Annotated in this window: 45 protein-coding genes (1 of these 45 running past the window's edge); 32 read left to right on the forward strand and 13 right to left on the reverse strand. The window is 73.3% G+C overall.

What is annotated here, in order from left to right:
* From glpD to TBIS_RS03145, 5 genes are all read left to right on the forward strand, one after another.
* Window positions 1-235 carry the end of a glycerol-3-phosphate dehydrogenase gene (glpD, locus tag TBIS_RS03125; protein WP_013130885.1) on the forward strand. Its footprint begins 1,469 nt before the window's first position, so the window shows 235 of its 1,704 coding nt (coding positions 1,470-1,704); its start codon lies off the left edge, out of view; its stop codon occupies window positions 233-235.
* Between the two features lie 195 nt (window positions 236-430).
* A complete protein-coding gene (locus tag TBIS_RS03130; protein ID WP_013130886.1) occupies window positions 431-1,987 on the forward strand; it encodes a succinic semialdehyde dehydrogenase in 1,557 nt (518 codons plus the stop codon).
* 44 nt (window positions 1,988-2,031) lie between these two features.
* Window positions 2,032-3,702, forward strand: a complete 1,671-nt coding sequence (locus tag TBIS_RS03135) for a GMC family oxidoreductase (RefSeq protein ID WP_013130887.1) — start codon at window positions 2,032-2,034, stop codon at window positions 3,700-3,702.
* 345 nt (window positions 3,703-4,047) lie between these two features.
* Window positions 4,048-5,601, forward strand: a complete 1,554-nt coding sequence (gene guaA, locus TBIS_RS03140; RefSeq protein ID WP_013130888.1) for a glutamine-hydrolyzing GMP synthase — start codon at window positions 4,048-4,050, stop codon at window positions 5,599-5,601.
* 63 nt (window positions 5,602-5,664) lie between these two features.
* A complete protein-coding gene (locus TBIS_RS03145; protein ID WP_241019853.1) occupies window positions 5,665-6,867 on the forward strand; it encodes an acyltransferase family protein in 1,203 nt (400 codons plus the stop codon).
* A 316-nt stretch (window positions 6,868-7,183) separates the two neighbouring features.
* Here the strand turns inward: TBIS_RS03145 and TBIS_RS03150 are convergent, their stop codons facing one another.
* Entirely contained in the window at window positions 7,184-7,660 is a 477-nt protein-coding gene (locus TBIS_RS03150; protein ID WP_013130890.1) for a MerR family transcriptional regulator, read from the reverse strand.
* Window positions 7,661-7,706: 46 nt separating this feature from the next.
* Here TBIS_RS03150 and TBIS_RS03155 point away from each other — a divergent pair, with 46 nt between their 5' ends.
* Window positions 7,707-8,321 (forward strand): class I SAM-dependent methyltransferase, encoded by a 615-nt coding sequence (locus tag TBIS_RS03155; RefSeq protein WP_013130891.1) that lies wholly within the window; start codon window positions 7,707-7,709, stop codon window positions 8,319-8,321.
* A 101-nt stretch (window positions 8,322-8,422) separates the two neighbouring features.
* On the opposite strand, the gene TBIS_RS03160 is transcribed toward TBIS_RS03155, so the two are convergent.
* Window positions 8,423-9,166, reverse strand: a complete 744-nt coding sequence (locus tag TBIS_RS03160) for a polysaccharide deacetylase family protein (RefSeq protein ID WP_013130892.1) — start codon at window positions 9,164-9,166, stop codon at window positions 8,423-8,425.
* A 182-nt stretch (window positions 9,167-9,348) separates the two neighbouring features.
* On the opposite strand from TBIS_RS03160, the gene TBIS_RS03165 reads away from it, so the two are divergent.
* The 4 genes from TBIS_RS03165 (at window position 9,349) to TBIS_RS18025 (ending at window position 17,851) form a co-directional block, all read left to right on the forward strand.
* On the forward strand, window positions 9,349-10,890 hold the full coding sequence (locus tag TBIS_RS03165) for a glycosyltransferase family protein (protein WP_013130893.1): 1,542 nt from the start codon (window positions 9,349-9,351) through the stop codon (window positions 10,888-10,890).
* Window positions 10,891-10,895: 5 nt separating this feature from the next.
* A complete protein-coding gene (locus tag TBIS_RS18960) occupies window positions 10,896-12,437 on the forward strand; it encodes a glycosyltransferase family 2 protein (protein WP_013130894.1) in 1,542 nt (513 codons plus the stop codon).
* A 64-nt stretch (window positions 12,438-12,501) separates the two neighbouring features.
* On the forward strand, window positions 12,502-14,832 hold the full coding sequence (locus TBIS_RS03175; protein ID WP_158306172.1) for a glycosyltransferase family 2 protein: 2,331 nt from the start codon (window positions 12,502-12,504) through the stop codon (window positions 14,830-14,832).
* Window positions 14,833-14,953: 121 nt separating this feature from the next.
* Entirely contained in the window at window positions 14,954-17,851 is a 2,898-nt protein-coding gene (locus TBIS_RS18025; protein ID WP_013130896.1) for a bifunctional glycosyltransferase/CDP-glycerol:glycerophosphate glycerophosphotransferase, read from the forward strand.
* A gap of 1,522 nt (window positions 17,852-19,373) precedes the next feature.
* Here the strand turns inward: TBIS_RS18025 and TBIS_RS03195 are convergent.
* On the reverse strand, window positions 19,374-20,933 hold the full coding sequence (locus tag TBIS_RS03195; protein ID WP_013130898.1) for a stealth family protein: 1,560 nt from the start codon (window positions 20,931-20,933) through the stop codon (window positions 19,374-19,376).
* Window positions 20,934-21,087: 154 nt separating this feature from the next.
* Between TBIS_RS03195 and TBIS_RS03200 the strand changes: the two genes are divergently transcribed.
* Window positions 21,088-21,957, forward strand: coding sequence for a CDP-alcohol phosphatidyltransferase family protein (locus TBIS_RS03200; protein WP_013130899.1), 870 nt, complete (start codon window positions 21,088-21,090; stop codon window positions 21,955-21,957).
* A gap of 55 nt (window positions 21,958-22,012) precedes the next feature.
* Window positions 22,013-23,053 carry a sulfotransferase family protein gene (locus TBIS_RS03205; protein ID WP_013130900.1) on the forward strand — a complete coding sequence of 347 codons (1,041 nt, stop codon included), beginning with the start codon at window positions 22,013-22,015 and terminating at the stop codon, window positions 23,051-23,053.
* 87 nt (window positions 23,054-23,140) lie between these two features.
* On the opposite strand, the gene TBIS_RS03210 is transcribed toward TBIS_RS03205, so the two are convergent.
* From TBIS_RS03210 to TBIS_RS03225, 4 genes are read right to left on the reverse strand one after another with little or no spacing between them, the layout of a single operon-like run.
* Window positions 23,141-23,896 (reverse strand): SRPBCC family protein, encoded by a 756-nt coding sequence (locus TBIS_RS03210; protein ID WP_013130901.1) that lies wholly within the window; start codon window positions 23,894-23,896, stop codon window positions 23,141-23,143.
* Window positions 23,897-23,929: 33 nt separating this feature from the next.
* Window positions 23,930-24,793 (reverse strand): FAD binding domain-containing protein, encoded by an 864-nt coding sequence (locus TBIS_RS03215; RefSeq protein ID WP_013130902.1) that lies wholly within the window; start codon window positions 24,791-24,793, stop codon window positions 23,930-23,932.
* Window positions 24,790-27,162 (reverse strand): xanthine dehydrogenase family protein molybdopterin-binding subunit, encoded by a 2,373-nt coding sequence (locus TBIS_RS03220; RefSeq protein WP_013130903.1) that lies wholly within the window; start codon window positions 27,160-27,162, stop codon window positions 24,790-24,792. The genes TBIS_RS03215 and TBIS_RS03220 overlap by 4 nt, the downstream gene beginning before the upstream one ends.
* Complete coding sequence (locus TBIS_RS03225) at window positions 27,159-27,635, reverse strand: (2Fe-2S)-binding protein (RefSeq protein ID WP_013130904.1); 477 nt, start codon at window positions 27,633-27,635, stop codon at window positions 27,159-27,161. The genes TBIS_RS03220 and TBIS_RS03225 overlap by 4 nt, the downstream gene beginning before the upstream one ends.
* Before the next feature lie 324 nt (window positions 27,636-27,959).
* Between TBIS_RS03225 and TBIS_RS03230 the strand changes: the two genes are divergently transcribed.
* A complete protein-coding gene (locus tag TBIS_RS03230; RefSeq protein ID WP_013130905.1) occupies window positions 27,960-29,600 on the forward strand; it encodes a GMC family oxidoreductase in 1,641 nt (546 codons plus the stop codon).
* Window positions 29,601-29,891: 291 nt separating this feature from the next.
* Here TBIS_RS03230 and TBIS_RS03235 read toward each other — a convergent pair whose 3' ends face one another.
* A complete protein-coding gene (locus TBIS_RS03235) occupies window positions 29,892-30,365 on the reverse strand; it encodes a hypothetical protein (protein ID WP_041431145.1) in 474 nt (157 codons plus the stop codon).
* A 146-nt stretch (window positions 30,366-30,511) separates the two neighbouring features.
* The gene (locus TBIS_RS03240; protein WP_158306173.1) at window positions 30,512-31,189 is read right to left on the reverse strand and encodes a PspC domain-containing protein; all 678 of its coding nucleotides are present in this window, start codon (window positions 31,187-31,189) and stop codon (window positions 30,512-30,514) included.
* A 289-nt stretch (window positions 31,190-31,478) separates the two neighbouring features.
* Here TBIS_RS03240 and TBIS_RS03245 point away from each other — a divergent pair, with 289 nt between their 5' ends.
* The 3 genes from TBIS_RS03245 (at window position 31,479) to TBIS_RS03255 (ending at window position 34,162) form a co-directional block, all read left to right on the forward strand.
* Window positions 31,479-32,666: an ATP-binding protein gene (locus tag TBIS_RS03245; protein WP_148231440.1), complete on the forward strand. Its 1,188-nt coding sequence runs from the start codon at window positions 31,479-31,481 to the stop codon at window positions 32,664-32,666.
* A 29-nt stretch (window positions 32,667-32,695) separates the two neighbouring features.
* Window positions 32,696-33,334, forward strand: a complete 639-nt coding sequence (locus TBIS_RS03250; RefSeq protein ID WP_013130907.1) for a response regulator — start codon at window positions 32,696-32,698, stop codon at window positions 33,332-33,334.
* Between the two features lie 87 nt (window positions 33,335-33,421).
* On the forward strand, window positions 33,422-34,162 hold the full coding sequence (locus TBIS_RS03255) for a CPBP family glutamic-type intramembrane protease (RefSeq protein WP_013130908.1): 741 nt from the start codon (window positions 33,422-33,424) through the stop codon (window positions 34,160-34,162).
* A gap of 348 nt (window positions 34,163-34,510) precedes the next feature.
* Here the strand turns inward: TBIS_RS03255 and TBIS_RS03260 are convergent, their stop codons facing one another.
* Window positions 34,511-35,230 carry a PIG-L deacetylase family protein gene (locus TBIS_RS03260; protein WP_013130909.1) on the reverse strand — a complete coding sequence of 240 codons (720 nt, stop codon included), beginning with the start codon at window positions 35,228-35,230 and terminating at the stop codon, window positions 34,511-34,513.
* A 6-nt stretch (window positions 35,231-35,236) separates the two neighbouring features.
* Between TBIS_RS03260 and pcrA the strand changes: the two genes are divergently transcribed.
* The 6 genes from pcrA to TBIS_RS03290 all read left to right on the forward strand — a co-directional run bounded on the left by pcrA (window position 35,237) and on the right by TBIS_RS03290 (window position 43,891).
* Window positions 35,237-37,597 (forward strand): DNA helicase PcrA, encoded by a 2,361-nt coding sequence (pcrA, locus tag TBIS_RS03265; protein ID WP_013130910.1) that lies wholly within the window; start codon window positions 35,237-35,239, stop codon window positions 37,595-37,597.
* Window positions 37,598-37,787: 190 nt separating this feature from the next.
* A complete protein-coding gene (locus TBIS_RS03270) occupies window positions 37,788-38,483 on the forward strand; it encodes a hypothetical protein (RefSeq protein WP_041431147.1) in 696 nt (231 codons plus the stop codon).
* A 538-nt stretch (window positions 38,484-39,021) separates the two neighbouring features.
* Window positions 39,022-40,203: an ADP-forming succinate--CoA ligase subunit beta gene (sucC, locus tag TBIS_RS03275; RefSeq protein WP_013130912.1), complete on the forward strand. Its 1,182-nt coding sequence runs from the start codon at window positions 39,022-39,024 to the stop codon at window positions 40,201-40,203.
* A complete protein-coding gene (sucD, locus tag TBIS_RS03280) occupies window positions 40,203-41,078 on the forward strand; it encodes a succinate--CoA ligase subunit alpha (protein ID WP_013130913.1) in 876 nt (291 codons plus the stop codon). Before sucC ends, sucD begins: the two co-directional genes overlap by 1 nt.
* Window positions 41,079-41,298: 220 nt before the next feature.
* Window positions 41,299-42,882, forward strand: coding sequence for a cell division protein PerM (locus TBIS_RS19270; protein ID WP_013130914.1), 1,584 nt, complete (start codon window positions 41,299-41,301; stop codon window positions 42,880-42,882).
* Between the two features lie 697 nt (window positions 42,883-43,579).
* A complete protein-coding gene (locus TBIS_RS03290) occupies window positions 43,580-43,891 on the forward strand; it encodes a hypothetical protein (protein ID WP_013130915.1) in 312 nt (103 codons plus the stop codon).
* A gap of 353 nt (window positions 43,892-44,244) precedes the next feature.
* On the opposite strand, the gene TBIS_RS03295 is transcribed toward TBIS_RS03290, so the two are convergent.
* Complete coding sequence (locus tag TBIS_RS03295; protein ID WP_013130916.1) at window positions 44,245-44,646, reverse strand: hypothetical protein; 402 nt, start codon at window positions 44,644-44,646, stop codon at window positions 44,245-44,247.
* Between the two features lie 162 nt (window positions 44,647-44,808).
* Here TBIS_RS03295 and purN point away from each other — a divergent pair, with 162 nt between their 5' ends.
* The 3 genes from purN to TBIS_RS03310 all read left to right on the forward strand — a co-directional run bounded on the left by purN (window position 44,809) and on the right by TBIS_RS03310 (window position 47,937).
* Window positions 44,809-45,468 carry a phosphoribosylglycinamide formyltransferase gene (gene purN / locus TBIS_RS03300; RefSeq protein ID WP_013130917.1) on the forward strand — a complete coding sequence of 220 codons (660 nt, stop codon included), beginning with the start codon at window positions 44,809-44,811 and terminating at the stop codon, window positions 45,466-45,468.
* A complete protein-coding gene (gene purH / locus TBIS_RS03305) occupies window positions 45,465-47,006 on the forward strand; it encodes a bifunctional phosphoribosylaminoimidazolecarboxamide formyltransferase/IMP cyclohydrolase (protein ID WP_013130918.1) in 1,542 nt (513 codons plus the stop codon). Before purN ends, purH begins: the two co-directional genes overlap by 4 nt.
* Before the next feature lie 76 nt (window positions 47,007-47,082).
* Window positions 47,083-47,937, forward strand: a complete 855-nt coding sequence (locus TBIS_RS03310; RefSeq protein ID WP_013130919.1) for a bifunctional methylenetetrahydrofolate dehydrogenase/methenyltetrahydrofolate cyclohydrolase — start codon at window positions 47,083-47,085, stop codon at window positions 47,935-47,937.
* Window positions 47,938-48,162: 225 nt separating this feature from the next.
* On the opposite strand, the gene TBIS_RS03315 is transcribed toward TBIS_RS03310, so the two are convergent.
* Window positions 48,163-48,831 (reverse strand): FHA domain-containing protein, encoded by a 669-nt coding sequence (locus TBIS_RS03315; protein ID WP_013130920.1) that lies wholly within the window; start codon window positions 48,829-48,831, stop codon window positions 48,163-48,165.
* Between the two features lie 182 nt (window positions 48,832-49,013).
* On the opposite strand from TBIS_RS03315, the gene TBIS_RS03320 reads away from it, so the two are divergent.
* From TBIS_RS03320 to TBIS_RS03340, 5 genes are all read left to right on the forward strand, one after another.
* The gene (locus TBIS_RS03320) at window positions 49,014-50,135 is read left to right on the forward strand and encodes a citrate/2-methylcitrate synthase (RefSeq protein ID WP_013130921.1); all 1,122 of its coding nucleotides are present in this window, start codon (window positions 49,014-49,016) and stop codon (window positions 50,133-50,135) included.
* A 1-nt stretch (window position 50,136) separates the two neighbouring features.
* Window positions 50,137-50,430 (forward strand): DUF3017 domain-containing protein, encoded by a 294-nt coding sequence (locus tag TBIS_RS18030; RefSeq protein WP_013130922.1) that lies wholly within the window; start codon window positions 50,137-50,139, stop codon window positions 50,428-50,430.
* Window positions 50,431-50,523: 93 nt separating this feature from the next.
* Window positions 50,524-51,741 carry an NADP-dependent isocitrate dehydrogenase gene (locus TBIS_RS03330; RefSeq protein ID WP_013130923.1) on the forward strand — a complete coding sequence of 406 codons (1,218 nt, stop codon included), beginning with the start codon at window positions 50,524-50,526 and terminating at the stop codon, window positions 51,739-51,741.
* A 257-nt stretch (window positions 51,742-51,998) separates the two neighbouring features.
* On the forward strand, window positions 51,999-52,877 hold the full coding sequence (locus TBIS_RS03335) for a serine/threonine-protein kinase (RefSeq protein WP_013130924.1): 879 nt from the start codon (window positions 51,999-52,001) through the stop codon (window positions 52,875-52,877).
* Between the two features lie 327 nt (window positions 52,878-53,204).
* A complete protein-coding gene (locus TBIS_RS03340; RefSeq protein WP_013130925.1) occupies window positions 53,205-54,059 on the forward strand; it encodes a DUF11 domain-containing protein in 855 nt (284 codons plus the stop codon).
* Between the two features lie 7 nt (window positions 54,060-54,066).
* Here TBIS_RS03340 and galE read toward each other — a convergent pair whose 3' ends face one another.
* Window positions 54,067-55,026, reverse strand: coding sequence for a UDP-glucose 4-epimerase GalE (gene galE, locus TBIS_RS03345; protein WP_013130926.1), 960 nt, complete (start codon window positions 55,024-55,026; stop codon window positions 54,067-54,069).
* A gap of 127 nt (window positions 55,027-55,153) precedes the next feature.
* Here galE and TBIS_RS03350 point away from each other — a divergent pair, with 127 nt between their 5' ends.
* Window positions 55,154-56,473 carry a hemolysin family protein gene (locus TBIS_RS03350; RefSeq protein WP_013130927.1) on the forward strand — a complete coding sequence of 440 codons (1,320 nt, stop codon included), beginning with the start codon at window positions 55,154-55,156 and terminating at the stop codon, window positions 56,471-56,473.
* A gap of 42 nt (window positions 56,474-56,515) precedes the next feature.
* Window positions 56,516-57,529, forward strand: coding sequence for a tryptophan--tRNA ligase (gene trpS, locus TBIS_RS03355; RefSeq protein WP_013130928.1), 1,014 nt, complete (start codon window positions 56,516-56,518; stop codon window positions 57,527-57,529).
* The last annotated feature ends 142 nt before the right edge of the window (window positions 57,530-57,671 follow it).

A 57,671-nucleotide genomic window follows, 5' to 3' on the forward strand; every position in this document is an offset into this window, starting at 1 on the left:
GCGGCACCTGGGGGACGTGCTCAGCCGCCGGACCCGGATCTCGATCGAGACCTTCCACCGGGGCACGGCCGTCGCGCAGGAGGCCGCGGAGCTCATGGCCGGGCCGCTCGGCTGGAGCGGCGATCAGATCAAGCGCGAGGTGCAGGACTACCTGAAGCGGGTCGAGGCGGAGCGCGCCTCCCAGGAGCAGGACACCGATCAGGAGGCGGCCGCGGTCCGGCCGGCCGTGTCGTAGCCCTGCCCGCCCTACCGGCGGGCACCGGCCGCCCGGACGCTCGGTCGTGGGCGGACCTGGGAAGATCTCGGGGCCGTCGCCGTACCGCGCGCGCCGGCGGCCGGAGCGGAGCGCGGTGACGCCGCCGTTGATGGGCCGTGAACAATTCCTTACTCATCAGTAGCCACGGTCATATTTCCGAAATATTCTTCTGGCATGTCTGCCACGACCCGGACGCTCGACGCGGTGACGGTCAATCGGATCATCGGCCACGTCACCTCCGAGGGCAAGACACAGGAGATCATCGCGCCGTTCACCGGCCGTCCCCTGGCGGAGATCCCGATCTCGACCGCCGCCGACGTCCGTGCCGCGTACGCCACGGCGCGGGAGGCGCAGCGGGCCTGGGCCGCGCTGCCGGTGGAGGAGCGGGTCCGGCCGTTCCTCCGGCTGCACGACGCGATCCTCGACCGGCGCGAGGAGCTGCTCGACATCGTCCAGTGGGAGACCGGCAAGGCGAGGCGGCACGCATACGAGGAAGTGCTCGACGTGGTGGGCTGCACCCTCTACTACGCCCGCCGCGCCCCCAGGCTCCTCGCCCCCCGGCGCCGGCAGGGCATCTTCCCCCTCGCCACCCGGACCACCGAGCTGCGCCACCCCAAGGGCACCGTCGCGGTGATCACCCCGTGGAACTACCCGCTCTCGCTCGGCGTGACCGACGTGGTGCCCGCGCTGCTCGCCGGGAACACCGTGGTGCACAAGCCCGACACGCAGACCCCGCTGTCGGTGCTGTGGACCATCGACCTCCTCGTCGAGCTCGGCATGCCCCGCGACATCTGGCAGGTGGTGCTCGGCGACCCGGCCGAGATCGGCGGCCCGCTGCTCGACGGCGCCGACTACGTGGCGTTCACCGGCTCCACCCGCACCGGCCGCAAGATCGCCGAAGAGGCGGCGAAGCGGTTCATCGGCTGCTCGCTCGAGCTCGGCGGGAAGAACCCGATGATCGTCCTCGACGACGCCGACCTCGACCTCGCCGCGCACGGCGCGATCCGGGCGTGCTTCACCAACGCCGGCCAGCTCTGCATCTCCATGGAGCGGCTCTACGTCCACGAGTCGATCGCCGACCGCTTCCTCGACAAGCTGGTGCGCGCGGTGCGGAACATGCGGATCGGCCCGGGCTTCGACTGGGAGACCCAGATGGGCTCGCTCACCCACCGGCGGCAGCTCGAGGTGGTCTCCGCGCACGTGGCCGACGCGGTGAGCAAGGGAGCCAAGGTGCTCACCGGGGGCAAGGCCCGGCCCGACCTCGGCCCGCTCTTCTACGAGCCGACGATCCTCGACGGCGTCACCGAGGAGATGACGGTCTGCCGCGAGGAGACGTTCGGCCCGGTCGTCTCCGTCTACCGCTTCGCCACCGAGGACGAGGTCGTGGCCAAGGCCAACGACACGCCGTACGGCCTCAACGCCTCGATCTGGACGCGCGACCTGGCGCGGGCCCGCCGCCTCGCCGCCCGGATCAAGGCCGGCACCGTCAACATCAACGAGGGGTACGCCTCGGCCTTCGCGTCGTACGACGCGCCCATGGGCGGCATGAAGGCCTCCGGCATCGGCCGTCGGCACGGGGCCGAGGGCCTGCTCAAGTACACCGAGGTCCAGACCGTCGCCAGCCAGGCCACCTGGCTCGGCTTCGAGCCGATGCTCGGCATGGCCTACGACAAGTACGCCGGCCTGCTCGCCGGCGCGCTCAAGACCATGAAGCGGCTGCACATCAGGTGACCCCGGCGGTCCGTTCGAACGCTCACCAGGGAGAGCGCGTGCACATGGATTACGACGTCGTGGTCGTCGGCTCGGGGTTCGGGGGCAGCGTGGCGGCGCTCCGGCTGACGGAGAAGGGGTACTCGGTCGGCGTGCTGGAGGCGGGGCGCAGGTTCGACGAGAAGACCCTGCCCAAGACCTCCTGGCGCCTGCGGGACTTCCTGTGGGCCCCCGCCCTGGGGCTGAAGGGGATCCAGCGCATCCACCTGCTGCGCGGCGAGAGCGGGGTGCTGGTGCTCGCCGGGGCCGGGGTCGGCGGGGGCTCCCTGGTCTACGCGAACACGCTCTACGAGCCCCTCGACCCGTTCTTCACCGACCCGCAGTGGGCGCACATCACCGACTGGAAGGACGAGCTCGCCCCCTACTACGACCAGGCCAAGCGGATGCTCGGCGCGGTGGTCAACCCGTCCATGACCCCGGCGGACGAGGTCATGCGGAAGGTCGCCGAGCGGATGGGCGTGGGCGGCACCTTCCACCTCGCCCCGGTCGGGGTGTTCTTCGGCGAGCCCGGGGTCGAGGTCGACGACCCGTACTTCGGCGGGGTCGGCCCGCGCCGCCGCGGGTGCACCGAGTGCGGGGAGTGCATGACCGGCTGCCGCCACGGCGCCAAGAACATGCTCACCAAGAACTACCTCTACCTGGCGGAGAAGGCGGGGGCGAAGATCCACCCGGAGACCACCGTGGTCTCGGTCCGGCCGATCACCGGCGGGTACGAGCTCACCGTGCGCCGCACCGGCGTGTTCGGCCGCACCCGCACGATCACCGCCGGCCAGGTGGTCTTCGCCGCGGGCACGTACGGCACCCAGAAGCTGCTCCACCGGCTGAAGCGGACGACCCTGCCGAACCTCTCGCCCCGGCTCGGCGAGCTGACCCGGACCAACTCCGAGGCGCTGCTCGGCTTCGAGCGCCCGACCACGAGGGGGCCGAAGCTCAACCGCGGCGTGGCGATCACCTCGTCGTTCCACCCGGACGCGGAGACGCACATCGAGCCGGTCCGGTACGGCGACGGCTCCAACATGATGGCGCTGCTGCGCACGCTCCTGGTGGACGGGGGCGGGCGGACGCCCCGCTGGGCGCGGTTCCTCGGCGAGGTGGCCCGGCGGCCGCACCTGATCCCCTGGCTCTTCCGCATCCGCCACTGGTCGGAGCGGACCGTGATCGCCCTGGTCATGCAGGCGAAGAACAACTCGATCACGGTGCGGCTCCGCGGGGGCCGGCTCCGGGCCGAGCGGGGCCACGGCGAGCCGAACCCCACCTGGATCCCGGCCGGGCACCGGGCGGTGCGGATCGCCGCCGAGGAGGTCGGCGGCCTGCCCGGCGGCACCTGGCTCGACCTGTTCAACATCCCGGCGACCGCGCACTTCATCGGCGGCTGCGTGATCGGCGACTCCCCGGAGACCGGGGTGATCGACCCCTACCACCGGGTGTACGGGTACGAGGGCCTGCACATCGTGGACGGCTCGGCGATCTCGGCGAACCTGGGGGTGAACCCCTCGCTCACCATCACCGCCCAGGCCGAGCGGGCCATGGCGTTCTGGCCGAACAAGGGCGAGCCCGACCCCCGGCCGCCGCTCGGCTCGCCGTACGTGCGGATCAAGCCGGTGCCCCCGGCCAAGCCGGTCGTGCCGCCCTCGGCGCCCGGCGCGCTGCGCCTGCCCATCGTCGACGTCACCTGAGGGGCGGGCTCCGGCCCGAGGGACTCCCCGGCCTCGTGGCGGGACGGCCGGAGGGGCCGCCGCGCTCGCGCCCTGGGCGCGGACCCGGCCCGCGGCGCGGCGGCCACCGGGGACAACGCGCACGAGGCGGGCTCCCCGGCCCGCGGCGAGGGACCGCGGCACCGGCGGTCATGGCCCGGGCCCGAGAGACCGGGCCACGGTGCCCGGCCCGTGGTGCAAGGGACCCTGGTGCGGTGCGGGGATCCGGCCTGCGGGGTGAGAGGCCCTGGCCTGCGGCGCGGCAGGGCGGGTTCACCGCGCCGATAGACTGGCCGTACCGCTCGCTGGTTTTGGGGGTCCTTTCCGGTGTCCGAATTCGACACGGTCCTCGTCGTGGACTTCGGCGCGCAGTACGCGCAGCTCATCGCCCGCCGGGTGCGTGAGTGCCACGTCTACTCGGAGATCGTTCCCTCGACCATGCCGGTCTCCGAGATGCTGGCCAAGAAGCCCAAGGCGATCATCCTGTCCGGCGGGCCGGCGTCGGTGTACGCGGAAGGGGCCCCGTCGGTCCCCGAGGGCCTGTTCGAGACCGGGGTGCCGACGCTCGGCATCTGCTACGGGTTCCAGGCCATGGCCCAGGCCCTGGGCGGCCGGGTGGCCCGGACCGGGGTCGCCGAGTACGGCGGCACCGAGCTGAAGGTGCTGCACGAGGGCGTGCTGTTCGCCGGGCTGCCCGCGGTGCAGTCGGTGTGGATGTCCCACGGCGACTCGGTCGTGGAGCCCCCGCCCGGGTTCACGATCAGCGCGGCGACCGAGGCCACTCCGGTGGCCGCGATGGAGGACCCGCGGCGCGGGCTGTACGGCGTGCAGTTCCACCCGGAGGTGATCCACTCCGAGCACGGCAAGGCGGTCCTCAAGCACTTCCTCGACGCGGCCGGCTGCCGGCCCACCTGGACCATGCTCAACATCGTGGAGGACGCGGTCGAGGCCGTGCGCGAGCAGATCGGCGACGGCCGCGCGATCTGCGGGCTGTCCGGCGGGGTGGACTCGGCGGTGGCGGCCGCGATCGTCCACCGGGCGATCGGCGACCGGCTGACCTGCGTGTTCGTCGACCACGGGCTGCTGCGCAAGGGCGAGGCCGAGCAGGTGGAGCGCGACTTCGTCGCCGCCACCGGGGTGAAGCTGCGGGTGGTGGACGCCTCCGACCGGTTCCTCAAGGCCCTCGCCGGCGTGCGGGACCCGGAGGAGAAGCGCAAGATCATCGGCCGGGAGTTCATCCGGGTCTTCGAGGACGAGGCGCGCGCGATCCGCGCCACCGCCGGCGGTCCGGTGGACTTCCTCGTCCAGGGCACGCTCTATCCCGACGTGGTGGAGTCCGGGCACGGCACGGGCACCGCGAACATCAAGTCCCACCACAACGTGGGCGGGCTCCCCGAGGATCTGAAGTTCACCCTGGTGGAGCCGCTGCGCACGCTCTTCAAGGACGAGGTACGGCGGGCCGGGGAGGAGCTCGGCCTCCCGCCGGCGATCGTCTGGCGGCAGCCGTTCCCCGGGCCGGGGCTCGCCATCCGGATCGTGGGCGAGGTCACCCGGGAGCGGCTCGACCTGCTGCGCGAGGCCGACGCCATCGCCCGGGAGGAGCTGTCGCGGGCCGGCCTCGACCGGGACATCTGGCAGTGCCCGGTGGTGCTCCTCGCCGACGTGCGGTCGGTCGGGGTGCAGGGCGACGGGCGCACCTACGGCCACCCGGTGGTCCTCCGCCCGGTCACCTCGGAGGACGCGATGACCGCCGACTGGGCCCGCGTGCCGTACGACGTGCTCTCCAGGATCTCGACCCGGATCACCAACGAGCTGCCGGAGATCAACCGGGTGGTCCTCGACGTCACCAGCAAGCCGCCCGGCACGATCGAGTGGGAGTGACCGGGCCAGGACAACACTCCTGGCTAATGGAGCGTTTATCCCGAACCCGATAAGTTGGCGCGGGTGATCTCGTCCCCATCCATGATCAGCGGGTCCGACGCGACCGCCCAGCGCCTCGCCTGGCTGGACGCGCTGCGCGGGATCGGGGCCATGGCGGTGGTCGCCGAGCACATGCTCCCCTGGCTCATGCCGGCGCTCCGGCCGTACTGGTTCAACCTCGGCATGTACGGGGTGCTGGTGTTCTTCCTGGTGAGCGGGTACATCATCCCCGCCTCACTGGAGCGCAAGGGCGACGTCTCGACCTTCTGGATCAGCCGGATATTCCGGCTGTATCCGCTCTACCTGCTCGTCATCGGCCTGGTGCTGGTGATGGGGATCTGGGTGCCGGTCCGGCCGCACGTGCCGCGCGACGTCACCGCGGTCGCCGCGCACCTGACCATGCTCTCCGACGTCCACCACATGGCGGCCGTCGCCGACCCGATGTGGACCCTCTCCTACGAGATGGTCTTCTACCTGCTGGTGACCGCGCTCTTCCTCCGCGGGGCGCACCGGGCCAGCGGGTCCATCTCCATCGCCTTCGGGATCGCCGCGGTCGTCCTCGGCGTGGTGCTCACCGGGCCGCTGCTGCCGGACCGCTGGCCCGCGCTCGTCACCTGCGCGATCTTCGTGGCCGGGATCGCCTGCCTGATCACCGGCCGGTTCCGGACGGTCGCCGGGTACACGCTGGGGCTGATGGCCCTGGTGCTCCTCGTCTTCGGCAGCTACGTGCCCTGGTTCGCGGCGGCGATCCTCTCGGTGATGTTCGCCGGGACCGCCATCTACCGGTGGGAGCAGGGGACCGGCTCCCTCGTCCCGGTCGCCGTCTCGCTCGGGCTGGTGGCCCTGGCCCCGGTCCAGGCCGTACAGGCCGGCTGGTGGTGGGTGCAGCCCCGCGTCTGGACCACCACGATCGCCCTCGCGGCCGGGACGTTCGCGCTCGCCATGGCGCTGCGCGGACGCCGGCTGCCCCGCGTGCTCCCCTGGCTCGGATTGATCAGCTACTCGGTCTACCTCATCCACCAGCCCATGCTGCGGTGGCTCCAGGCCGCCCTGGGGGACCTGCGCCTGCTGCCCACCGAGCAGCGGGCCGCGCTCATGGCCGGCTACCTCGCCCTGCTGCTCAGCGTGAGCTGGCTGACCTACCGGTACCTGGAGGCCCCGGCGCAGCGGTTCGGCCGGCGGCTCGCCCGGCGGAGGCGGGTCGCCGCGGAGCCCGCGGCGGCATGAGCCGCGCGTCCGCACCCCTGAGCCGCCGGGAGGCAGGCACCCCTGAGCCGCCGTGAGGCGCGCCCGGACCGGCGCGCGCCGGGACGCGCGGCCGCCGCCCGCCGGCTCCCGGCTTCCGGGCGTCACGGGGCCGTGCAGGACAAGGTACGGAGGCCGTCCAGGGCGAGGAGCGCCCGGGGCGTACCGCGGCCGCCGTCGGCCGATGGGCCGGTGATCGACGTCCCGCCGGTGGGCGGTACAGGGGCGTGTCGCGGCCGGGGCCGATCGCTCCGCATGGCGTGACCGGCCGCCATCGCACCCGGCCGGCGAGGGAGGCTCAGGCATGGGGGTCAGGGCGCGGCGCGCCGTGGCCGGCCGCCGCCGGCCCGGCCGGCGCGTCGTGCTCGGCCACGAGCCGGTCGATCGACGCCCCGCCGACCAGGCGGTCCAGGGCAGCGGTCATCGTGGGGCAGTCGCGCACCGGATGCTCGGCCGGGCAGTCCAGCGCGTGGGCCAGGAACCGCTGCGCGCCCCGGGCCCGGGCGATCACCTCGTCCAGGTGGGCGATCTGCCGCGCCACGGCCTCGCGCCACTCCGGATCCGGCGCGTCCAGGATCGCCGCGGCGGTGTCCAGCCCGATGCCGAGCTGCTGAAAGATCTTGATGAACGCCAGGCGGCGCAGCTCTTCGGGGGAGTACATGCGCCTGCCGCCGTGGCGCCGGGGCCGGACCAGGCCGCGCTCGTCGTAGTAGCGGAGCGCCGACGGCGCCAACCCCAGCCGGGCCGCCGCCTCACCGATCGGGATGAGGTCCATCCCGTCATTTGACTTCAAGCCGACTTGAACCGGCAAGGTCGGAGACATGAGCGCTGCGGACGTGCTACCGGTCAACCACCACGCCGACCACCCGGGCTTCTCCGGGGTGATCGGCACGGTGATCGGATTGATCTTCTTGCTGGCGGGGCGGCCCACCGCCCGTCTCGCCGCCGACCTGGCGGCGGTCGGGCCCGGCGACCGGGTCGCCGACATCGGCTGCGGCCCCGGCACCGCGGTGCGGGAGGCCGCCCGCCGGGGCGCGCAGGCCACGGGCGTGGATCCCGCCCCGGTGATGCTGCGGTGGGCCCGGATGGCCGGCCGCGGCGAGGCGATGGAGTGGCGCGAGGGCACCGCGGAGCGCGTGCCGCTGCCGGACGGCTGGGCGACGGTCTGGTGGTCGCTGGCCACCGTCCACCACTGGAAGGACGTCGAGGCCGGGCTCCGGGAGGCGTACCGGGTGCTGGCCCCGGGCGGGCGGCTGCTCGCGATGGAGCGGCAGATCGCGCCGGGGGCGACCGGCCAGGCCTCGCACGGCTGGACCCGCCGGCAGGCCGACGCCTTCGCCGATCACTGCCGGGCGGCCGGGTTCACCGACGTCACCGTCACGGCGCACCGCGCCGGGCGCCGGGATGTCTGGGTGGTGACCGCCACCCGGCCCTGACCGCCCGCACGCCGCGCCGGCCGGGCACCGGCGCCCGGCGCGCCCTGCGCCGCCGGCGTACGCGAAAGCCACCCGTCCGGCGGGCGGGCCCATCCGGCGGCTCAGCCGACGACCTGGGGCCGCGGCGGGTACACCTGGCCGGGGGTGACCTCCTCACCCTCCATCAGGGTGGAGACGGTCACGAAGCGGTAGCCCTGCTTGGAGAGCCGCTCGAGCACCGCCGGGAGGGACTGGACCGTCTCCTTCACGGTCTCGTGCATGAGGACGATCTCACCCGGCCCGGCGACCTCCAGGGCGCGCCGGGTGAGCAGGCCGACCTTGCGGTAGTCCTTGACGTAGTCCTTGGTCGCGACGGTCCCGGGGACCTGCACCATCCCGAACTTGCCCACCACGTCCAGCACGCCCGCGTTGTAGAGGCCGCCCGGCGCCCGGAAGACCACGGGCCGCTTGCCGGTCGCCTTCCTGATGATCTGCTGGGCCTTCTGGACCTGGGTGTAGATCTCCCGGTACTCGAGCTCGGTCAGGTACTTGTGGTCGTAGGTGTGGTTGCCGATCTCGTGCCCCGCCTTGGCGACCTGAGCGGCGAGCTTCGGGTGCTTGCGCACCCGGTTGCCGATCATGAAGAAGGTCGCCTTGGCGTTGTACTTCTTCAAGACCTTGAGCAGGGTGCCGGTGTACTCGGCCGGGCCGTCGTCGAAGGTGAGCGCGATGCACTTGTGCCGCGCGCAGAACGGCTCCGTGGCCGTGCTCCCGGCCGCGGTCTCCGGCCCGGCGTGAGCGGGCGCCGCCGGGATCGCCGCCAGGGCGAGCGCGACGGCGAGGGGGATCAGACGCCGCGACTTCATGGTGCTGCTCCTCGAGGGGGATGATTCACCGGCGCATGGTAACGCGATCACCTGAATGGCCCGGGCCCGGATTCCAAGAGCGGTAAACAATGCGGCAAGAACTCCGGGGAACGGACCACGGCCCCGGCGAAGTCGGCGATGCTGGCCCGGTCGATCGGTGAACCGGACAGCGAGGAGGGCGGGTGATCCGAGCCGCCGCCCGAACGCCGCGGACGTGGGGGGCATCCGTCGGCTTCGAAATCTGCCCTGAGCTGCTCGACCGGCTCGTGGACGGCTTCGCCGGCCCGTGGCTCCCGCTGGCGGAGAGCCCGCGGCCGGACGACGCCGCCGAGCCGTACGACTGTGTGATCATCGCCGCCCGGACGCCCGCGGACGTGCGCCGGGCCGTACCGCTGGCCGGCCTGCTGCCGCGGGCGCGGCGCGTCCGGCTCGTGATAGCCGAGGTCCCGCCGTGGGCCGCGCAGCCCGTCCCGGTGCCCGGTCACGAGGCCGGCTGGTGCCACCTGAGCGAGCTGCGGATCGGCCGCACCGGCACCGGCTGGTGGTGCGACGCCCGCTTCGCCGAGCCCGTGGCCGGGGGAGAGGTGCTCGTCCGCCCGTCACTGCCCTGCGCCGCGCTCACCGAGTCCGCCGCCGGGTACGCGATCGCCTGCGGTGCGGAGACGCTCGTCCGGATCCCGCCGAGCGGCGAGCTCACCGACGCGGACGTGGCGCGGCTCCGGGACGCCCGCGGCGTGACCGTGCCCGCGCTGCCCGGGCGGCCGGTGGCCGCCGCCCGGATCGTCGCCGCGCTCTGCGCCGCCGGGGTGCCGGTGCTCGCCGCGGCCGATCCCGCGCGGGACGCGCTGCTCGGGGCCGAGCTCGCCGCCCTGCTCGAGCAGGCCGACCCCGACCGGCTCGCCTCCGACCTGTGCCGGGAGGTGCTCAGCATCCGGCTCCGCCGGTGCGCGCTGCGCCGCCACGGGGCCGTGGCCCGCTGGCGGACCATCGTGTCCGCCACCGGGCTCGCCCCGCCGCTGGAGCCGACGGTCTCGATCCTGCTCTGCACCCGGCGGCCGGAGATGATCCCGTTCGCCATCCGGCAGATGGAGGCGCAGCGCGGGGTGCGGGCGGAGCTCATCCTCGGGCTGCACGGGGTGCCCGCGCGGCAAGTCGCGGCCGGCAGCGTGCTCCTCCCGATCACGGTGGTCGAGGCCCCGGCCGAGATGCCCTTCGGACAGGTGCTCAACCGGATGGCGGCGGCCGCCTCGGGCGCCTTCCTGGCGAAGGTGGACGACGATGACTGGTACGGCCCCGACCACCTCGCCGACCTCGTGCTCGCCCAGCTCTACTCAGGGGCCGACCTGGTCGGCTCGGCGGCCGAGTTCGTCTATCTCGAGCCGATCGACGTGACGATCCGGCGCGCCATCGCCACCGAGCGGTACGCCCCGCTCGTCGCCGGGGGCACGATCCTCATCACCCGGGCCATGTTCGACGCGGTCGGCGGCTTCCGGCCGCTCGCCCGCACGGTCGACGGGCAGCTCCTCCAGGCGGTGCGGGCGGCCGGCGGGCGGATCTACCGGACCCACGGGTTCAACTACGTCCTCCGCCGCAGGTACGCCCGGGGCCACACCTGGCAGCAGCCCCTCCCGGCCTTCCTCACCTCCTACGAGGAGCAGTGGCGCGGGCTGGTCTTCACCGAGCTGATGGAGAGGCAGACGGTGCTCACCGGTGGGCAGAGGTGACTCGGATGCAGGGGAAGCCGCGGATCCCGCTCAACGACTACGGCGTCCTCGGCCCGCCACCGCGCCTGGGGGAGTGGCGGCCCACCCTGGCGGTGAGCGTGGTCATCCCCGCCTACCGGGCCGAGGCGACGCTGCCGCTCACCCTGGCCAGCCTCGCCCACCAGAGCTACCCGGCCCACCTGCTCGAGGTGATCGTGGTCGACGACGGAGACGAGCCGCTGGGACCGCTCCCCGGGCCCGTGCCCGAGCGGCTCCGGGTGATCCGCCGGCCGCCCGGCACCTGGGGCAAGGCGAACGCCTGCGCCATCGGCGCCGAGGCGGCCGACGGGGACGTCGTCCACTTCCTCGACGCCGACCTCGTGCTCTTCCCCGAGCACATCGAGGCGCACATGCGCTGGCACCACCTCGCCGACTACCTCGTCGTGCTCGGCCGCGTCCGGTTCACCCCCGGCCTGGACGAGACACCGGCCGGCGAGGTGCTCGCCGCGATCGAGGCGGGGGCGCTCGCCAAGCTCTACGCCGAGGAGGACACCGTCCCGCAGTGGACCGAGCGGCACTGGGACGAGAGCGCCGACCTGCGGACCGCCGGGCTGCGCGCGTTCCACGTCACCGTGGGCGCGACCACCTCGCTCCCGGCCGAGCTGCTCCGCACGGCCGGCGGGGTGGACCGGGCCCTGGTCCTCGGCGAGGACACCGAGCTGGGGTACCGCCTCGCCCAGCAGGGCGCGGTGTTCGTCGCCGAGCGCGCGGCGCGCTGCTGGCACCTGGGCCCCTCCACGGTGATGCGCCGGGAGCGGGAGGTGAAGCGGCACAACTGGCCCTACCTGGCCGAGCGCGTGCCCACGTTCCGCTGGCTCCGCCGGCACCCCGCGCGCAGCCACCTCGTCCCGTACGTCGAGGTCGTGGTGCCGGTGGGGAACGCCTCCTTCGAGGCCGTGCGGGCCACGGTCGACGGGGTGCTCGCCGCGCGGCCGGCCGACCTGACCGTCACGATCGCCGGGCCGTGGGGGCGGCTCCGCGACGGCCGGCGGGACCCGCTCGCCGACCCCGACCTCGACCTCCGGCTGATCCGGGCCTGCTACGCGGGCGAGGCCCGGGTGGCGTTCCAGGAGTCCGTCCCCGGCAGCGCGTTCCCCGCCCCGTTCCGCCTCCACTGCCCGCCGGGCTGGGTCCCGGCGCGCCACACCGTGGCATCCCTCATCAAGCACGCCGACCGGCACGGGCTCGGGCTCATCTGCGTCGCCCTGGAGGAGCGCGGCGCGCGCATCGTGCACGCCCGGCTGGAGCGGACCGCGGCGGTGAACCGGGCCCGCCGGTGCGCCGGGCCCCACGACCGGATCGACGACCTGGTCCACGAGATGTTCGGGTCGGTGTGGACCGCCGGGGAGACCTGGGGCTTCACCAGGGCGGGCGCGGCCGTGCCCCCGCCGCGGGCGCGCCGGCCGCGGCGCGGGCGGCGCGACGCGCCCACGGGCGGCGCGCTGCGCCGTACCACCACCCGGCTCCGGCGCCGGCTGCGCGCGCTCGTGCGCCCCGCCGCACGGTGACGCCCGGGCCGCCGATCGACGACGAGTGCAGCCGCCCATGGACGACGAGTGCAAAGGATCCGCCGTGCCACGAGTCAGCGTGATCATCCCGAGCTACGACGTGGAGCCGTACCTGGAGGCCTGCCTGGCGTCGGTCGCGGCCCAGACCTGGCGGGACCTCGAGGTCATCATGGTCGACGACGGGTCGCCCGACCGGGGCGCGCACATCGCGGCCGACTTCGCCGAGCGGGACCCGCGGTTCCGGCTGATCCGCCAGGCGAACGCGGGGCTCGGCGCCGCCCGCAACACCGGGGTACGGCACGCCACCGGCGAGTTCCTCGCCTTCGTCGACGGGGACGACCTGCTCCCGCCCCACGCCATCGAGTACCTGCTCGCCGCGCTGCGGCGGAGCGGCTCGGCGTTCGCCACCGGGAACGTGCTCCGGTACGACGGCGCGAAGACCCGGCCGTCGGCCCTGCACCGCCCGGTCTTCGCCCGCCCCGGCCTCGCCGCGCACGTCACCCGGGACACCGCGCTGCTGCGGGACCGGCTCGTCACCAACAAGCTGTGGCGCCGCTCGTTCTGGGAGGAGCACGGCCTCGCCTTCCCCGAGGGCGTGCTGTACGAGGACATCCCGGTGTCGCTGCGCGCCCACGTCCTCGCCCCCGCGGTCGACGTGCTCCCCGCCCCGGTCTACGTCTGGCGGGAGCGGTCCCGGTCGATCACCCAGGGCAAGGCGAGCGTCCGGCACCTGGCGGACCGGTTCGCCGCGGTGCGCTCGGTGCGGGAGTTCCTCGCCGGCCGGCACCGGGGTGCGTACGTGCCCGCGTGGGACCGGGTGGTCCTCGAGACCGACCTGTCCAACTTCCTCGACGTGCTCGACCAGGGCCCGGAGGAGTTCCGCACCCGGTTCCTCGAGCTCGCCGGGGAGTACCTCGACGACGTGGCCCGGCCGGTGCTCGACGGGCTGCCGGCGCTGCGGCGGGTGCAGTGGCACCTGGTCCGGCAGGGCGACCTCGCCGGCCTGGTCGAGGTCGCCGCCTGGCACCGGGCGGTGCGGCCGGAGGAGCGTGTCCGGCGCCGCGTCCTGCGCTACCACCTCGACGTGCCGCCCGCCGCCCGCCTGCCCGCCGCGGTCACCCGGGCCGACGCCGAGCTCGACCCGCGTCACCGGATCGACGCGGTCCGGTGGGAGGACGGCCGGCTGGTGATCGAGGGCCGCGCGGCCCCCGAGTGCCTGCGCCCCACCCGCCGGTTCCACCAGTGGATCTCGGCCGCGCTCGTCCACGAGCGCACCGGGCGGCGGATCCGGATCCCGGCCACGGTCCGCCCGGCCGCGGTGGCGAAGACGTCGGACCGGCCGCGGATCGACTGGGGCGGGTTCCGCCTGGTGGTCGACCCCGGGCGGCTCGCCGCCCCGGGCCGCCTCGGGCTCTGGCACGTGGAGCTGCGGGTCCGCCACCGGGGCGGCGTCCGGCGCGGGCGGCTCTTCGACCCCCGGGCCACCTGGGCCGACCGGGCGGGCCGGTGGAGGGTGGGCGAGGACCGCTACGTCACCCCGGTCCTCGCCGAGCCGGGACACCTCGCGATCTACGCCGGGCGGGAGGCCGCCCGGGTGGTCACCCAGACCGTGCGGGACGGGCGGCTGCGCCTCGTCGGCCACGCGCTCGGCGAGCTCGGCCCGGAGCTCACCGTCACCCGGCGCCCCGGCGGGGTGCCGGTGCGCCGCCCGCTCACCGTGGACGGGCGCACCTTCCACGCCGAGGTCGATCTGCGCGCGCTCGGGCCCGTGGGCCCGCCGGACCACCCCGAGGCCGCGGCGCTGGCGGGCTGGGCCGAGTGGCGGTTCGAGGTCCGCACCGCCGGGGGAGGGACCGTCCCGGTCACCGCCGCCGAGGACCTCACCCCCGCCCGGTACGCCATAGGGGACCGGGAGCTCGTGGCCGCCGCGGCCCCCTCGGGGCTGCTGACCCTGCGGGAGCAGCCGGTCACCGCCTTCGTGGACCTCGCCGAATGGCTGCCCGGGGGCGAGCTGCTCCTCGAAGGCGGGTTCGCCGCGCCGTACCGGGCGATGGCGCTCGTGGTGCGCTCGCTCGGCGGCCCGGACGTCCACCTCGCCGCGATCGAGGGGGCGGGCACCCGGTTCCGGGCCCGGCTCACCCCCGGGCAGATGGGCGCGGGCAGCGGGCCCCTGCCGGGCGGCCGGTACGGCCTGGCCGTGCGGGTGCACGGCGGAGGGGACCTGCCGATCGAGCTGAACGCCCGGGCTCCGCTGGCGCACCGGACGGCCGGCCGGGCGTTCAAGCTCCTCGCCGACCGGTCCGGCCACGCGGTGCTCGCCGTACGGGAGCGCCGCCGCCCGCGCGTCGAGGAGCCGGGCCGGCACGGGCGGGTGATCGGCGCGGTCGGCGGGTGACCGCCGGGCGCGTCCGAGCCGCCGGATCGAGCGGAGCGCCCCGGTCAAGGAACGGTCAAGCGCAGGTAAGGCCCTCGGGAAGGCGCGGAGCCGAGCCCGGCCGGATCGGCATGTTTACCGCGTGACGGTCGAGCGGTTATCCCCCACGCTCTCGGTCATCGTGCACGTGCGCGGTGGAGAGCGGCGCCTCGCAGAGTGCCTGGCGTCGCTCGGCGCGCAGACCCTCCCCGCCATCGAGGTGATCCTCACCGGGCGGCCGCCGGCCGTACCCCTGCCGGACGAGCGGTTCACCGTGGTGGCCGCCGACGCCGGCGACGCCGGCGCGGCGCGGAACCTCGGGGTCGCCCGGGCGCGCGGCCGCTACCTCGCCTTCGCCGACGGGGACGCGGCGGTCCCGCCCGATGCCTTCGAGCGGCTGGTGCGGACCCTGGAGGCGACGGGTTCCGACCTCGCCTGCGGGCAGACCGCCGGGGTGGACACCGCCCCCGGGGACCGGCTCGGCACCCACGTCACCCGGGAGCCCGCGCTGCTCCGGGACGGCACGGCCACGGGCAAGGTGTTCCGCCGCGCCTTCTGGGACGAGCACCGCCTCGCCTTCCCCGAGGGCCTGGGCGAGGACTTCCCGGTCACGGTCCGCGCGCTGGTCCTCGCCCGGTCGATCGACGTGCTCGGGGACGTGGCCCTCCCGGCCGGCGGGCGGCGGGAGCGGGCCGCCGCGCCCCGGCGGCTCGCCGCGCTGCTGGAGCTCGCCGCCTTCATCGGCGAGCGCGCGCCCGGGCTGCGCGAGCACTGGGACGCGCTCGTCACCGCCGACCCCGCGCTCGGCGCCGTGCTGGACCGCGCCCACGAGGGGCCGGGCGCCCTCGCCGGCCTGGTGCCCGGGCTCGCCCGCCTCCACCCGGCCGCGGTCCGCGGGCTGCCCGCCCTGCGCCGGCTCCAGCTCCACCTCGCCGTGCGCGGGATGGCCGAGGAGCTCGCCGCGCTGCACCGCTTCGCCGAGACGGAGCTCCGGCACCGCGGGGTGGTACGGCGCGGCCCGCCGTGGCGGCGGCGCTGGTACGTCGACTACCCGCTCCGCCGGGACCGGCGGCTGTCCCGCCACCTCTTCGACGCCGAGCAGGACCTGCTCCTGGTCGCCGGGGTCGACGACGTACGGCACGCCGGGGGCCGGCTCACCGTCGCCGGGCACGCGTACATCAGCCACCTGGCGAGCCGGGGCAGCCGCATCGAGCTCTGGCTCCAGCGCGGGCGGCGGCGGATCGGGCTGCCGCTCCGCCGGGTGGCCCGGCCGGACGTCACGGCCGACTCCCGCCAGTCCGCGGTCTGCCACGACGACTCGGGCTTCGTCACCGAGATCGACCCCGCCGCCCTGCCGCACGGCCGGTGGGCGCTGCACGCGCGGGTCACGGCGCGGGGCGTCACCCGCGAGGGCCGGGTGCCGGGCGGCCGGCACGCGGGGGAGCGGGTCTTCGCCGCCGGCGGGGTGACCGTGACCCTCACCCGCGACGGCGGGCTCACCCTCCAGCCGGGCGATCCGGCCGGGCCGCCGGACCCCGGCGGCGACCGGGTGACCGAGGTCCGGTGGGGCGCGGGCCACGAGCTGCTGCTGAGCGGGGTGGGGGAGAGCGGGGCCGATCGCATCGTGCTCCGCAGCGGCCTGCGCGAGCACTCCTGGCCGATGCGCTGGACCGGGACCCGGTGGACCGCGGCGATCGGCCGGACCGAGGACGGGCTGCCGCTGCGCAGCGGCACCTGGCGGGTGCTCGCCGGGGGCGAGCCGGTGCGGCTCAGCCCGGAGCTCGTCGCGGACCTCCCCGCGGCGCACACCACCCAGGTGCACGAGATCTCCATCCGCACCACCCGCGCCGCCGAGCTGCGCCTGGTGGTCCGCCCGGCCCTCGGCCCGGACGAGCGCGGGCCGTACGCCACCCGCCGGCGCCGGGCCCGCCGGCGGCGGGGGCGGCTGCGGGACGCGGCGCTGTTCGACAGCTACGGCGGCGGCCAGTACTCGTGCAACCCCCGGGCGATCTCCGAGGAGCTGGCGCGCCGCCGCCCGGACATGGAGCTGATCTGGGTCACCCGCGACGGGCAGTTCACCGTGCCGCCCGGGGTGCGGACGGTCCTGTACGGCTCGCGCGAGCACGAGGAGGCACTGCACACCTCCAGGTTCGTCGTGGCGAACCGGCGGACCCAGCCGGGCTGGTACCGCAAGCGGCCCGGGCAGCGCTTCGTGCAGTGCTGGCACGGCACCCCGCTCAAACGGCTGGGCCGGGACGTCGCCGGCATGCCGTACGCCCAGCGGTTCCCCGAGGAGGAGTGGAGACGGCACGTGGTCATGTGGGACGCGCTCATCTCACCGAACCCGTTCTCGACCCCGATCCTGTGCCGGGCGTTCGGGTACACGGGGGAGGTGCTGGAGACCGGGTACCCGCGCAACGACGCGCTGTTCCGCCCGGAGCGCCGGGAGCAGGCGCGGCGGCGCCTCGGCATCCCGGAGGGGCGGCGGGCGATCCTGTACGCGCCGACCTGGCGGGACGACGAGCTGGCGGGCTCCGGGCCCGTGGCGCCGCCGCTCGACGTGGGCCGCCTCGCCGCGGCGCTCGGCGACGGCGACGTGGTGCTGCTCCGGCCGCACTACCTGGTCGCCGACCGGATGACCGTGCCCCGCGGGGTGCGCGACGTCTCCAGGTTCCCCGACATGGCGGACCTGCTCGCCGCCGCGGACCTGCTCATCACCGACTACTCCTCGGCGATGTTCGACTTCGCCTGCACCGGGCGGCCGATGGTGTTCTTCACCCCGGACCTGGAGCGGTACCGGGACGAGGTGCGCGGCTTCTACTTCGACTTCGAGGCCGAGGCGCCCGGGCCGATCCTGCGGGCCACCGACGAGGTGGTCGAGGTGCTGAAGCACGGCGACTTCACCGCGTACAAGGCGCGGTACGAGGAGTTCGCCGCGAAGTTCTGCCCGTGGGACGACGGCCGCGCCTCCGCGCGGGTGGTCGATTGGATGCTGGCATGAGCGCGCCGTACGCCGTCCACCGCGGGGCCGCCGGTGCCGTGCCGGCCGCGGGCCGGCGCCTGCCCCGGCCGCCCGCCGAGATCGCCGTTCCCGGGCTCGCCGCGCTGGTGGCCGGGCTGTGGAGCCTGGGGTCGCCGCCGCTCTGGCGGGACGAGGCCGCCACGGTGAGCGCCATCGTCCGGAGCCTGCCCGAGCTGCTCCACCTGCTGGAGTCGGTCGACGCGGTCCACGGCGCCTATTACGCGCTCATGCACGGCCTGGCCGCGCTGCTGGGGACGGGGCCGGTCGGGCTGCGCCTGCCCTCGGTCGTCTTCGCCGCGCTCGCCGCCGCCGGGGTGGGCGCGCTCGGCCGGGCGCTGGGCCACCCCAGGGCCGGGCTGTACGGCGGGGTGCTGCTCGCCGGGATGCCGATCTTCTCCAGGTACGCGCAGGAGGCCCGGCCGTACGCCCTCGCCCTGGCGGTGGCGGTCGGCGCGACCCTGCTCCTGGTGCGCGCGCTGCGCCGGCGCACCGCCGGGGCCTTCGCCCTGTACGGCCTCGCCGTGGCCGCGCTCGGCCACGTGAACCTCTTCGCCGGGCTCATCGTGGCGGCCCACGGCTGCTTCACCCTGCTCACCCGGGGCCCCGTGGTGCGCTGGTGCGCGGCGGCCGGGGCCGCGCTCGCCGCGGTGGCGCCGCTCGCCTGGGTGGCCTCCCGGCAGCGCGCGCAGATCGGGTGGATCCCCCGGCCGGACCTCGCCGACGCCGGCATGCTCGCCGTCCGGCTCTTCGGGGACGTGGGCGCGCTGCGCCCGGCCTGGCTCGGCCTCGCCCCGTTGATCTGGGCGCTCGCCGTGTGCGGCGCCGTACGGCTCGCCCGTGGCGGCGCCGATGGCCTCCACCGGCGGTGCGGCGGGGACCCGGGGGTGAGCCCGCCCGGGCGGCCGCTGCTCGCCCTCGCGCTGCCGTGGCTGCTCGTGCCGCCGCTCACCCTGCTCGCGGTCTCGTGGGCGGCCCAGCCGGTGTACGTGTTCCGGTACGTGCTCTGCTGCGTCCCGGCCGCCGCGCTGCTCGCCGGGGCGGGGCTCGCCGCGCTGCCCGGGAAGGCCGTGCCCGGGGTGCTCGCGGCCGGGCTCGCGCTCTCCCTCCCCGGCCACGCCGCGGTCCGCGGCCCGGAGGGGCGGCAGGACGACCCGGGCCCGGTCGTCCGGCTGGTCGCCGCGGCCGCGCGGCCCGGCGACGGGGTGCTGTTCGTCCCGGCCCGGGTGCGCAAGTACGCCGTGGTCTACCCCGAGGTGTTCGGCCGGCTCACCGACGTGGCGCTCGCCACGTCCCCGGAGCGGCACGGCAGCTTCACCGGCCGGCAGGTGGGCCGCCGGAGGCTGGTCGCCCGGCTGCACGGGCTGCGCACGGTCTGGGTGGTCGGCCACACCGGTGCGACACGGCTGAGCGAGCGGCGGTTCCGGCTGCTCAGCCGGTCGTTCGTCCACACCGGGCAGTGGCGGTTCCGCGGGATGTTCGTCGCCCGCTTCGTGGCGCGGTCTCAGGTCAGCTCGAACGGCGCCGGGGTCGGGAAGTACGCCTCCAGGAATCGCCTGAGCAGCTCGTCCTGCTCGGGCGTGGTCGGGGCCGTGTCGTTGAGGCAGAACGCGTCGTGCTTGCGGCGGGCGAGCATGCGCCGCAGCTTCGCCGGGGTCTTGCGCAGGGAGAGGTCCACGTAGGTGTACTCCACGTACCCCGGGACGGCCCGCCCGCTGAGGTAGCCGTAGTAGTGCGCGAGGGAGGAGACCACCGAGATGTCCGATGAGGTGCGGAACTTGTTCCGCGCCGTGGCGGCGAACTCGGCGGGGAACCGCTCCTCGAGCTCGTACAGCAGGGAGCGGCGCAGCGCGTACGGCGCGTGCTTGAGCTTCTGGGTGAGCGTCCGGCCGCAGAGCTCCTCGATGATCCGCCGGTTGTTCATGCCGGCCGCGTGGACCGGCGACTCCTGGGCCTGGGGGTCGCCGAACGGCACGTGCGCCGTGCTCGGGAAGAACCGGGTCACCCCGTTCCCCTCGAAGAACAGGCTGGGCGGCATCGGGCGGCCGAGGAAGAAGTCGTCGTTGAGGTAGAGGAAGAACTCCGCCAGCCCGTCGATGTGGTGGAGCTGGGTCTCGATGGCGTGCGAGTTGAACACCGGCAGCACCGACGGGTCCGTGAAGATCTCCTTGTGGTCGACGACGGAGACCATCGGGTGGGAGGTGTCGAGCCAGGCGGGGACCTGCCCGTCGGTCACGATCCACACGTGGTTGACCCACGGCGCGTGCATCATCAGCGAGCGCAGCGAGTAGCGCAGCTCGTCCCGGCTGGTGAACCGGGCCTCGCACGTGGCCTGCGCGCTGATCCGCAGGTCCGGCCGGCCGGCGCTCTCCGCGGCGAGCGCCCGGTCGCGGCGGGCCCGCCACTCCGGGTCCGACCCGTCCACCCAGGTGTAGACCGCGTCGATCGGGAAGTCGATGTCGTCGATGAGCCGCCGGAGGAACTCCGGGCGGGTCGGGTAGGTCCGGGTCCGGCGGACGGCCGGCACCAGCGTGTTGAACAGCTCCTCCCCGCCCGGCACCGGTTCGGCGTCGGCCGGGACCATGTCGCACGCGCGGTTGGGCCGCGGCGCGGCCAGCATGTCGCCATCGCGCGCCCAGAACTCCAGATCACACCCGTGCTCGGGGCCGAGGACGAGCGTGTGGGACGGGCTGGCGAAGTACATGGCCACCCGGACCACCCGGACGTCCTCCCGCAGCCGGGACGCGCGCCGCAGCGGGGTCACCTTGGGGACGCCCCGGAACCGCACCGGCCCGGCGTGGAGCGGCCGCCCGCTGCGGGCGAGCGCGGTGAGGGCCCGGGTCCGCTCCTCCTCGGGCACCGCGACGATCGGCGGGCGGACCTGGAGCGGCCGGACGCAGAAGAACGGCACGCCCGCGTCCGAGAGGATCGAGCAGACGAGGTCGAGCGTCTCCCGCCTGGCCTGGAGCGGGCTGGCGTCCGGCCGGATCAGGGCGGTCCCCGGCGCGGGCCGGGTGAGCGGCAGCCGCCGGCGCAGCCGCCGGTAGAACGTCGCAACGGGCATGATCTCTCTCCTGCTCACGGAATGTAGCGGAGCCGTCGCGCACTTGAGTCAGGCTTTGCCCAGGGCGGTGTGATGGTCAAGAACTGATAACGAATTACCCTGTCTGTTTCCGAACCGTGCGCGAACAGCTACCGACTGTAGCCATTCTTACCGCATGGGTGGCTTCACGCTCGACGACGTGCTCGCGAAACGGAAGCGACGGGACTCCTGGTGGACGGTCTTCCTGGTCGACCCGCTCGCCTGCCGGCTCACGTTGTGGGTGGCGAACCACACCTCGCTCACCCCGAACGCGTTGTCGATGATCTCGCTGGCGATCGGGCTCGGCTCGGCCACCGCCTTCGCCGCCGGGGTCCTCCCGCTCGGGGCGGTGCTGTTCTACCTGAGCTTCATGGTCGACTGCATGGACGGGAAGCTGGCCCGGCTCAAGGGGAACGGCGACCCGTTCGGCCTGTGGCTCGACTACGTGGGGGATCGCCTGCGGGTGCTCTGGTGCGCCCTGGGCCTCGGATTCGGCGAGTACGCGCGCACGGGGGACGTGGCGTACGCGTTCACCGCCTTGGGCGTGATCGTGCTCGACTTCTTCCGTTACATGAACGCGCCGCAGCTCAAGCGGGTCAAGGAGGCCATCCGGACGGTCACCGTCCGGCGGATGGAGACCGAGTGCGTGTTCGTCGAGGACGTGCTCCAGACGAGGCCGCGCAGCGAGGTGAAGAACCTCGAGGTCGAGGAGGGGAAGGCCCTCGTCGACCTGCAGAAGGCGTTCCACCGGCGCTTCCCCTGGTACGACCGCTTCCGGGTCTTCCTGGTCCGGCGGCGGGTGCGCACGCACGTGTGGAGCGGCATCGAGTTCCACGCCGCGGTGTTCGTGATCGCCCCGCTGTTCGGCGCCAGGGCGCTGATCCCGGTGGCGATCTTCGCCGGGGCGCTGCTGCTGGCGTTCGAGATGAGCCTCGTCTACCGCGTCTGGCTGGCCACCCGTCAGATACCGAAGAGCGCGCCGGAGCGGGAGAGGATTCTCGTCTGATCGGCCGGGGGCCGCTGCCGCGCCTTGTCCAACTCACCACGGGGGGATTGATCTCATGCCATCGGACAGGCCGATCTTCGTCATCGGCTGCCCGCGCTCGGGCACCACGATGCTGCAGCTCATGCTGCACTCGCATCCGCGTATCGCCGTACCGCCGGAGACCAGGTTCGTGGTCCCGGCGTACTTCTCCCGCCGGATGTACGGCGACATGCGGCTGGCGGAGAACCGCCGCAGGCTCGCCACCTGGATCGCCACCGGCAAGAACACCAAGTTCCGCGAGCTCGGCCTGGACGCCGACGAGTTCGTCCGCGCGGCCATGCTCGGCCCGGGCAGCTTCGGCTCGGTCATCGGGATGGCCTTCCAGTGCTACGCCGAGCGGTTCGGCAAGCCGCGCTGGGGCGACAAGCGGCCCAGCTACTACCGGCACGTCGAGATGCTCCTTCGGATGTTCCCGGACGCCCAGTTCGTCCACCTGATCCGGGACGGCCGCGACTGCGTGGCCTCGCTCAAGGAGATGCCCTGGTACCGCCCCGACGCGATCTACGCGGCGGCGAACTGGGCCGAGTCGATCGACTTCGCCAAGCGGTACGCCCGCAAGCTGCCGAAGGACACCTACTACCAGCTCCGGTACGAGGACCTCACCGCCGACCCGGAGACCGAGCTGAAGCGGCTCTGCGACTTCCTCGGCGAGGAGTACGACCCCGCGATGTGCGAGCCGTGGCACATCGCCGAGATTGCCGTGCCGAAGCACAAGGTCTGGCACAGCAACACGCACGGCGAGGTCACCACGGCGCACTCGGGCAAGTGGGTGACGAAGCTGGAGCCGTGGGAGATCGCGCTCTGCGAGGCCGTGCTCGGCGACCGGCTCGTGGCGCACGGGTACGAGCTGAGCGGCGCGCCGAAGCCCGACCGCCGGCACGTGGCCGCGTTCAAGGAGGCGTACCACCGGCGGCGGCTCTCCCGGCTCCGCAAGTACAACCGGGACCGGCTCACCCGGCTGCGCGAGCCCGGGCCGATCGCCGCGCTGCTCACCGAGGGCCAGCGCAGGCTCGCCGGGCTGCCGCGGCAGCGCGACCGTGAGCTGATCCCCCGCTGACCCGGGCCCGCCGGCCCGGGGCGGTGCCCCCGGCGTGGGGGCGGCGGCACCGCGCCCGTACGGCACGGCGCCGCCGCGAGGTCACGCCTACCGGCGGCGCAGCCCGCGCAGGCCGAGCACGAGCAGGATGATCGCGATGACCCCGGCGGCCACCGGGGCGAGCCGCCGCAGCATGGGGCCGCCGGCGAGCTCGAGGAGGTCGAGCGCCTCCTCCTGCGGCCGCGGAGCGGCCTCGGCCGCCGCGGGCCGTACCGCACCCGGGGCGGGCGGCCGGGCCGCCGCCTCGGCGCCGCCCTGAGCGGGGGATCCGCCCGGAGCCGGGGTCTCCTCCGCCCGGGCAGGCCCCTCCTCGGTGGCGGGCGCGCCCTGCGCCCCTTCCTGCGCCCGCTGCTCCTCCTGCGCGAGCAGGGCGGCGAGATTGGTGGCGAAGCGGTCGATGAGCTTGCCGCCCACGTCCGCGAGCACACCCCGGCTGAACTGCGCGGGCCGCCCGGTGATGTTGAACGACGACTCCACGCGCACCGTGGTGCGCCCGTCCTCGCCGAGGAGCCGTGCCGTGACCTCGGCGCTCGCGGTGCCCTGGCCGCGCACCTCCTTGCCGGACGCCTTGATGGTGAGCGTCCGCGTCTCAGGGTCCACCTTCTCGAAGCGCGCGCTGCCGTGGTAGGAGACGGTGATCGGGCCGACCTTCATCTTGATGGTCCCGGTGAAGTCGTCACCGTCGACCGACTCCAGCGCCGCGCCCGGCAGGCACGGCGCGACCCGCTTGACGTCGAGGAGTACCGGCCAGGCCTGCTCGACCGGGACCGGGACCGTGAACTCGTGCTCGAACCGCAACGCCATGCTCTCTCCGTTTCCGAATGTGGGCCCGCCCGCTCAGGCGCGGTGCGCGGCCGCGAGGACGGCCCGGCGGGTGAGGACCCGGGCCAGGTGCCGGCGGTAGTCGGGCTGGGCGTGCAGGTCGGCCGGTGGTTCCGTGCCCTCGTCCGCCCGATCGGCCGCCGCGCGCAGCGCGGCGTCGTCGCCGATCTCCACGCCCCGGAGGGCCTCCTCCGCGGCGGCCGCCCGGACCGGGGTGGGCCCCATGTTGGTGAGCCCGATCCGGGCCTCCTCGATGGTCCCGTTCGACCGCCGGACCGCGGCCGCCACGCCGACCGTCGCCCACGCCTGGGCCGTGCGCTGGAACTTCTCGTAGTGGAAGCCCCAGCCCGGGCCCAGCTTGGGCACCCGGACGCCCACGAGGATCTCTGCCGGCTCCATCGCCGTCTCCAGGTAGTCGACGAAGAACCCGGAGGCGGGGACGGCCCGCTCCCCGGACGGTGACCGGAGCACCAGCTCGGCGCCGAGCGCGAGCGCGACCGAGGGCAGGTCGCCCGCCGGGTCGGCGTGCGCGAGCGAGCCGCCGAACGTGCCGCGGTGCCGTACCGCCGGGTCGGCCACGGTCGCGGTGGCCTGCGCGAGCAGCGGGCAGTGCTCCTTGACCAGCGGGGAGTTCATCACCTCGTGGTGCGTGGTGGTCGCCCCGATGTAGAGGTGGTCGCCCCGGTCCTCGATGCCCCGGAGCTCGGGGATCCGGCCCACGTCGACCAGGGCGGCCGGGAAGGCGAGCCGGAGCCGGAGCAGGGGCAGCAGCGACTGCCCGCCGGCGAGGACCTTGGCGTCCTCACCGGCCTCGCTGAGCGTGGCCACGGCCTCTTCCACCGAGGCCGGGCGGAAGTACCCGAACGACGCAGGGATCATGCCTGAGCTCCTTCCGCCTCCCGGATCGCCCGCCAGACCCGCTCCGGCGTGCACGGCATCCGCACATCGCGCACCCCGAACGGGCGGAGCGCGTCGACGATCGCGTTCACCACCGCCGGGGTGGACGCGATCGTGCCCGCCTCACCGACGCCCTTCACCCCGAGCGGGTTGGTGGTCGCGGGCGTCTCGGTCCGGTCGGTGACGAAACCGGGCAGGTCGGCCGCGGACGGCAGCAGGTAGTCGGCCATGGTCGTGGTGAGCAGGTTGCCCTGCCCGTCGTAGACGGCCTCCTCGAACAGGGCCTGCCCGATGCCCTGGGCGATGCCGCCGTGGACCTGGCCCTCGACGATCAGCGGGTTGATCACCCGGCCGACGTCGTCGACGGCGACGTACGACCGGATGGTGACCGCGCCGGTCTCGGTGTCCACCTCCACCGCGCACAGGTGGGTTCCGTGCGGGAACGAGAAGTTCTCCGGGTCGTACGTGGCGGCCGCGTCCAGCCGCGGCTCGAACCCGTCGGGCAGGTCGTGCGCGGCGAACGTGGCGAGCGCGATCTCCTGCAGGGTCTTCGAGGCGGAGGTGCCCCGGACCTGGAACCGGCCGTCGGCGAACTCGATGTCCTCCGGGTTCGCCTCGAGCAGGTGCGCGGCGACCCGGCGCGCCTTCTCCTTCACCTTCTCACAGGCCTGGAGGAGCGCGATCCCGCCCACCGGCAGCGAGCGGGAGCCGTACGTGTCCATGCCCTTGGGCGAGGAGGCGGTGTCGCCGTGGAGGACGGTCACGTCCTCGAACGGCACGCCGAGCGCGTCGGCGACGATCTGGCTCCACGCGGTCTCGTGCCCCTGGCCGTGCGGGCTGCTCCCGGTCACCACCTCGACCTTGCCGGTCGGGAGGACCCGGACCTCGGCGTGCTCCCAGCCGCCCGCGCCGTACGACAGGCTGCCGAGCACCCGGCTGGGCGCCAGGCCGCACATCTCGGTGTAGGTGGAGACGCCGATGCCGAGCTGGACCGGATCCTTGCGCCGGCGCCGCTCGGCCTGCTCGGCCCGCAGGTCGTCGTACTTGAAGAGCGCGAGCGCCCGCTCGGTCGCCGCCTCGTAGTTGCCGGAGTCGTAGGTGAGGCCGGCGATGGTGGTGTAGGGGAACTCGGTGTTCTTGATCCAGTTCCGCCGGCGGAGCTCGATCGGGTCGATCCCCAGCTCGGCGGCGAGCTCGTCCATGAGCCGCTCGATCGCGAACGTCGCCTCCGGGCGGCCGGCGCCCCGGTAGGCGTCGGTCGGCATCTTGGTGGTGAAGACGCCCGTGCAGGTGAAGTCGTAGGCGTCCATCTTGTAGATGCCGTTGTACATGAACGCGCCGAGCAGCGGGACGCCCGGGGTGACGAGCATCAGGTAGGCGCCCATGTCGGCGAGCAGGTCGACCTTGAGGCCGCGGATCCGCCCGTCGCGCTCGGCCGCGATGCTCACCCGCTGGATCTGGTCGCGGCCGTGGTGGACGGTGAGGTTGCCCTCGGACCGCGACTCGGTCCACTTCACCGGCCGGCCCAGGCGGCGGGCGATGAGCAGGCAGAGCACCTCCTCGGCGGTCACCTGCAGCTTGGAGCCGAACCCGCCGCCCACGTCCGGGGCGATCACCCGCAGCTTGTGCTCGGGGATCCCGGTGGTGAGCGCGAGCATGACCCGGAGGATGTGCGGGATCTGGGTAGCCGAGTAGAGCGTGTACTGATCGCCGTCGGTGGTCGCCACCACCGCGCGCGGCTCCATGGCCGAGGGGATGAGCCGCTGCTGCACGTAGGTCCGCTCGAGGACCACGGGCGCGTCGCGGAACGCCGCCTCGATGTCGCCCTGGGCGAACTTCCAGGTGAACGCCTTGTTGCCCGCCTCGTGGACCTTCGGCGCGCCCTCCTTGAGGGCCTCGGTCATGTCGAGCACGGGCTCGAGCGGCTCGTAGTCGACCTCGATCGCCTCGAGCGCGTCCGCGGCCTTGTACCGGTCGGTGGCGACCACGCACGCGACCGCCTCGCCGACGTACCGGACCGTGGACACCGCCATCGGCGGGTGCTCGGGGATGACGATGTCCTCGCTCACCGGCCAGGCGCACGGCAGGCTGCCCTGCTCGCCGGCGAAGTCCTGGCCGCTGAACACTGCCACCACGCCGGGCCGGTTGCGGGCGGCGGACGTGTCGACCCTGGTGATCCGGGCATGCGCCATCGGGCTGCGCAGGAAGGCCACGTGGAGCATGCCGGGGAGCTGGATGTTGTCGGTCCACTTCGTGCGGCCGGTGACCAGCCGCGCGTCCTCTTTGCGCCGCCGGGCTCTGCCGATCTCCCGGCCGGTCTCTTTCCGCTCTTCGGTGAGCACTTCGGTCATCGCGCCGCCACCCGCATCTCCTCAGCGCCCCGCCGTACGGCGCGGACGATGTTGCAGTACCCGGTGCACCGGCAGAGGTTGCCCTTCAGGCCCTGCCGGATCTCGTCCTCGGTGGGGTCGGGGTTCTCCCGGACCAGATCGATCGCCGCCATGATCATTCCGGGAGTGCAGTAGCCGCACTGCAGCGCGTGCTCCTCGTGGAAGGCCCGCTGCATGGGGTGCCAGTTCCCGTCGCTCGCCAGGCCCTCGATCGTCACGATCTCGCTGCCGTCGGCCTGGACGGCGAGCACCGAGCAGCTCTTGACGCTCTTGCCGTCCATGAGGACCGTGCAGGCGCCGCAGTTGCTGGTGTCGCAGCCGATCGGCGTGCCGGTCTTCCCGAGGTGATCCCGGAGGAAATGGACGAGGAGCAGCCGGGGCTCCACCTCCTGCTCGTACGTGATGCCGTCAACGGTCACGGTTATTCGGGGCATAGGGTCCTCCCCAACGCGGCGGTGATATCCGTGACGGTACGCTCCGGTGCCGTCTGGTCAACCCCCCAGTTGCATCGTTCCCAGAACTCTCGGGTGTTTCGGGCCGCGGCGGGCGCCGATCTCGGGCCCCGGACGCCGCGGAATTCGTGCGGTGATATGGCCCCGCGCCGGAAAGCCGTCACGTCCGGTGGGGAATCGGTATCGGCGCGAACGGCCGTCCGGAAACCTTGATCATCAACGCGCGCCGTGGTTTAGTGATAGACCGCAACAAAAGAACACAGATGCCCTTAATGTGCCTATTCCGCTGGTCGGGGAGGCGTCGCAGTGGACAGCTTCGACGTGATCGTGGTCGGTGGCGGTGCGGCGGGGGTGCCGCTGGCGGTGCGGCTGAGCGAGGACCCCGGCCTGCGGGTGCTGCTCCTCGAGGCGGGGCCGGACGCGCGGCGGCGTCAGGACTACCCGGCCGAGCTCATCGCGGCGAGCATGATGTCGGCCGCGATGCCGGGCCACCCGAACAATTGGGCGTTCACCGCGCAGCTCACTCCGGAACTCGGCTGCTCAATGGCGCGCGGCAGGATTCTCGGCGGCTCCACCGCGCTCAACGGCGCGTACTTCGTGCGGGCCCGGAAAACCGACGCGGACCGGTGGGCCGCCGCCGGAAACCACGAATGGTCCTATGAGAAGATCCTGCCCTACTACATCAGGCTGGAAAAAGATCTCACCTACGGCGATGCCCCGGGGCACGGTTCCAGCGGGCCCATGCCGGTGAACCGGGTGACCGAAAATCTCTCACCCGTCACCGACGCGTTCTACGAGGCCGCCGAAGAGCTGGGTTTCTCGTATGAGCCGGATAAGAACGACATGACGTCGAATGAGGGGTATGGGCCGCTGCCGCAGAACGCGGTCGACGGGGTGCGGATGAACACCGCCCTCGCCTATCTCAGCCCGGTCCGCGAGAGCCGGCCCAACCTCACCGTCCGGGGGAACACGGTCGTCCACCGGATCATCCTCGACGGCGACCGGGCCATCGGCGTGGTGGCGCGCACCGGGCGGCGGACCACCGTGTTCCGGGCCGGCACGATCGTGCTCTGCGCCGGCGCGATCAAGTCACCCCACCTGCTGCTGCTCTCCGGCATCGGCCCCGCGGACGAGCTCCGCCGGGCGGGCATCCGGGTCCGGCACGACCTGCCCGGCGTGGGCAAGGGGTACACCGACCACCCCGACATCCTCTTCAACTGGGTGCCCAGGCGCCGGCTCGACGATCCCTGGCTGCCGCGGCTCTTCGAAGGGGTGCTGCACTGGACCGCGTCCGGATCCGCCACGTCCGGCGACCTCGAGATCCTGCCCATGCTGCGGCCCTTCGGCCGGGCGGTCTTCGGCCCCGCGGGCAAGGGCCTGCTCACCATGGCCGCGCACCCGCTCGCCACCCTGCGGGGCATGATGGGCACCTCGCTCAAGCGCAACCTCGACCAGCTGCTCCACAGCGCCGGGCTCAACCTGGTCGTGGCGCTCCAGCGCCCCGAGTCCCGCGGGGAGCTCACCATCGTCTCGCCCGATCCGGACGTGCACCCGAGGCTGCGGCACCGCTACCTCACCACCGCCCGGGACCGGGAGCGGATGCGCGAGGCCCTGCGCGTCGCCGCCGGCCTCCTGCGGTCGAAGGCGTTCCGGCCGTACGTCAAGAGGTTCGGCGAGATCGACCGGAAGACCCTCGACAACGACGCGCTGCTCGACGCCTGGGCCCGGCGGCACATCGGCACCGCCTTCCACACGGCCGGGACCGCGAAGATGGGCCCGGCCGGCGACCCGGAGGCGGTCGTGGACCAGTACGGCCGGGTGCACGGCATCGACGGCCTCTGGATCGCTGACCTGTCCATCCTCCCGGACGTGCCCAGCCGCGGGCCGGCCGCCACCGCGGTGATGATCGGGGAACGCGTCGCCGACTTCATCCGCGAGAAGGCCTGATCGGCGAGGGGGACCGATCGGCCTCGGCGCGGCGGGCCCGGCCGGGCCTACGCGGGCAGAGGCCGAGCGGTTCCTCGAGCGGGCTCGATCGGCGGGGGAGCGGGTCTCGCCGGCGTCGGGAGCGGGCTCGATCCGGTCGTGAGCGAGCTCGATCCGGTCGTGAGCGGGCCCGGTGTCGTCCGGTAGCGGGCCCGATCGGTGGCCGTGAGCGGGCCGGCGTTGCCCGGGAGGGGCTTGATCGGCGGTTAGCGGGCCCGGCGTCCGGGCCGCTGGCTCCCCGAGCCGGCCGGATCAGGCCGCCCGGCGGACCACCACGTCCCCGATCCGCGCGGCCAGATGCAGCTCGATCGTGGCGGCCTCACCCTCGCCCGGCGCCGCCGGCGGCACCACCCGCTCGACCCGGACCCCGAGGCCGCTGTGCACCTTGTGGTCGATCAGCAGCTCGCCCATCCGGCCGCGGCCGTGCACCTCGAGGCGGGCCTCCGGAGGGACGATCACGGTCAGCTCCCCGAGCACGACCTCGGCGCGGCAGCGGATCCTGCCGCCGGGGGCCAGGGGCACGCGGCTCAGGTCGAGCGTGCCCGCACCGGCGTGCACCGCGTAGCTCTCCCGCACCTCGGCGGCGCTCCCCGGCCGCCAGGTGCAGGAGCCGATCCGCGGAACCCGGGCCGCCGCGGTCCGCATCAGGAGCGCGAGCGCGGTGAGCGCGCCACCGACGAGCGGCAGGCCGGTCGAGCCGCCGGCCGACCGCTGCACCGTGACCATGCGTCCTCCTCTGTCAGGGTGAGCCGGAAGGCGAGGGAGCCGGGCGGCGCGCTCCGGTGCGTGATCGCCGTGGTGCCGGCCTCGGTGGGCCGCGACGGCACGCGCCGGGCGCGGCAGGACCGGCGACGGGGTCGTCAGGGGCGGGCTCATCGGCCACCACCCGCCGGGTCGGCGGGGTCCGGCGGCCGGTCCGGAGCGGGCGGTGCGGCGGGACCGCCGTGCTCCGGCCCGGCGGGCCCGGTGTCCCGCGGCGCGTGGTACGGCCCCCGCGGTACGTACCAGGCGCCCGGCCGGCGATACGCGCCGGGGCGAGGCGGTGGCGGCGCGTCGCCCCGGCCGGTGGCGAGCGGCACCCCGTGCCGCAGGGCCCGCTCCCGCATCGACTTGGCCAGGGCCAGCAGGTCGACCCCGCGGGCGTGCGCGGCGAGCAGGGTGAGGGCGAGCAGCGTGCCGATCACGATCGTGCCGCGGTCGATCCCGCCCGACGCCACGTTGAGGAGCACGCCGAACGCGAACACCGCGCCGAGCAGCGCGAGCACGGTCTCGGCGTCGAACTGCCGGCGGGTCCACCGCTCCAGGTGGCTCGGGCTCTCGTCGGGCTGCCGCATGAGCAGGTACGCGGAGGCGTACAGCAGCAGCCCGGTGCCCGAGGCGAGCACCAGCAGGGCGAACCCCACGCGGAACAGCACCGGGTCGATCCCCGTGTACCTGCCGAGGCCGGCGCACACGCCGGTGAAGAGGCCACCGTCCCGGTGGCGGCGCAGCACCCGGCCGGGCTCCGGCCCCGCCGGGGCGTGGGAGGGTGCGGTCGGTACCTCGGGCATGCCTCCATCCTCACCGGTGCCCGCCGCGCCGCGGAATCCGGGAGACCCCTGACTCATCCCGGAGCCCGGCCCGGGGCGGCTCAGGACGCCCGCCGCCGCGCCGTACCCGATGCCGCCGCCGGGGCCGCGGCGCGCGGCGGCCCTGCCCTCGCGGCGCCGCCGTTCGCGCACGTCGGCGGCCATGCGGTCCCCCGGCGTACCGGGCCCCGGCCGGCCGTGCCCCCGTCCGGCCGGATCAGGGACCGGTCAGGGTCCGGCCCGGATGCGATCAGAGCCGTGGCATGTGACGATGCTGTCCGAGATGTACGAGATGCCGACCGCGCCCAAGGCGTGCCCGCGGATGGTGAGGCCGGTGGCCGGCCGGGTCCTCGCGGGTGTCGCGCAGGGGGCCGCGGCCCAGCTACGGCTCGATCCGGTCGTCCTGCGGCTCGCCTTCGTCCTGCTCACGCTCGTCGACGGCCTCGGGTTCGTCGCGTACGTGGCGCTGTGGATGTTCACCCCCAAGGAAGAGGTCCATGGCCCGGAGCCGCGGCGCGACTGGGGGCAGGTCGTCGCGTACGGCGTGCTGTGGCTGGTCATGGTCGTGCTGAGCTGGCTGATCGGCGGCGGCCTCGGCTTCTGGCCGATCGCGGTCGGCGGGATCGGCTCGCTGATCATGTGGCAGCAGGCCGATCCCGGGCGGCGGGAGCGCCTGGTGAGCGGCGCGGTCCGGCAGGTGAGCACGGGCTGGCTGCGCACCGCGATCGGCGTGATCCTCGTCGTGGTCGGCGCGATCGGCTTCCTCGCCGCCAGTGGTGAGCTGGCCCGGGCGCGCACCGGCCTGGTGTTCAGCGCCGTGGTCGTCGGCGGCATCTTGATGATCACCGCCCCGTGGCTCGCCTCCCTCATCAGGGAGCTGCAGCGGGAGCGCACCGAGCGCATCCGGCAGGAGGAGCGGGCCGAGATGGCCGCGCACATCCACGACTCGGTGCTGCAGACCCTCACCTTGATCCAGCGCAACGCGCACGATCCGCGCGAGGTGCTGCGGCTCGCCCGGTCGCAGGAGCGGGAGCTGCGCGCCTGGCTCTACCAGCCCAAGCCGGGCGACGACACCATGCTCGCCGCCGCGGTGCGGCGGATCGCGGCCGAGGAGGAGGACACCCACGGGGTGAAGATCGAGGTCGTCTGCGTGGGCGACTGCGAGCTGGACGAAAGGCTGGTCGCCATGCTCCACGCCGCGCGGCAGGCCATGGTGAACGCCGCGAAGCACAGCGGCGCCCCGGTGATCTCCGTCTACGCCGAGGTGGAGCCGGAAGAGGTGACCGTGTTCATCCGGGACCGGGGCAAGGGGTTCGTGCTCGACGAGATCCCCGAGGACCGGATGGGCATCCGGCAGTCCATCATCGGCAGGATGGAACGTAACGGCGGAAGCGCGAAGATCAAGACCGCCCCCGGTGAGGGCACCGAGGTCGTGCTGACCATGAAGCGGAGCCCGTGACCCGGGCGGCGCGGGCGGTGAGGGAGTCGATGAAGACCGTACGGGTGCTGATCGTCGATGATCATCGGCTGTTCCGGGCGGGCGTGCGCGCGGAGTTAGGGCCGTCGATCCAGGTCGTCGGGGAGGCGGGGGACGTCGACTCGGCGGTCAAGGCGATCGAGGAGCTCAGGCCCGACGTGGTGCTGCTCGACGTGCACATGCCGGGCGGCGGTGGCCTGGAGGTGCTGCGCCGGGTGCGCGAGGCCGGGATCCCGACCCGGTTCCTCGCCCTGTCGGTGTCCGACGCCGCGGAGGACGTGATCGGGGTGATCCGCGGGGGCGCCCGCGGCTACGTCACCAAGACCATCAGCGGGCCGGAGCTGACCGACGCGATCCACCGGGTGGCCGACGGGGACGCGGTCTTCTCGCCCCGGCTCGCCGGGTTCGTGCTCGACGCGTTCGCCTCGACCCCGGCACCGCCGATCGACCCCGAGCTCGACTCGCTCACCCAGCGCGAGCGCGAGGTGCTCCGGCTGATCGCCCGCGGCTACGCGTACAAGGAGATCGCCAAGGAGCTCTTCATCTCGGTGAAGACCGTCGAGACGCACGTCTCCAGCGTGCTGCGCAAGCTCCAGCTCTCCAACCGCCACGAGCTGTCCCGCTGGGCCAGCGCCCGGCGGCTCGTGTGACCCCGGCGTGTCCCCGGCCCGGCACCGTGTCGGCCCGGCCACCATGGGTATGAGCAGCGGCAGTGCGCACGACGTGGGGGGACGAGGGTGAAGCCACTGCGCCCGCTGGCGGGCTGCCTCGGCGTGCTCGCGGTCGCCAACGTGCTCAACAACCGGGTCGCGCGCCGGATGGCCCCGGTCACCTCGGCCGCCGCGCTCACCGCGATGCTGGTGATCGTCCGCCGTCACGGGGTGACCTGGCCGGAGCTGGGCTTCCTGCGCGCCCGGCGCGGCGCCGCGCTGGGCGGCGCGCTCGCCGCCGCGGTGGCGGCCGGGTACGCCGCCGGCGTCGCGATCCCGCACACCCGCGCGTTCTTCCACGACCAGCGGGCGCTCGGGCTGTCCCGCGCCCGCCTCCTGGAGGAGGCCCTGGTCCAGGTCCCGGTCGGCACCGTGCTGCTGGAGGAGATCGGCTTCCGCGGCGTGCTGCCCGCCCTGCTCGGCCGGGTGCTCCCCGGGCCCACCGCGGCCGCCGCCTCGGCCGCCCTGTTCGGGCTGTGGCACGTCCTCCCCGCCGTCGACATGGCGAAGGCCAACCCGGCGCTCGGCCGGCTGGCCGGCGGTTCAGCGGGCGCCGACGGGCCGGCCGGCGCGGACGCCGGGGACGGCCGGGCCCGCACCGCCCGCCTGGTGGCCGGCACCGTGGTCACCACGGCCGCGGCCGGTGTGCTCTTCCACGAGCTGCGCCGCCGCGGCGGGCTGCTCGCCCCCGCCCTGCTCCACCTCGCCACGAACTCCCTCGGCTACCTGGCCGCCCACCTCTCGGCACAGGTACGCCGGCCCGCCTGACCGGCGGCCCGGCCGGGATGGCCGCCCGCGCCGCCGTACGGCACAGGGCCGGTGGGCCGGCGCGGTGGCGCACCCCGGTCGAGCGGGCCGGACGGGGAACCGCCGCGCGCGGTGCCGTGCCGCCGGGGACGCGCGGTCACCCGCAGAGGTCCGGGGCCGCGAGACGGGGATCGGTCACGTCCGGAAGAGCCGCGCGGCCCGTGCGTCCGGGGCGCGCGGTCACCTGCGGAGGCGCCGTGCCGATGGGGATGATCGGTCACGTCCGGAAGAGCCGGGCGGTGCCGTACGGCCGGGCATCGGGCGGTGACCACGGCACAGCCGGGCGTCAGCAGGTGACCATGGCGGGTGTCAGGCGGTTACCACGGCGTGGAACGCCTCGGCGAACGACCCCTCCGGCAGCCCGGCCGCACGGGCGTTCGCGCTGAGCCAGCCCTTGACCATGCCGGCGAGGTCGGGGATGTGGGAGGTCTGGCTCTCGTGGGCGCGCAGCGCGGCGATCTTGCGCTCCACGGTCGCGGTGACGTCGACGTAGCGGTTCGGCGTCATCGTGCCCGACAGCCAGACCTCGCGCACGGTCCACGGCTCCAGGCCCTCCTCCGTGATCAGCTCGGGGAAGGCGCGAGGGTTCCGCGCGTCCGGGTAGACCGCGTCGAGGGTGGCCGCGCCCACGGCCCGGTGGTCCGGGTGGCTGGGCCCGATCGCGGCGTAGTTGCGCTCCGGAGTGGAGGTGATGACCAGGTCGGGCCGCACCTGGCGGATCACCCGGGTGATGGCCCGGCGCAGCTCGAGGGAGTACTCCACCGCGCCGTCGGGGTAGCCGAGCCACCGGAGATCGGAGACGCCGACGCACTTGGCGGCCGCCGTCTGCTCCGCGCGGCGGGTGGCGGCGATCTTCTCGGCGGGGGTCTCGTGGTCGGGCCAGCCGGCCTCGCCGTCGGTGACCAGGCAGTACACCACCTCGGCCCCGGCGTCCGTGAGCTTCGCGATCGTCCCCGCGCCACCGAAGTCGATGTCGTCCGGGTGCGCGACGACCACGAGCACCTTGCGGATGGCGGCCTCATCGAGCATGCGCTAATGCCCCTTTCGTCCGGCGCGCACCGCCACCGGGAGCGGGAAGCCCGCGGCGCGTGCGGCGGTCATCGGTCTTCGGTTGTCATTGGACCGCCTTACTCTAAGGACGTGTCCACCCGAGCAGTCACCCATCCTCTGCTGGACGGCCTCAACCCGCAGCAACGGGAGGCCGTCCTGCACCAGGGAAGCCCGCTCCTGATCGTCGCAGGCGCGGGCTCGGGAAAGACGCGGGTGCTCACGCATCGCATCGCCTATCTGCTCGCCGAGCGGCGGGTCCACCCCGCGGAGATCCTCGCCATCACGTTCACCAACAAGGCGGCGCGGGAGATGAGGGACCGGGTCGACCGGCTGGTCGGCCCGCGCTCGCAGCTCATGTGGGTGATGACCTTCCACAGCGCCTGCGTGCGCATCCTCCGCAGGGAGGCGAAGCGGCTCGGCTACCCGACCAACTTCACGATCTACGACCAGGCCGATGCGCAGCGGCTCATGGCGATGGTCTGCCGTGAGCTCGACCTCGACCCCAAGCGGTACCCGCCGCGCTCGTTCGCCGCGCAGGTGAGCGCGTTCAAGAACGAGCTGATCGACCACGAGACCGCGGCGTCGCGCGCCCAGACCCACCTGGAGCGCACCCTCGCCGAGGCCTACCGCATCTACCAGACGCGGCTGACCGAGGCGGGGGCGATGGACTTCGACGACCTCATCATGCAGACGGTCGCCCTGTTCCAGCTCTTCCCCGAGGTGGCGGAGCACTGGCGGCGGCGGTTCCGGCATGTGATGGTCGACGAGTACCAGGACACCAACCACGCCCAGTACGTGCTCGTCCGCGAGCTGGTCGGCCGCCCCGAGGTCCGCACCGTGGACGGCGACGTGGTGCGGGAGGGCGTCGCCGACCCGGCCGAGCTCGTCGTCGTGGGCGACGCCGACCAGTCGATCTACGCGTTCCGCGGCGCGACCATCCGCAACATCCTCGAGTTCGAGCGCGACTTCCCCGACGCCCGGACCATCCTCCTGGAGCAGAACTACCGCTCCACCCAGACGATCCTCGACGCCGCCAACGCGGTGATCTCCCGCAACCAGGGCCGCAAGCCGAAGAACCTCTGGTCGGACCAGGGCCCCGGGCCGAAGATCGTCGGCTACGTGGCCGACAACGAGCACGACGAGGCGCTGTTCGTCGCGCAGGAGGTGGACCGGCTCGCCGACGAGGAGGGGATCAAGCCCGGCGACGTCGCCGTGTTCTACCGCACGAACGCCGCCTCCCGGGTGTTCGAGGAGGTCTTCAGCCGTACGGGCCTGCCGTACCGGATCGTGGGCGGGGTGCGGTTCTTCGACCGCAAGGAGGTCAAGGACCTGCTCGCCTACCTGCGGATCCTGGTCAACCCGAACGACACCGTGTCGCTGCGCCGCATCCTCAACGTGCCCAAGCGCGGCATCGGCGAGCGGGCCGAGGCGATGATCGAGGCGTTCGCCGCCCGGGAGCGCATCCCGTTCTGGGAGGGCCTGAAGCGGGCCCAGGAGGCCCCCGGCCTCGCCACCCGCTCGCTCAACGCGATCCGGGACTTCGTCGCGCTCATCGAGGACCTGCGGGCCCGGGAGCTCCCCCTGCGCGACCTCGTCGAGGAGGTGGCGAACGCCACCGGCTACCGGGTGGAGCTGGAGGAGTCGGACGACCCGCAGGACGCGAACCGGCTCGACAACATCAAGGAGCTGGTCTCGATGGCCGCCGAGTACGAGGCGGCCAACCCGGACGGCGGCCTGGTCGGCTTCCTCGAGCAGGTCTCCCTGGTCTCCGACGCCGACGAGATCCCGGACGGGGAGGACCACGGCGGGGTGGTCACGCTGATGACGCTGCACACCGCCAAGGGCCTGGAGTTCCCCGTGGTCTTCCTCACCGGCATGGAGGACGGCGTCTTCCCGCACCAGCGCTCCATGACCGACCCCAAGGAGCTGGAGGAGGAGCGCCGGCTCGCCTACGTGGGCATCACCCGGGCCAAGCAGCGGCTCTATTTCTCCCGCGCGGTGGTCCGCTCCGCCTGGGGCGCCCCCTCGTTCAACCCGGCGTCGCGTTTCCTCGACGAGGTGCCGGCCGAGCTGATCGAGTGGCGGACCGACCCGGGCAAGACCCCGTGGACCGCGGCGACCGAGCGGCGGGAGCCCGGGCGGTCCCGTACGGCCGGGCCGGCCCGGCCGGGCGCCCGCCCGATCCCCGCCCTGGCGCCGGGCGACCGGGTCGCGCACGAGAAGTTCGGCGTCGGCACGGTGATCAGCGTGGACGGGGTGGCCGAGAAGGCCCGGGCCACGGTCGACTTCGGCGGCGCAGGCGAGAAGACGCTGCTCCTCGCCTACGCGCCGATCGAGAAGCTCTAGCCGGGCCGCGGGCTGGCCGATGGTCACCGGAGTCGGCAGCTCGCCGGTGTCGACGTCGAGCTCGGTGAGGTTCGCCACCGTGCCACGGGCGGGCGGCTTGATGGACACCCGCCTGCCCCAGCCGGAGAAGACGGTGTCCGTGGTCACCCGAGACTCAAGGTCGGCGTCGTCGTAGGAGCTGACCAGGCGGGTGATCTGCCCTCGGCCGTCGACGTACAGCCTGTGGTCGATCTCGGTCTTCGCCTCGGCGGCCTTCGGCTTCGTGTTCACCCGCACGTCGCGGAACCACTTCGACGTCTTCCACAGCTCGCCGAAGGTGATCGTGCCCCGGCAGACGCCCTTGACCTTGGTGGCGCGCGAGATCAGCGTCCGCAACGTCCCCGGCTCGGTGATGTTGATCGGCTGTCCCAGGCTGCCGGTGAAGCCGGCCGCCGGACCGCCGGGCCACTTGAGCCAGGTCTTGCCGGCGGGCAGGAAGCCGGAGATGAGCCCGCCCTTGAGGTACGGTCCTGCCGATGCGGATGGCCTGCTCGGGCCGGAAGCAGGACCGGACATCCTCGGAGAACAGCTCGAGGTCCCTCGCCTTGACGTGGAACTCGCCGGTCATGTCCGAGGCGGTCACGCCGCGCGGGCCGAACTGGAACTTCCCCGTGCGCCGGAAGAAGACCTCGCCGCCTCGGAGCGAGGTCCGGTCGATGAACGTCATCCCGCGCCCGGTGATGAACTGCCTCCGCAACGCCGCCACGGGATCGGCCGGGCGGGCCGTCGCCCGGGCGTGCGCGGGGTGAACGGGCCGGGGGCGAAGACGACGGCCGCCGCCGCGCATGCCAGGACGGCCGAGAATCGCTTCATGAATGGTTTCCTCTCTGGCGCTCTCGCCGAATGAGAGCGGTGGGAAGAGTTCTACCAGCATTGATCATCGCGGTGGTGCGGATTCCTCCCCCGTGCTCATAGAGCGTGATGAGCTGGGAAAAGCCGCGAAAGTGAATCCGGGTGAAAAGCGCCGGACCGGCGGTGGAATTTCGGTCAGCTTCGGCGAGAGTCTGTGGTGCGGGTATAGGCCGCTGTCAGGCGATCGCGCGCCATGAGGGTTTCCCGCATACCGGACGTCCGTGCGGATTCCAGGCCGGGGATTCGGTGGCCGCGCGGGTATCGGGCCGTCGATCCAGACCGGCGTCCGTGTCCGCTAGCGCGGAGGCGGCGGTGTCCCGGACCTCGAGGAGATCGCGGTGTCCGGCGGTGGGAGCGGCGGACGTTCCGGTCCGCGGCACGTGAAAAGATGGAAGTCACGACGGCCGTCACCCCGGCTCCCGATCAGGGACCCCGTGCCCGGCCACCTGCGGGCGGGGGCTACTCTTCATGCGCGGAAGTCGCCGGGCGAGACGACGGCGCCTGGCCTCGACATCACTTAGGGACGGACCCTCGTGGACCTGTTCGAACATCAGGCGAAAGAACTCTTCGCGGAGTACGGCATCCCAGTACCACGCGGCATCGTCGCGCACACGGCGGAGGAGGCGCGCGCGGCGGCCGAGACGCTGACCGGCCGAGTCGTTGTCAAGGCGCAGGTCAAGACCGGGGGCCGCGGCAAAGCGGGCGGCGTGAAGCTCGCCGACGGTCCCGACGACGCGTACGAGAAGGCGCAGCAGATTCTCGGCATGGACATCAAGGGCCACACGGTCCGCAAGGTCCTGGTCGAGGAGGCGAGCCAGATCGCGGAGGAGTACTACTTCTCCTTCCTGCTCGACCGCGCGAACCGCACCTTCCTCTCCATCTGCTCGGCCGCCGGCGGCATGGACATCGAGGAGGTCGCGCGCCAGACGCCCGAGAAGGTGGCCAAGGTGCCGATCGACCCGCTCACCGGGGTGGATCGCGCGAAGGCCCGGGAGATCGCGATCGCCGGCGGCCTGCCCGAGCGGGCGCTCGACGGCGCCGTGGACATCATCGAGAAGCTCTGGGCGGTCTTCGTCGACGAGGACGCCACCCTCGTCGAGGTGAACCCGATGATCCTCACTGTCGACGGCGCGGTGCGGGCGATCGACGGCAAGGTCACCCTCGACGACAACGCGCTCTTCCGCCAGCCCGACCACCAGAAGTACGTCGACAAGGCAGCGGAGGACCCCCTGGAGGCCCGCGCCAAGGAGCTCGACCTCAACTACGTCAAGCTCGACGGCTCGGTCGGCATCATCGGCAACGGCGCCGGCCTGGTCATGTCCACGCTCGACGTGGTGGCGTACGCCGGGGAGTCCTTCCCGGGCCAGCCGAAGCCGGCGAACTTCCTCGACATCGGCGGCGGCGCCTCGGCCGAGGTCATGGCCAACGGCCTGCAGATCATCCTGTCCGACCCGTCGGTGAAGTCGGTGTTCGTCAACGTCTTCGGCGGCATCACCGCCTGCGACGCGGTCGCCAACGGGATCGTCTCCGCGTTCAAGCTGCTGGAGAGCCGCGGTGAGGCGGTGACCCGGCCGCTGGTCGTCCGGCTGGACGGCAACAACGCCGCCCTCGGGCGGAAGATCCTGACCGACGCCGCGCTGCCCGGCGTCGAGCTGGTGGACACCATGGATGAAGCGGCCAAGCGTGCCGCCGAGCTCGCCGCGGTAGGTGCCTGATGGCTATCTGGCTCACTGAGAACAGCAAGATCATCGTCCAGGGCATGACGGGCTCGGAGGGTACGAAGCACACCCGCCGCATGCTCGCCGCCGGGGCCAAGGTCGTGGGCGGGGTCAACGCCCGCAAGGCCGGCATCATTCACGAGGGCCTGCCCGTCTTCGGCACGGTCAAGGAGGCCATGGCGGAGACCGGCGCGGACGTCTCCGTGGTCTTCGTGCCGCCGGCCGCGACCAAGGCCGCGGTGATGGAGGCGATCGACGCCGAGATCCCGCTCTGCGTCGTGATCACCGAGGGCGTTCCGGTGCACGACACCACCGAGTTCTGGGCCTACGCCGTGTCGAAGGGCAACAAGACCCGGATCATCGGCCCGAACTGCCCCGGCATCGCCTCGCCCGGGAAGTCGAACGCCGGCATCATCCCGGCCGACATCACCAACCCCGGCCCGATCGGCCTGGTCTCCAAGTCCGGCACGCTCACCTACCAGCTCATGTACGAGCTGCGGGACATCGGCTTCTCCACCTGCGTCGGGATCGGTGGCGACCCGGTCATCGGCACCACGCACATCGACGCCCTCAAGGCGTTCCAGGAGGACCCGGAGACCGAGGCGATCGTGCTGATCGGTGAGATCGGCGGGGACGCGGAGGAGCGGGCCGCCGCCTTCATCGAGAAGCACGTGACCAAGCCGGTCGTGGGCTACGTCGCCGGGTTCACCGCGCCCGAGGGCAAGACCATGGGCCACGCCGGCGCGATCATCTCCGGCTCGTCCGGTACGGCGCAGGCCAAGAAGGAGGCCCTGGAGAAGGTCGGCGTCCGCGTCGGCCGCACCCCGAGCGAGACCGCCCGCATCATACGGGAGATCATCAAGTCGCGCTGACGGCACGACGCCGTCCGCGGCCTTCGGGTACGGGTCCGGGCCTCCGCGGGGAGGGACCGGACCCGTACCGGCCCGGGCCAGGGTGCCGCGGGCCGGGCCGCCACCGGAGCGGGCGTTCGCCTCGGGCGCGGGGTCTCGATCCCGGCGAGGCGGCCGGGTTCGCCGGAACATCGGCGTGCCTCCCCGGCGATCCGGGCCCCGGCTGCCACCATGGGGTAATGTGACGGTCCTCTTTGACCAATTCAAGAACGCCCCTCGCGTCGTTCTGCAGCGCCTCGGCGACGAGGAGGAGGCCCGTCGCCCGCTTCCCGTCTCCGGCGTGCTCGCCGCCGTCTGGACCCTCGGGGTCGGCCTCGCCGTCCTCACCACGCTCACCCTGATCGGCTGGATGGCCGCCCCGCGCGGCGCCTTCGCCGAAGGTCTCCCCGGGGTGTTCCGCACCGCCTGCCTGATCTGGCTCGCCGCGCACCACACCGGGTTCGCCATCCCGGGCGGCGCGGTCGGGATGCTCCCGCTCGGGCTGATGGCCCTGCCCGGTTTCCTGCTCTACCGGGCCGGGCTGTGGATGGCGCGCGACGCGGATCTCCGGGTCCGCATCCCGGTCCGGTCATCCGAGGAGTCGCCGGAGGACGCCGAGAACACCCGCCGCCGCGCCCAGCTCGTGCTCGTCGTCCAGGCGGGCGTCTCGCTCGCCGCGCCGTACGCGATGCTCGCCGGGGTGATCGCCCTCGTCGCGCGGAACGAGGTGGTGCAGCCGTTCCTCGGCGAGGCGCTGATCAGCCACTTCGCGCTCGCGTTCGCCACCGGCTCGATCGCCACCGCGCGCACGATCGGGCCGTGGCGGTCGATGCTCCGGCTCCTCCCCGAGCGGCCCCGCTCCCTCGTGCTCGGTACGGCCGCCGCGCTCGGCATCATGCTCGTCGCCGGCATGGCGCTCGTGCTCGGCGCGATCACGGTCAGCTTCGGGGAGATCCGCCGGCTCACCGACGCCCTCGACCCCGGGTTCATCGGCGGGCTGCTGCTGCTCATCGTCGAGGCGCTCTACCTGGCGAACGCCGCCATCTGGAGCCTGGCGTACATGGCCGGGCCGGGGTTCGCGGTCGGCGCCGGGACCCTGGTCGCCCCCACCGGGGTGAAGCTCGGCGCGGTGCCCAGCCTGCCGCTGCTGGGGGCGCTCCCGTCGTCGGGCGCCGCGCCGGCCTGGGCGCTGACGGTGGTGGCCGTGCCGTTCGCCGCCGGCGTGGTCGCCGGGGTGGTGGTGGCGCGGGTCGCGCCCACGGCGTCGCTCGAGGCCGCCCCGCTCTGGGGGGTCGGCTGCGGCGTGACCACGGGCGCGGCCGCTGGCCTGCTGGCGCTCCTCTCCGGCGGGCCGCTCGGCGGGGCGCGGCTGACCGTGATCGGCCCGTCCGCGTGGGAGGTGGCGTTCTCCGTCGCCCTGGAGGTGGGCGTCTCGGCCGGCATCTCCGCGGGCTTCGTGAACTGGTGGCTGGTCGGGCGGCGCCCGGCCGGCGAACCCGATCGGGAGCGCGTCTCCGCGCTCCGCGCCGTGCTGCGGCGGCTCCGCCGGGGCCGGGACCGGGCGCTCCCCGGGCACTGGCTCGACGCCGCCGAGGCGGACACCCAGCCGCTGCCGGTGATCAGGGACGACCGGGCCGGCGACCCGGTGGCCGGGACCGCCGGGGAGGCCGCGCGGGCGAACCGGATCGCGCCCGCGCAGCCCGGGCGCCCGGAGATCGTGGACGAGACCGACGACCGCGGCGGCCACGTCATCTACGTCGACCCGTACGCCTGGGACAAGAACTAGCTTCCGGGCCGCCGAGCGGCGGCATGATCCACCGGGGCTCGTGCCGTGGTGGGCCAGCCGCGCCCCGAGGCCGGGCCCGACCGCGGGCCCCGCGCATGCGGGACGCGGGCGATCAAGGCGGCACGTGCCGCGCTCAGACAGACGCGGGCCCCGCGCATGCGGGGCGCGGGCCACCGGTTGCTGACGCTCTCACGCCGAGGATCCGCGGCCCCTGCGTGTGCGGGCGTGGGGCGGCCGCCCCGCGACCGCCCCGACGTCAGCCCGCGGGGTCTGCGCGTGCGGGCGCGAGATCGATCGCGGCCTTCGGTCCTCCGCCTCGGGTGTGCTGGTATCCGGAGGGGGATCGGCGTACCGATCGTCTATGCCCGCTTCGGGTGCGCGGTCCACCGGAGCACGGATGGTGCACGGATGCTCCGGCTCCGGCCCCTGCTCCTCATCGCCTGCTCGGGTGACCTCGGCACCGGCGCCGATCCGCCGCCCCGTACGGGATCCGGATACCGGATCAGGCGCGATATCCGCGTCATTTGGGTGATGAATCGCTCATATCGCGATTCAGGGACATGGTAGAAATTCCCGCGAAATCAACGGTGCACGCCCGCGGCGGTGGGCCCAAAAATCGAAATCAATCGATTCTTGATCTTCGCTTGGGGGTAATAATGCCTACGGCGTTCAGTGCTCAACCCCGAAAGGAAGCCGCATGCCAAAGGTCATCGGCCGTCTCGGACTCATTCTGTCCACGGCGTTCCTGATGACGGGGATCGCCGCCGCTCCGGCGAGCGCCGGAACGGCCGTGACGGCGAAGAAGCCGAGGTGCGCGTACGTCAGCCATAAGGTCGGCCGGGTCACCCAGACCGTCCGGGTGACCAATTACTGCCGGTACACCATTTCCTTCTCCGTCAAGCGCCGCGGTCCGGACAGCCCGTGCTATATCCTCCGCCCGCGCCACTACAAGTGGTACCAGTGGGCGAGGGGCCTGGATTTCCAGGGAATCCGGTGGCACTGCGCATAGCTCCCCTCAACTCCCGCCCAGAATGACGGTGCCCGGCCGGCTCCTCTCGCCGGCCGGGCACCGTCACGTCTGGGTTCGTTCGGCGATGCGGGCGATTCATTCGATCGTGTCGTGAGTCCGGAATTCCCGGACCGCGCCGTGCGGCACCGCCGCAGCGGGGCCCGTGCCCCGCTCCCGGTTCGCCCGTGCCCCGCCTCCCGGTGCCGCCTCCCGGCTCGCCCGGGCGGGCCCGCCTCTCCGGTCGCCTGGCCCGCAGCGTCCCGGCCGCCCGCCGTGGGCCTGCGCCCGGTCACCGTACGGCCTGGCGCGCCTCGCGGCCGGGCCGTACGGGGAGGAGAACCGGTGAGCGGCCGTCACAGCAGAGACGGGAAGGACGGGGGGAGGGGCACCCCCAGCTTCTTCTCCACCGAGCGCCTGAGCTGGTCGTTGCAGTCCTGCTGGGCCTCCACCGTTCCCGCGCCCTTGGTGCACTCGTAGTAGGCGGACAGCTCAGCGGAGAAGTAGTACTGGACGGCTGCGCTGGCCGCGCCGAGGAGCAGGGCGATCGATGCGATCACCACCGCGCCGATCGCCATCCCCAGCCGCTGCTTGGCGAGCTGCAGGGTGCGCAGGTCGCGGATGGCGATCATGATGCTGAAGAGGGAGAGCACCAATCCGGCCGTGGGCAGCAGGAGCGTGAAGATCAGCGCGATGAGCGCGAACGCGAGCGCGCGGCGGCCTCCCATCTCGGGGGTCATGGGCAGGGGTGTCGTCACGATCTCCTCGCCTCGTCTTGAGCACGGGCCGTCGTGGTTCCGCGGACGGTGCCGATACCCTTTGTGCGGTAGGGGTCGCCGCCCTCCAGGTCCGGACTTCTAAGGAACCATCTCCCGGCGACCGTCTGCAAAACGACGGCCACAGATGAAGGAGTTCCCGCCCTGACTTTCCGGCTCGTTGTCCTCGTCTCGGGTTCGGGGACGAACCTGCAAGCGTTGCTCGACGCCTCGGCCGACCCGGCCTTCGGCGCGCGCGTGGTCGCCGTGGGCGCGGACCGGGACGGCATCGAAGGCCTGGCCCGGGCGGAGCGCGCCGGGGTCCCCACGTTCGTCGTGAAGCTGAGCGACTTCCCCACCCGCCAGGAGTGGGACGCCCACCTCGCCGCGCGCATCGCCGAGCATGAGCCGAACCTGGTGGTGTCCGCCGGCTTCATGAAGATCCTCGGTCCGCACGTGCTCGGCGCGTTCCCGGTGGTGAACACCCACCCCGCGCTGCTGCCCGCCTTCCCCGGCACGCACGCGGTGCGCGACGCCCTCGAGTACGGGGTCCGGGTCACCGGATGCACAATCCACCTCGTCGACGCGGGGGTGGACACCGGCCCGGTCATCGCCCAGGAGCCGGTCCGCGTCGAAGAGGGGGACGACGAGGCGACCCTGCACGAGCGGATCAAGACCGTCGAGCGCCGGTTGCTCGTCGACGTCGTCGGCCGGATGGCCCGCGAGGGCTGGTCGGTGTCGGGGCGGCGGGTGCGGATCGGCGGCACGGAGGGTCCCGGCGGGAGTCCCCAGACCGGCCAGGAGTCAGGGAGGATCACGAAGTGACGCGAATCGCCATCCGGCGCGCGCTGATCGCGGTGTACGACAAGACCGGGCTGGAGGAGCTGGCCCGTGGGCTCGAGGCCGCTGGGGTGGAGATCGTCTCAACCGGCGGCACGGCCGCCACGATCGCGTCCTTCGGCGTGCCGGTCACGAAGGTGGAGTCCCTCACCGGCTTCCCCGAGTGCCTGGACGGCCGGGTGAAGACGCTCCACCCGCGGATCCACGCGGGCCTGCTCGCCGACGGGGAGAACCCCGCGCACGTCAAGCAGCTCGAAGAGCTGGAGATCGAACCGTTCCAGCTCGCGGTGGTGAACCTGTACCCGTTCGCCGAGACCGTCGCCTCCGGCGCCGCACCGGCCGAGTGCATCGCGCAGATCGACATCGGCGGCCCGGCGATGATCCGCGCGGCGGCGAAGAACCACAACACCGTCGCCGTGGTCGTCGACCCCGCGGAGTACCCGGCCGTGCTCGCCGCGGTCGAGGCCGGCGGCTTCACGCTCGAGGAGCGGCGGCGGCTCGCGGCGAAGGCGTACGCGCACACCGCGGCCTACGACGTGGCGGTCGCCTCCTGGTTCGCGAACGACTACGCCCCCGAGGGGGAGTGGCCGTCGTTCCTGGGCGCGGCCTGGCACCGCAAGGCCGTGCTGCGCTACGGCGAGAACCCGCACCAGCGGGCCGCGCTCTACGTCGGCTCGGGGGAGGGCCTCGCCACGGCCGAGCAGCTCCACGGCAAGGAGATGTCCTACAACAACTACGTGGACGCCGACGCGGCGTGGCGGGCGGTCTGGGACTTCGCCGAGCCCTGCGTGGCGATCATCAAGCACACGAACCCGTGCGGCATCGCGATCGGCGCGGACGTGGCCGAGGCGCACCGCAAGGCGCACGCGTGCGACCCGGTCTCCGCGTTCGGCGGGGTGATCGCGGTGAACCGGGAGGTGACCGTGGAGCTCGCCGAGCAGATCGCGCCGATCTTCACCGAGGTGGTGGTCGCGCCGTCGTTCGCCCCCGAGGCCCTGGAGGTGCTGCGGCAGAAGAAGAACATCCGGCTCCTCGCCTGCCCGGGCCGGCCGTCGGACCGGGGCGAGTTCCGCCGGATCGACGGGGGAGTGCTCGTCCAGACGGTCGACCGGCTGGACGCCCCGGGCGACGACCCCGCCTCCTGGGAGCTGAAGGCGGGCAGCCCGGCCTCGCCCGAGGTGCTCGCGGACCTCGCCTTCGCCTGGCGGGCCTGCCGCGCGGTGAAGTCCAACGCGATCGTGCTCGCCTCCGGCGGGGCCACGGTCGGGGTCGGCATGGGGCAGGTCAACCGGGTGGACTCGGCCCGCCTCGCCGTGACCCGGGCGGGTGATCGCGCGGCCGGCGCGGTCGCGGCCTCGGACGCGTTCTTCCCGTTCCCGGACGGCCTGCAGGTGCTGGCCGAGGCCGGGGTGACGGCGATCGTCGAGCCGGGTGGGTCGATCCGGGACGACGAGGTCATCGCCGCGGCGAACGAGGCGGGGGTCACCCTGTACTTCACCGGGACCCGCCATTTCTTCCACTGATGGCCCGGACATCTGTCCGGTTTATTCATCAAATTGCCGAATGTCATAAATAGCGGCGCGGGCAGGGGGAGGAGCCATGAGCGCGCAGATTCTGGACGGCAAAGCGACCGCGGCCTCGATCAAGGCCGACCTCGCCAACCGGGTGAAGGCGCTGGCGGCGAAAGGGATCACCCCCGGCCTCGGCACGATCCTGGTGGGCGATGACCCGGGCAGCCAGGTCTACGTGGCGGGCAAGCACCGCGACTGCGCCGAGGTCGGCATCGCGTCCATCCGCCGGGACCTGCCGGCGACGGCGACCCAGGCCGAGGTGGAGGCCGTGATCGACGAGCTCAACGCCGACCCGGCCTGCACCGGCTACATCCTCCAGCTCCCGGTGCCGCGCCACCTCGACACCCAGGCGCTGATCGAGCGGATCGACCCGGCCAAGGACGCCGACGGCCTCCACCCGGTGAACCTCGGCCGGCTCGTGCACATGGTCGACGCGCCGCTGCCGTGCACGCCCCGGGGGATCGTGGTCCTCCTCCAGCGGTACGGCGTGCCGCTCAAGGGCGCCGAGGTCGTGGTGATCGGCCGGGGCATCACGGTCGGCCGCCCGCTCGGCCTCCTCCTCACCCGCCGGACCGAGAACGCGACCGTCACCCTCTGTCACACCGGCACCCGGGACCTGCGCTCCCACGTACGGCGGGCCGACATCGTGGTGGCGGCGGCGGGCGTGCCCGGCCTCGTCACCGCCGACATGGTGAAGCCCGGCGCCGCCGTGCTCGACGTCGGCGTCTCCCGCGTGGACGGCAAGATCGTCGGGGACGTCGCACCGGAGGTGCGCGAGGTCGCCGGCTTCATGGCGCCCAACCCGGGCGGCGTCGGCCCGATGACCCGGGCGATGCTGCTCACCAACGTGGTGGAGGCCGCCGAGCGCCTGGCCGCAGCCTGACCCGGGGCGTCGGCGGCACCGCGCCCCGGTGGCCGCCGAGCACCGGGCCGCGCGCGGCATGGCCAGGACCGGCACCGCACCACGAGTGGCCCGGCGAGGCCACCACCACACCTCGAATGGCTCGGTCAGGCCCGGAACCACACCACGAGTGGCATGGGCAGGCCCGGCGGCCCGGGCCCGCGGGCCCGGGCGCGCCACAAAGGACGCGTGCCGCCGGAGCCTCGCTCAAGAGGCGCGGCGGCCCGGCCGCTGGCGTTGCTGCTGCCGCCGCTCCTGCTCCTGCTCCCGCGGCCCCGAGGACCGCTGGGACGGCACGACCGGGGTGGGCCGTACCAGGCCGAGGGCGACGACCTCGTTGGCGAGCCGGGTCCGCCGGTTCGCCCCCTCGGGGATGCGGAACTTCTGGTACAGCCGCAGCAGGTGCTGCTTGACCGCCGCCTCGGTGACGACGAGATCGTCGGCGATCTCCTTGGCCGTGGCCGGCGAGACGAACGCCTCGTCGGACAGCGCCGGCCGGCACAGCGAGGTGAGGACGTCGAGCTCCCGCCGGGTCAGCTCGGGGGCGATGGCCCGGCGCAGCTCGACGTCGGGGGCGAGGTCCTCATGCGGGATGCCGCCGATCCTGGTCCGGGCGGCGCCGAAGGAGATGACGTCACCGTCCTCCAGGACCCTCCGCGCGATCGGCCTCCCGTTCACCCGGGTGCCGTTCCGCGACAGACCGAGATCCACGACGTACACGTAGGGCCCGCGGCGGACGAGTTCGGCGTGCAGCCGTGAGACGGTCGGGTCGGTGAGCCGGATGTCCACGCCACGGCCACGCCCGACCGTGGTGACCTCGGAGCGCAACGACACGATCTCGCCGCTCTCCTCGATCCGAATGAACGGCCCCTCCACGGAAGTTCCTCCCCAGGCAGCCCGCCGTTACTCTCGCTCTAGCTTCGGCTTACCCAGCCATGGCGGTGGGGAATCGTTTTTTCCGTGCGCTGGAGCGGATCGGGAAATTGGTCTGAACCTGTCCTTAGCGCTTTACCGGCCCGCCGGTAGACTGCGGTGGACAATATGTGGAGGAAACGCGTATGGCGGACAACCCCACCAAAGGTCTCGCCGACGTCGTCGCCGCGTCAACAGCGCTGAGCGACATCGATGGCAAGGCCGGCCGGCTCTCCTACCGTGGGTACGACATCCACGACCTGGCCGGCCGGACGAGTTTCGAGGAGATCGCCTACCTGCTCCAGCGCGGGGCCCTGCCCAACCGGGCGCAGCTCGACGCGTACACCGCGGAGCTCGCCGAGGGGCGCTCGCTCGGCCCGCTGGCCGAGGCGTGCCTCGGCGCCATCGCCGAGCGGCAGGAGCCCATGGAGGCCCTGCGGTCCCTGGTCTCCCTCACCGGTGCCGACGACCCGGATAAGAACTCCAACGCACCCGAGGCCAACCTCCGCAAGGCCGCGCGCCTCACCGCCCAGCAGCCGATCCTCGTCGCCCGCTACCACGCGGCCCGGACCGGCGCCACCCTTCCCGAGATCGACCCCGAGGCCGGCATCGCCGAGGCCTTCCTGCACCAGATCACCGGCCGGCGCCCCTCCCAGCGCGAGATCGAGATCTTCGACACCTGTCTCGTGCTCCACGCCGACCACACCATGAACGCCTCGACGTTCGCGGCCCGGGTCTGCGCGGCCACCCTCTCCGACATGCACTCGGCGATCGTCGCCGCGCTCGGCACGCTCAAGGGCCCGCTCCACGGCGGCGCGAACGAGCAGGTGATGCGGACGCTGGAGGCGATGGACCCCCGCGGCGTGGCCCGAGCCGTGCGGGAGAAGCTGGCCCGGGGCGAGAAGATCATGGGCTTCGGGCACCGGGTCTACAAGACGGAGGACCCCCGGGCGACCCACCTGCGGCGCATGTCGCAGGAGCTCGCCGAGGCGTCCGGAGACGACACGTACTTCCGGATGTCCAGGGAGATGGAGGAGGTCGTCTTCGCGGAGAAGGGCCTCTACCCGAACGTGGACTTCTACGCGGCCACGGTCTACCACTACCTGGGCATCCCCACCGACCTGTTCACCCCGGTCTTCTCCATCAGCCGGATGGCGGGGTGGACGGCCCATGTGATCGAACAGCACGCCGACAACCGGCTGATCCGGCCGGACAGCGAGTACGTCGGCGAACGGGACAAGAAGTGGCTGCCGATTGACGAACGCTGAGTTGAGTACCCGGAGGAACGGCGGCGGTTTCGCCTGGGGACCGTACCTGCTGGTGCTGCTGTGCGCGGCCGCGGGGCTCGCCCTGATCCCGTTCGGGGTCGAGCCCTGGGTGAGCGGGGTGGTCCTCGGCGGCTCCCTGGTCCTGGGCGCCGCCCTCCGCCTGGTCATATCCGATGAGCAGGCCCACGGGCTCAAGGTGCGCAGCCGGAAGACGGACGTCCTCGTCCTCGCCACCCTCGGCGCCGCCCTGGTGGCCGGCTCGCTGAGCCTGCTGCTCCCGTTGCACCGTACCTAGGCGCGGCTGGACATTCGCCCGTCCGATAGCCTCAACGGCCAGTGAGCCTCACAAGGACCGTCTGGCCAGTTAGTCAGAAGGGGAACCCCACGCATGCCCAAGATCAAGGTTGCGGGTCCGGTAGTCGAGCTCGACGGCGATGAGATGACCCGCATCATCTGGCGGTTCATCAAGGAGCAGCTCATCCTGCCCTACCTCGACATCGACCTGAAGTACTACGACCTCGGCATCCAGAACCGCGACGCCACGGACGACCAGGTCACGGTCGACGCGGCGTACGCCATCAAGAAGTACGGGGTCGGGGTCAAGTGCGCCACGATCACCCCGGACGAGGCGCGCGTCAAGGAGTTCGGCCTGAAGAAGATGTGGAAGTCCCCGAACGGGACGATCCGCAACATCCTCGGCGGCGTGATCTTCCGCGAGCCGATCATCATGCGGAACATCCCGCGGCTCGTTCCGGGCTGGACCAAGCCGGTCGTGATCGGCCGTCACGCGTTCGGCGACCAGTACCGCGCCACCGACTTCCGGATCCCCGGCGAGGGCACCCTCACCATCACCTTCACCCCGAAGGACGGCGGCGAGCCGATCGAGCACCACGTCTACGACTTCAACGGCCCCGGTGTCGCGCTCGCCATGTACAACCTGGACGAGTCCATCCGTGACTTCGCCCGGGCCTCGATGCAGTACGGCCTGATGCGCGGCTACCCCGTCTACCTGTCCACGAAGAACACGATCCTCAAGGCGTACGACGGGCGGTTCAAGGACATCTTCCAGGAGGTCTACGAGAACGAGTTCAAGGAGAAGTTCGAGGCCGCCGGGATCACCTACGAGCACCGCCTGATCGACGACATGGTCGCCTCCTCCCTCAAGTGGGAGGGCGGCTACGTGTGGGCCTGCAAGAACTACGACGGCGACGTGCAGTCGGACGCCATCGCGCAGGGCTTCGGCTCGCTCGGCCTCATGACCAGCGTGCTGATGACCCCGGACGGCAAGACCGTCGAGGCCGAGGCCGCGCACGGCACGGTCACCCGCCACTACCGGCAGTACCAGCAGGGCAAGCCCACCTCGACCAACCCGATCGCGTCGATCTTCGCCTGGACCCGCGGCCTGCAGCACCGCGGCAAGCTGGACAACCAGCCCGAGGTGATCGACTTCGCCCAGAAGCTCGAGCAGGTCTGCATCGAGACCGTCGAGGGCGGCCAGATGACCAAGGACCTCGCGCTGCTCGTCGGCGGCGACACCGAGTGGCTCACCACCGAGGAGTTCCTCGGCGCCCTCGCGGAGAACCTCAAGAAGAAGATGTCCGCCTGAGCGGCGGTTCTCCGCGGGCGCCCCTCCGGGGCGCCGGGTGGGTCCCCGCCCGCCGGGCCGGGATCCGCGCCCACCGGGTGCGGCCGGTCCCGCCTGGGCGGGGCACCCGCCCCGCCCGGACCGCCGGGAGCGCCCGCCCCGCCGGAGCGCGTCCGGCGAGACCGTGGCCGGCTCCGCGAGCGCGCCGCAGCGGACGGCCGGAATCCGCCATACAGTCGATCATGGTCCGTTCGTGACGCCGAGCCGGGGGAGACGGCATGCCGCAGATCGAGCCGCTCACGCAGTGGGATCCCGTACGGCTCGGCCCGTTCACGCTCACCGGCCGGATCGCCGAGGGCGGCCAGGCCGTGATCTACCTCGGCCGTGACCCGGAGGGCCGGTGGGCCGCGGTCAAGCTGCTCAAGGTCAAGTTCACCCGTGACCCCGCCGCCCGGTCCCGGTTCGCCCGGGAGCTCAAGGCCACGCTCCGCGTCCCCGGCTTCTGCACCGCCCGGGTCCTCTTCGCCGACGTCGACGGCGACCGGCCGTACATCGCGAGCGAGTACATCAGCGGCCGGACGCTGGTGGAGACCGTGGAGGCGTGGGGGCCGCTGAAGGGCGAGTCCCTGACCCGCCTCGCGGTCGGCACGGCGACCGCGCTCACCGCGATCCACAAGGCCGGGATCGTGCACCGCGACTTCAAGCCGGACAACGTCATGATCTCCCGGGACGGGCCGCGGGTGCTCGACTTCGGCATCGCCCGCATCCTCGACGTCACCGGGACCACCACCAGCCGGGCGGTGGGCACCCCGGCCTACCTCGCCCCCGAGCAGATCTCCGGCGGCAAGGTGGGCCCGCCCGCCGACGTGTTCTCCTGGGCCGCGACGATCATGTACGCGGCGACCGGGCGGGCCGTGTTCGGCGGCGGCACGTTCGCCACCATCCTCAACCGCGTCCTCAACGAGGACGTCGACGTCGGCGTGCTCGCCGAGCCGCTCCGCGGCGTGGTGGCCGCCTGCCTGCGGAAGGCGCCGGAGGAGCGGCCCACGGCCGAGCAGGTGCTGCGGTGGCTGCTCGGCCGGCCGGGCGACGACCCGGAGGAGGCCGTGCTCTCCGCGGGCGCCGCGCACGCCCGCGGGCTCGCGTTCCACAGCTGAGCCCGCCCGCGCCGCACCGAGTCCTCCTGCGCCCGCGCCGCACCCGCTGCGTCCACCCGCGCCCGCCGTACCGAAGCTCTCTCAGGGCCGCGCCGCAACGCCGGCACGTTCTCGCGTCCGCGCCGTGCCGGGGCATGTTCCGGTGCCCGCGCCGCACCGGACCCCGTGCCCGCGCCGTGCCGGAGCGCCTGCTCGCGCCCGCGCCGGACCAGGGGCCGCCTGCCCGCCCGCGCCATGCCCGGAGCAGGGAAAGCGCGGCGTGTCGGACGAGGGCCGCGATCCCCCGACCCGATATGAATGATCTCAGGCTCTTGGGGGACGGACGGCATGGGTCGCAAGGTCATCACGGTCTTGAGCTGCGCGTTCATCACGGTCGTGGTCTGCGCGCTCGCCGCCGGGACGGTGCGGCCCGCGGCCGCGGCGGATCAGTGGGGGAGCGCCGACCTCCGCGTCACGATCTCCACCGCGCCGAAGGTCGCCCAGCCCGGCCAGCCCATCACCTACCTCGTCAAGGTGCGCAACAGGGGGCCCGGCGACGCGGTGCTGCCGGTGCTGCGCGTCCGGATGCCGCGGGACCTCCGGATCGTGCACGTGGACGTCGCCGAGTGCGGGCTGGCGAAGAACGGCCGGGTGGTGGTCTGCCCCTCGTCCGTGGACGTCCCGGCCGGGACCACGGGGAGCGTGCGCATCACCGGGCTGGTCCGGCCGGCGGCCCGCGGGCCGCTGCGCGCCCGGGCCACCCTCACCTCCGAGGTGGTGGACCCCAACGAGGCCGACAACGTGGCCGAGGCGGTGACCAAGGTCGGCCCCGGGGCCGACCTCGCGGTCCGGTTCGGCCCGGCCGTCGGGCAGGTCCGCCCGGGGCACCGGTTCGCGGTCCGCGCCGAGGTGCGCAACCGGGGGCCGCGGACCGTGCGGGACGCCTTCCTGTTCCTCCGGCAGCAGCAGGCCCGGCTGGTGTCGGCGTCCGGGGCGCGGTGCCGCCGCTGGCGCTCGTTCGCGTGGTGCACCCTGCCGCCGCTCCGGCCCGGGAGGACGGGCCTGGTCCACCTCGTGTTCCGGGTGCCCCCGCACGCGGTCCAGCCGGTGCGCGCCACCGCCGTGGTCTTCTCCGGCCGGCTCGGCGACCGCAGCCCGGCGAACAACCGGGCGCGGATGCGCCTCGCCCTCCACTCGGCCTGACCGGGTCTCAGGCGCCGCGCAGCCGCAGCATGGCCTCCCAGGCGTCGGCGACGATCTCGTGAAGCCCGGGGCGCTCGGGCTTCCAGCCGAGCTCCCGCTTGATCTTCTCCGCCGAGGCCACGAGCACCGCCGGGTCGCCGGGCCGGCGCGGGCCCACCACGACCGGGATCGGCCGGCCGGTGACCTCGCGGCAGACGTCGATGACCTCCTTGACCGAGAAGCCGGTGCCGTTGCCGAGGTTGTAGATCCGGTGGGTGCCCGGGGTGCACGCCCGCAGGGCGAGCAGGTGCGCCCGGGCCAGGTCGGCGACGTGGAGGTAGTCGCGCACGCAGGTCCCGTCCTCGGTGGGGTAGTCGGTGCCGAACAGGCTCACCGACTCCCGCTCGCCGAGGGCCACCTTGAGCACGTTCGGGATGAGGTGGGTCTCCACCGCGTGCCGCTCGCAGAACCGGCCGTACGCGCCCGCGACGTTGAAGTAGCGCAGGCTCACCGCGGCGAGGCCGTACAGGCCGGCGAACGCGGTGAGCGCGGTGTCCACGGCGAGCTTGGACGCGCCGTACGGGCTGGCCGGCCGGGTGGGGTCGGTCTCCTCGATCGGCACCCGCTCCGGCTCGCCGTACACGGCGGCCGTGGAGGAGAACACGATGCGCGGCACACCGGCCGCCCGCATCGCCTCCAGCAGGGCGAGCGTGCCACCGAGGTTGCACGCCCAGTACTCGCCGGGCCGCTCGACCGACTCGCCGACCAGGGACTTCGCCGCGAAGTGGAGCACGGCGTCGAACCCTTCGGCGAGGAGCCCGCCGGCGTCGGTGATCGACCCGCGGACGAACCGGGCACCCTCCGGCACGGCGTCGGCGTGCCCCGTGGACAGGTCGTCGAGCACGGTGACGTCGTGCCCCTCCTCGACGAGCTGCGCGGCCACGACGCTGCCGATGTAGCCGGCTCCCCCGGTGACCAGCAGCCTCACTGCTCACTCCCGTCGCTGACCGTTAGCCGTTCTAAAGGTCCGCCCCTAGCTTAGGCGCCGCGCCCCGGCGCAGATCTCCGCCGGTACTACGCTGGCATCATCGGCATCCTCCGAACGGATTGATGACGTGGGCACAGCCGCGCTGACCATCGGCCTGGTTCTGATCTTCGTCTCCATCGGCGGGTTCTTCTCCGCGGCCGAGATGGCCATGGTGTCGCTCCGGGAGAGCCAGATCAGGCGGCTCTCCGCCCGCGGCCGCCGCGGGGCGAGGGTGGAGCGGCTCGCACGCGACCCGAACCGGTTCCTCTCCGCGATCCAGGTGGGGATCACGGTGGCGACCGTGCTGTCCGGCGCGGTCGGCGCCGAGGCCCTCGCCTCCGAGCTCACCCCGGTGCTCATTCGGTGGGGCATGGCGGACGGGCTCGCCGTCCCCCTGGCGTTCGCCGCCGCCACGCTCGGCATCTCCTACCTGTCGCTCGTCTTCGGGGAGCTCGCGCCCAAGCGCCTCGGGCGGCAGTGGGCGGAGGGCCTGGCCCTGCTGGTCGCGCCGCTGCTCGAGCTGATCGCCACCCTGTCCCAGCCGGTGATCTGGCTGCTGTCGAAGTCCACCGACGCCGTGGTCCGGCTCTTCGGCGGCAACCCGCTCACCGACCGGGCCGAGATGACCACCGAGGAGCTGCGGGACATGGTGGTCGGGCACGCGGACCTCACCCAGGACGAGCGCGACCTGATCGCGGAGGTGTTCTCGGCGAGCAAGCGCCAGATCCGGGAGGTGATGCTCCCCCGGACCGAGGTCGAGTTCATGGCGGCCGACACCACGCTCGCCGAGGCCGCGGTGCTCGCCGCGGCGATGCCGCACTCCCGGTTCCCGGTCTACCGCGACTCCTACGACGACATCATCGGGTTCGTCCACGTCCGGGACCTGCTCGACCCGGTGCTGACCGGGCGGATCGAGCCGATCAGCGAGCTCGTGCCGATCCGGCCGGTGAAGTTCGTGCCCGCGAGCAAGAACGTGCTCACCGCGCTCGCCGAGATGCGCGACGAGGGCCACCACCTCGCCATCGTGGTCGACGAGTACGGCGGGACCGCCGGCATCGTCACGCTGGAGGACCTGGTGGAGGAGGTGATCGGGGAGATCCGCGACGAGTACGACCGGGCGGGCCGGGCGGTGCGCGTGGTCGCCGGGGACATGGAGGTCGAGGGCCTGGTCAACCTCGACGAGTTCGCGGACCAGGTCGGCGTGCGGCTCCCCGAGGGGCCGTACGAGACGCTCGGCGGGTACGTCATGGCGGCGCTCGGCCGCGTCCCCGCGGTGGGCGACACGGTCGAGGGGCCCGGGGTGCGGCTCACCGTGACCGAGATGGACGGCCGCCGGGTCGCCCGGGTCCGGGTGGCCCGGGCGCAGCCACCGGCCGCGAACGGCGACGATCCGGAACCATCGCCGTGAAGTGTCACAACCATTGCCGAACGAGTGACAGAATTACGTGACATGGTTCGCCCACGTGTGCTGTCCGGTATCCAGCCCACCGCCGACTCGTTCCACCTCGGTAACTACCTCGGCGCGGTGCGCCAGTACGTCGCGCTCCAGGACACGCACGAGGCGTTCTATTTCATCGCCGACCTGCACGCGCTCACGGTCTCGCCGAAGCCGGAGGACCTGCGCCGCCGGACCAGGGTCGCCGCGGCCCAGCTCTTCGCCGCCGGGCTCGACCCCGACCGGTCCACGGTGTTCGTGCAGAGCCACGTCCGCGAGCACACCGAGCTGGCGTGGATCCTCATCTGCCTCACCGGCATGGGCGAGGCCGGCCGCATGACGCAGTTCAAGGACAAGTCGGCCAAGGTCGGTGAGGGCGGCACGAACGTCGGCCTGTTCACCTACCCGATCCTCCAGGCCGCCGACATCCTGATGTACCAGGCGGAGCAGGTGCCGGTGGGGGCGGACCAGAAGCAGCACCTCGAGCTCAGCCGCGACCTCGCCCAGCGGTTCAACAACCGGTACGGCCAGACCTTCGTGGTGCCGAGCCCGTACATCATGCCCGAGGTCGCCAAGATCACCGACCTGCAGGACCCCACGTCGAAGATGTCCAAGTCCTCCTCCAGCCCGCAGGGCATCCTCGACGTGCTGGAGGACCCGGCCTCGCTGCGCAAGAAGATCATGCGTGCGGTCACCGACACCGGCAGCGAGATCGTCGCCGACGAGGAGAACAAGCCGGGCATCACCAACCTGCTCCGGATCCACTCTGCGCTGACCGGGGTGCCGATCCCCGAGCTGGAGCGGCGGTTCGCCGGGCAGGGGTACGGCGCCTTCAAGAAGGAGGTCGCCGAGGCGGTGATCGAGACGTTCACGCCGATCCGGGAGCGCACCGAGAAGCTGCTCGCCGACGAGGTCCAGCTCGACCGGATGCTCGCCGCGGGCGCCGCGCGGGCCCGTGCGGTGGCGCGGGAGACCATGGAGAAGGTCAGGGACCGCGTCGGTCTCCTCCCCGCCATGCCGATCGGCTGAGCGGGCACCGGGCCGCGCGCCGGACACCCCCACGGCCGGGCGCCTTCGGCGGGTGCGACCCACCGGGCGCCCGCCGGTACCCGTGCCGGGAGACTCCAGGACACCCGCACCCCGGAGCGGGACAATCGGCCCTGGGGGACCG

This window comes from Thermobispora bispora DSM 43833 (assembly GCF_000092645.1).
Classification (GTDB): domain Bacteria; phylum Actinomycetota; class Actinomycetes; order Streptosporangiales; family Streptosporangiaceae; genus Thermobispora; species Thermobispora bispora.

Bases quoted from the DNA above. Each gene is read 5' to 3' on its own strand.
- TBIS_RS03130 (WP_013130886.1), top strand. From the start codon at position 431: ATGTCTGCCACGACCCGGACGCTCGACGCGGTGACGGTCAATCGGATC.
- TBIS_RS03135 (WP_013130887.1), top strand. From the start codon at position 2,032: ATGGATTACGACGTCGTGGTCGTCGGCTCGGGGTTCGGGGGCAGCGTG.
- TBIS_RS03150 (WP_013130890.1), bottom strand. From the start codon at position 7,660: ATGGACCTCATCCCGATCGGTGAGGCGGCGGCCCGGCTGGGGTTGGCG.
- TBIS_RS03155 (WP_013130891.1), top strand. From the start codon at position 7,707: ATGAGCGCTGCGGACGTGCTACCGGTCAACCACCACGCCGACCACCCG.
- TBIS_RS03160 (WP_013130892.1), bottom strand. From the start codon at position 9,166: ATGAAGTCGCGGCGTCTGATCCCCCTCGCCGTCGCGCTCGCCCTGGCG.
- TBIS_RS18960 (WP_013130894.1), top strand. From the start codon at position 10,896: ATGCAGGGGAAGCCGCGGATCCCGCTCAACGACTACGGCGTCCTCGGC.
- TBIS_RS03195 (WP_013130898.1), bottom strand. From the start codon at position 20,933: ATGCCCGTTGCGACGTTCTACCGGCGGCTGCGCCGGCGGCTGCCGCTC.
- TBIS_RS03200 (WP_013130899.1), top strand. From the start codon at position 21,088: ATGGGTGGCTTCACGCTCGACGACGTGCTCGCGAAACGGAAGCGACGG.
- TBIS_RS03205 (WP_013130900.1), top strand. From the start codon at position 22,013: ATGCCATCGGACAGGCCGATCTTCGTCATCGGCTGCCCGCGCTCGGGC.
- TBIS_RS03210 (WP_013130901.1), bottom strand. From the start codon at position 23,896: ATGGCGTTGCGGTTCGAGCACGAGTTCACGGTCCCGGTCCCGGTCGAG.
- TBIS_RS03215 (WP_013130902.1), bottom strand. From the start codon at position 24,793: ATGATCCCTGCGTCGTTCGGGTACTTCCGCCCGGCCTCGGTGGAAGAG.
- TBIS_RS03220 (WP_013130903.1), bottom strand. From the start codon at position 27,162: ATGACCGAAGTGCTCACCGAAGAGCGGAAAGAGACCGGCCGGGAGATC.
- TBIS_RS03225 (WP_013130904.1), bottom strand. From the start codon at position 27,635: ATGCCCCGAATAACCGTGACCGTTGACGGCATCACGTACGAGCAGGAG.
- TBIS_RS03235 (WP_041431145.1), bottom strand. From the start codon at position 30,365: ATGGTCACGGTGCAGCGGTCGGCCGGCGGCTCGACCGGCCTGCCGCTC.
- TBIS_RS03240 (WP_158306173.1), bottom strand. From the start codon at position 31,189: ATGCCCGAGGTACCGACCGCACCCTCCCACGCCCCGGCGGGGCCGGAG.
- TBIS_RS03245 (WP_148231440.1), top strand. From the start codon at position 31,479: ATGCTGTCCGAGATGTACGAGATGCCGACCGCGCCCAAGGCGTGCCCG.
- TBIS_RS03250 (WP_013130907.1), top strand. From the start codon at position 32,696: ATGAAGACCGTACGGGTGCTGATCGTCGATGATCATCGGCTGTTCCGG.
- TBIS_RS03260 (WP_013130909.1), bottom strand. From the start codon at position 35,230: ATGCTCGATGAGGCCGCCATCCGCAAGGTGCTCGTGGTCGTCGCGCAC.
- pcrA (WP_013130910.1), top strand. From the start codon at position 35,237: ATGCCCCTTTCGTCCGGCGCGCACCGCCACCGGGAGCGGGAAGCCCGC.
- sucD (WP_013130913.1), top strand. From the start codon at position 40,203: ATGGCTATCTGGCTCACTGAGAACAGCAAGATCATCGTCCAGGGCATG.
- TBIS_RS03290 (WP_013130915.1), top strand. From the start codon at position 43,580: ATGCCAAAGGTCATCGGCCGTCTCGGACTCATTCTGTCCACGGCGTTC.
- TBIS_RS03310 (WP_013130919.1), top strand. From the start codon at position 47,083: ATGAGCGCGCAGATTCTGGACGGCAAAGCGACCGCGGCCTCGATCAAG.
- TBIS_RS03320 (WP_013130921.1), top strand. From the start codon at position 49,014: ATGGCGGACAACCCCACCAAAGGTCTCGCCGACGTCGTCGCCGCGTCA.
- TBIS_RS03330 (WP_013130923.1), top strand. From the start codon at position 50,524: ATGCCCAAGATCAAGGTTGCGGGTCCGGTAGTCGAGCTCGACGGCGAT.
- TBIS_RS03335 (WP_013130924.1), top strand. From the start codon at position 51,999: ATGCCGCAGATCGAGCCGCTCACGCAGTGGGATCCCGTACGGCTCGGC.
- TBIS_RS03340 (WP_013130925.1), top strand. From the start codon at position 53,205: ATGGGTCGCAAGGTCATCACGGTCTTGAGCTGCGCGTTCATCACGGTC.
- trpS (WP_013130928.1), top strand. From the start codon at position 56,516: ATGGTTCGCCCACGTGTGCTGTCCGGTATCCAGCCCACCGCCGACTCG.